Genomic DNA, 57,671 nt, shown 5'->3' with positions numbered 1-57,671 from the left:
AGCCGAAGTCAGCGCCCCTCCAGGTTACAGCGAACACCACACCGGTTACGCGATCGACATCGGCGACGGCAGCGCCCCGGAACACAACCTCAGCCCCAGTTTTGAAAATACCGAAGCATTCAAGTGGTTAGAAGCCAACGCCGTCGCCTTCAGCTTTGAAATGTCCTTCCCCAAAAACAATCGCCAAGGCGTTAGTTACGAGCCTTGGCACTGGCGGTTTGTGGGCGACAAGCAAAGCCTCGAAACTTTCTACAAAGCTCATTCCATGAAAAAGTAGAAGGAAGAAGGAAGAAGGAAGATTGTCCACATCTCCGGCTTTGCCACTCTCCCACTCTCCCACTCTCCCATTCCCCCACTCCTCCACTCCCCCACTCCCCCCCACTCCGTTGAGCCAAACTCGTGATTGCAATCTATCCAGGCAGCTTTGACCCCATTACCTTCGGTCACGCAGACATTATCGAGCGGGGATCTAAACTGTTTGACCGGGTAATTGTTACCGTAGTCAGAAACCCCAGCAAAACCCCTCTCTTCACCGTAGAGGAACGGATCGAGCAGATCCTGCGCTCTACTGAACACTTGCCAAATGTAGAAGTAGACAGTTTTGAGGGTTTGACAGTAAACTATGCTAAGATTCGACAAGCCAAAGTGCTGCTGCGGGGGCTCCGGGTATTAACAGATTTTGAAATGGAACTCCAGATGGCCCACACCAATAAAACCCTTCTGGGTGAAATTGAAACAGTTTTTTTGGCAACTTCTAACGAGTACAGCTTTTTAAGTAGTAGTGTAGTTAAAGAAATAGCCAAGTTTGGTGGCTCCGTAGATCATCTTGTTCCGAAACACGTCGCCCTAGATATTTACAAATGTTACGCCAGCAGGAACCAACTCGCATCGAACCCGACAGTACCGGACGCGGCACTGAGAACGAATCGCCTCAGAACACATCCGCCTTCGGAGACCCCACCCGAACCGCAGGAGTAGACATCCAGCGGGAATTGAACCGGCTTGAGGAAATTGTTCTCGACAGTCCACGAATTCCCATGACCAGACGCACTCTGGTGGATGAAGAACAGTTGCTCGATCAGTTAGACTTGGTGAGGCTAAATTTGCCGATCGCCTTTCAGGAAGCCGAGACGATCATCCGGCACAAAGACGACTTGCTTCAAGAGGCGGAACTTTACGCTCAGGAAGTGATAGAAGCAGCAGAACAGAGAGCAGCAGAAATTTTAAACGATATGGGCCTGCTCCAGCAGGCGAAGATAGAAGCCGATCAGTTGCGCCAGCAAGTTTTGCTCGACTGCGAGGCAATTCAGCAGGCCACGCTGGCGGAAGTCGAACAAATTCGCTACCAGGCTCAAGAGGAATTGGAAGAGATGAGAGTCAGGGCGATGGCTGAATGCGAGGAAATTCAAAACGGAGCCGATGATTATGCCGACCAAGTGCTCGATAATATCGAGCACAAGTTGAGCGATATGCTGCGCGTGATCCGCAACGGGCGCGATCAGTTGGATAGTGTTTCTGCGTCGCACATCCATCACAACAACGGTTAGCCAACAGTGAACTCATTGGTTGAAAATTTCTAAAAGTCTACCTAATTGAGGTAGATTTTTTTTCGCATTTTATCTAGCTAGCATTTGGGAATATTACCTGATAAGTGGAGTTAATTCGGAGGCATGGTTTCTCGGATCGTTTTTTAAACTATCTGCTCAAGGATACGCAATTTTGTTCGTATTATCGATCCTCGCATTTTCTAAGAGTATCGCACTTCCCAGTAGAGCATCGGGGTTAGTCAAAATATTGGCTGCTTATTCATTCCCTATATATCTCCTGGATTCGACAGTAGTGAAATATGTGTTGTTAGTGTTTTATAAGTTTATTGACCCGGTAAATCCCCTGCTGAAGCTCGGCTTTTTATTTACGGGGAATTTGTTAGGTTGTTGGGCGATTATTTACCTGTTGGAAAAAGTTTTGCCCAAAAATTACAGGCAGTACATTTGGGGAATTTAATCAAATTTTGTGTTTCAGCGGATGTCTTCATAAAACTGCTTGAGATACCTTGGGGAAACGCCAAAACCCCATAAAAAACCAATCGAAAGATAGATCGCAATTGCTTTAAATTCGCCCCAATTTGCAACTCGCCGATCGCTACTTTCCACTACCCGATTGACTAACTTAAGTCTCCCCCGTCGCACTAACTTCAAACACAAATCCGCTTCCTCCATAATTGGCAGCGCAGCATCGAAACCCTCGCATTCCCAAAAATCGCTACGGCGACAAAAAATAACTTGATCGCCAAACAGCAGGCGCAATCCTTGGAAAAATAAATGAGGTCGAAATAACAGCGGCGCGTAATAAGTTTTCACGTAATTGTGGAGGGAAAAACCCCACCTTGTTTGCTGCGAACCAGCCATCAGGGAGATAAACCCGCCGCCGGAAATTTCGGCATCGGACAAAGTTTTCTGGATGACTGCTACAATGTCGTCGGGAACTAAAGTATCGGCGTGGAGAAAGCACAGAATTTCACCGGTGGCGACTTGAGCACCTAAATTCATTTGCAGGGATCGTCCGGCTATACTGCTAGAAATAACGCGGGTGGCGGCGGAAAGTGCGATCGCCACTGTTTCGTCTTGACTGCCGCCGTCTACCACCAACACTTCCCAAGCGGGAGGATTAAGGATGCTGAGTTGGCGGAGGGTGCGTTGCAGACAAGTCGCTTCGTTGAGGGCTGGGATGATAATAGAAACGCGATCCATCTGGTTGAAATTTATGCCAGAGCTATTATAATAAAAAACTGTGGCGATTCACAACTAACGATAAAATAGAATTTACGCGCGCGGATTCAGGAACCTGGTGTCTGCCTGCCAATTTGTCACGAAACCTCGGTTTTTTTACAAAAATTAGGTGTATAGGCGTCCTATAAAATCCCGCAAATGTGCAATCGCCATATATATTTTCCACTAATCAGGACTGAGAAAATCGTGCAGAAAACAGAAGTAAAAAATGATTTAGAATTTTATGATGAAAATGCCGATAATTGGTGGGACGAAAATGCTAAAATTTATGCTTTATACCACCTAAACAAACCCAGATTTGAGTTCTTCGACAGACACGCGACTAACTGGCAAGGGCTGAAAACCTTAGATGTCGGGTGCGGCGGCGGCTTTTCTTGCGAGTTTATGGCCGAGAGAGGCGCTATTGTTTCTGGAATAGATCGATCGGACAAATGTATTGTAGCCGCTCAAAATCACGCAGTTACCAGCGGTTTTGAGATTGACTACAGGCAAGGCTTTGCCGAAAATATGCCCTACGACGACAATACCTTTGATGTTGTAATCTGCGTGGATGTTTTGGAACACGTGGCCGATTACAAAAAAGTTGTGTCTGAGGTGCACAGGATTCTGAAGCCTGGGGGACTGTTCTTTTTTGATACAATCAACCGAACTTTTTCCTCGCAAATTGTGATGATAGGACTGATGGAAAATATTTTGCAGGAAATTAGGCGGGGCGTTCACGATTGGGAAAAATTTATTACCCCGGAGGAACTATCTGTGGTAATGCAGGATATTGGTTTTGGCAATATTCAAATTAAAGGTTTTGATATGTTTGGCGAAATTGGCGCTATGTTAGCCACAATGCACGGGTTTTGGGAAGATTTTACACGCGGCAAGCAGGTGTTTCCTTCGGCGGGTATTTTAAAACAAGTATCTCAAACTCTAACATCTAATCTAGCTAACTATATGGATTACAAAAAATCAGGGTTGTTTAAAATCAAAATTAATGAGGATAAGTCGATTATGTATGTTGGCGTTGGGGCGAAGAAGTAGTGTGTTGACTGTTGACTGTTGGCTGTTGACTGTTGGCGGGGGGCTGTTAACTGTTGACTGATGTAGAACTTACGGATAAATACTAAAGAAACCGGGTTTTTCATCAGTGTGAAAGGCCCGGATGCAATATTTTGGTCCATCAAACCCGGTTTCTGCGTAAGTCCTATGATGAATGATGAGTGTTTTAAAATTAAATGATAATAATTAGCAAATATTTGGGTGTGAACCGGATCGCCCATGGCAGTTTTTTTGACCCAAATGACCGCCCTGTCTCAATTTACGGGTGCAACCGCTGCTTTTAAACCCAGATACATAGCCGATTGCAACAAAACTTAATGTTTAGCTATTGATAATTTATATAGATTGCATGGTAGCTTATTGAATATTAATTGCAATAACTGCCGGAAGTTAACAGTACCTGGAGGTCAATCACCGTGACAGCAGCAATAGTTTCCGCGTCAGCCTCGCCAATCAGCGACGGACAACCAGCCGACAGCCAAAAACTGATGAGTTTGGGTAAAAATTCCGAAATACCTGACCTCGATAAGTTTAAAGATGTAACCATCGCCGTCTTAGAAGGAGTGGGAACTCTCACGGTGTGCGATCAAACAGTCACTTTAACACCGGGAGTATTTGTGTTTGTACCCGCCGGCATCCCGCGCAGTCTAAAAGTACAAACGACGCTGAATTTGTTACTAATTGAGTGCGAACCAGACCCCGATCTGAGTGAGTCAGCTTGGTTAATGAATTTTCAACTTTAAGTAGATGAAAAAACAGTGTCCTTGCTGCCTTGACTCCCTAATTTCTCAGGTTCGCCACAACCGTGTCTACTGTCTTTGTCTCAATTGCAGGCAGGAAATGCCAAATCCTGACTCAAAAAAAATAATTCTCAAGCACTATCAAATTTCACCTTCGGAGTAACAATGTCGAAATCAATTGGTCTTTTCTACGGAACTACAACTGGGAAAACTGAGTCTGTAGCTGAAATGATTCGAGATGAATTTGGTGGCGATATCGTGACCTTGCACGATATCGGCAGCGTTGAAAATGATGATTTTGCGGAATACGAATGTCTGATTATCGCTTGTCCGACTTGGAATATCGGCGAACTGCAAAGCGACTGGGAAGGTTTTTTGCCTGAACTTGATGATATTGATTTTAGTGGCAAAAAAGTAGCTTATGTGGGAACTGGCGACCAAGAAGGCTACCCGGATAATTTTATGGATGCAATGGGGATTTTGGCTGGAAAGATTTCTGAACAGGGCGGTGAAACAGTTGGTTATTGGCCGATAGATGGCTATGATTTTAATGAGTCTAAAGCTGTAGTTGATGGCAAGTTTTTGGGTCTTGCTATTGATGAAGACAACCAATCCGATCTGACGGAATCGCGCATCAAATCTTGGGTATCTCAACTCAAGAGAGAATTTAGCTTGTAGACTTCACGGTAGGGCGGGTTTGGCAATTAGATGATGTGCGAAAATCAAAATTACGCACTCAACCCGCCCCGAAAATCTAGCAAATACAGCGGTTCTCAAAAAAGTGAGGTATGCCCTATGTCATATGCCCTATAGTACCTCATCTTTCTGAGAACGGCTATAAATTATAATTGTGAATAACTCGATATCCAACTTAAAATAAATGAAGTTTAGTTCAGAAGACGTGCTTTGGTTAAGTGTAAGTCCGAGTTTGCAATTCTTCGATCGAACGCTGCTTTCCTACTTAAATGATTCTGTACCCGTGCAGATATGGGAATACCAACAAACTGAAGACGAAGCTTGCTCTTTAGATATGGCTGTTGAACTTTTGCACGATTTTTTAACATTGCGCGATCGCCCAATTCATCTCATGGGCCACAGTACCAGCGGATTAGTTGGTTTAATGTATGCGCGCCGCTATCCTCACAAAGTACGTTCTTTGGGACTTTTATCTGTGGGTTTGCCATCTGCTATTAATTGGCAAGCACATTACTATACGTATCTTTCAGCTTTTCCCCGGAGTCGCAAACAAGTTTTGAATCAAATAGTAGGCGATATGCTGGGATGCCAAAATCAAATTATTCATCAAAAATTCATATCATATTTTGAGAATGACTTAGCCTGTTCTCCTTGTCCTCACTCCTTATTTAGGATTAGTAATTCCCACGATGAAGGTGTAGAAGTACCTTTGTTAATATGCAGCAGTAAAACTGATTTTCTGGTATCTCCTGTTGTCATGCGTCGCTGGTCGAAATTTCTTAAAAAAGGCGATATGCTTTGGGAATGTCAAGACGGTAGACATTTCTTTCACCACTTCTATCCAGAACAAGTGGGCGAAAAAATACTCAACTTTTGGCTATATGTACACAGCCACCAACCAATTTTAAATTTTAAGTTTTAGGTGAAGCTTGCTATTAGTTGTTCAATTTCTCGAAACTTAATGTGGCAAATACTAGATTAATTTCGGTAATTCCTGGCAATTTTTTCATATCGGCTTCTACTTTTTTGGCGCAGTTGTCGCAGTCGATGCTGCCAATTTTATTTGCTAGGATCTTGAGGTATGGAGTTTGAGTTATCCTCAGTCTCTTTTTGAAATTTGAGAATAATTGTAAAAACTATTTAAAATATACTCAGATGTTTTAGTAAATGGTAGGCTAATTTTATTAGATTTGTCAATTAGTTTTTGTGAATAAACTGCAGAGACGGTCTTAACGCAGAGGAAGGTAAGGGTAGATTAAACAGCAATTATTAACAACGATTATAAAATATTTTAACATCTTGTTAACAAACTCAGCCTTAGACTGGGCTGAAGGATACTGAGTATCGATCGAATTTTAAGGACTCGCCCGAACTCCTAAAATAGCGATTGAGCAAGCATATATACTTAAATGTTAGGGCGGACAGAGTGGCATCGCCCCTACCAATTCACAATTTATCAAGAATTATGCCAGCAAGTTTTCTGCCAAAATCGATCGCACAACTCACAGAATCTACCTCAATTGCCTTAGCCCAAAGCATTCAGCGAGAGGCCATTACAACTCCCCTATCTTCTGAGCCAATTGCCACAACCTACGTGCGCCAAGGCAGGGGCAACACACCGATTTTGCTAATTCACGGCTTCGACAGTTCCTTGTTTGAATTCCGGCGCCTGTTGCCGCTGCTAGCTGCTGAAAATGAAACTTGGGCGGTTGATTTGTTGGGTTTCGGGTTTACAGAAAGAGCGGCTGGTTTGGCATTCAGCGCGAGGGCAATTGAAAGTCATCTTTACTATTTTTGGAAAACGCTAATTTCGCAGCCTGTAATCTTAGTCGGTGCTTCAATGGGAGGTGCAGCAGCCATTGATTTCACTCTCAATTATCCCGAAGCTGTGAAACAATTAGTGTTAATAGATAGCGCAGGTTTTGCCATCAGTTCTAATAAGGGAAAGTTTTTAATTCCTCCTTTAGGGTATCTGGCAACTTCATTTTTACGCAATCCCAAAATTCGCCAGCGAATTAGCGTCAATGCTTATTTCGATAAAAATTTGGCTTCTCAAGACGCTCAAACTTGTGCTGCTTTGCACTTGGAAATGCCCAACTGGAATCAAGCTTTAATTGCGTTTACCAAAAGCGGCGGTTACGGAGGTTTTGGGGAAAAATTATCGCAAATTCAGCAGCAGACTCTGATTTTGTGGGGAAAACAAGACCGGATTTTGGGGACGGCGGATGCGGAAAAGTTTGCAAGGGCGATCGCCAATTCTCAACTAATCTGGATACCCGACTGCGGGCACGTTCCCCACTTAGAAAAGCCACAGACTACAGCGCAGCATATTTTAGAATTCATCACCCAAAGCGGACTCACGAAAAAAAATTAAACCTAGGGTGCGCTGCAGCGCACCTTACATATATGTTTTCCCTGGAACATTTGGTATAGTTTGAGGTCAAATAGACAGGTTTCAAACTTTGGGCAAATACTTTTGTACGATCGTCCATCCTGTGAGCAACACAGTCACAAATCCCCCACACAAGGCCAAATTAGTGCCGATATGGAGGGGACGCGCCCAAGGATGTTTAGGACCAATTTGCAGCCCGCTTCCCACAGAAACCAACACCAAAGCCACAACAGCTAACCCCGCCGGTAAATGAGCCGAGTGACCCAAATTGCCGTAGTATCCTAGCGTACCGACTACACCAATTCCCAGCAGTAAAATTACCAAAGTCGCCATCCCCGCACCAGTGGCTAAATGAAAGGGACGCAGCCATTTTGGGCGGGGTTGTTTGGTACTCCTAGCGGCAAACATCCACGTTCCAGTAACGGCCAGCAACAGGTAAGCCAACAGGGCAACACCCATTGACCAAGCCGCTATTTTCCACAACCACAAGAAAGAAGGCAGATTCATCGGTTGCATCCCTAATTAGGATTTTCCACAAAAGGTTTCTTTCCGATTTTACCTGGACTTGAAAGCAAAAATGAATTATTTTGAGAGAAACTGCGATCGGACTATCCACAAATGGCATCCGTCTTGCCTGGAAGTCAAACGCACTTTCTCTGATACTCAGCTTAATTTACGCTAGAGATTTGTCGCTGCCATTTTTAGGAGCCACCTTCCCATTTTAGATTGGTGGTTTTGCTGTCCATGAAAGGCATTTTATAAAACCCTAATTTTTGTTCTAAGATTAATCGGAAAAAAGGCAAACCTTCAATCAAATATCTTTTCCACAACCTTCTCGGTTCACTTAACAGTCGGTACGCCCATTCTATGCCGACTTCGCTCATCCATTTGGGAGCTCTGGCTTTGCAACCAGCTTCAAAATCAATGGTTGCACCTACGGCTAAGAAAATTTTGACGTGTGTTAATTTGCTCCTGTATTTAACCAGCCACTTCTCTTGCTTGGGTGCTCCCACTCCTATAGCCAGAACTGTCGCTCCTGATTTATTGATCGCGTCAATTATTGTTTCACATTCTTCCTCATTTTTTTCAAAGCCAAAAGAAGGAGAAAGTGCTTCAACCACTATTTCTCTACCAATTTTTTGGTTAATTTTTTCCTGGGCTTGCCTAGCAATACCTTCAGCAGCTCCTAGCAAAAATATTTTAATCTTCTCGTTATCTTTGTGATACATATAAAATGCAGGGAACAAATCAGAACCAGAAATTTTTTCTTTGAGAGGAGTACCCAAAAACTTGGAGGCATACATCAATATTTGACTGTCGCAGACTCTATAAGTAGATGTATTGTAAGCTTCATAGAAGTCGCGGTCATACTGCAACTTAATCAAGTGATCTACATTGGGTGTAAATACGACACCACCTTCGCAGTCGAGTTTTTCAAACAACTCTGTGATTGACAAGTTATCTATCGAGACATTCAATAAATTAACGGTTTTCATTTATGATTCCCTTCCCACTTTATATTAAACTACAACTCAAACTACTATTATAACCCACCATTCAGTTTCGTGTTTTAACTACCTAGGTGCTTCGGTGAACATACTTTTCTCAGTATATCCTCCTAAACCCTGCGTGTCTAGTGAGGATTTTTAAAGATTATGTAAAGAATCATCTCGTTTTAGAAAAAGTGTATAAAGCCCACTTTTAAGTTTATAACTCGCAACACAGTTTCAAGAAAAAAGCCATCCAGTGCTAATACTTGTTGAAGCATTGCCAATGATATCAAATTCGGTTGGATCGCAATTATTCATCTTTCTGTTCTCTTCCTCTGTATTCTCTGCGTCAAGATCGGTTTAATCATTCCCATGCAACCGGATTTGATATGAATGTAAAAAAGAGTTTATGAGGTTAAAATTTTAACCTAGTGACAAATATCTGGCAGCTTCAGAACTGCATTTCATCCAAAAGTGGTAGATTTTTTAGTTTTTGTCTCCAGGGAAGGCAAGATAGTGTCAAGCTTGAAGTGAAGGAGCGATCGCCTTCATGAAAATCATCCTGATTTTTGGTGAACCAGCGCCTGTCTTCTTGGTGGCGAACCGGTTTTCTTGGCCTTAAGACTTTCTGGAGCTTTTAAGACCAGACCCGCTATTCCTCCAGCAATCATCGCAAAAATCGGGTTAGTCATAGCGTTCAAAACACAGTCAAACATGTACATAGTTAAGGCTACTCCCAGGGCTGCAGCGGGTGCTACCTTGGGATTAGACCAGGTTCTGGCGGGATATTTAAACACGCAAAAGACAATAACAGGAAGTAATAATGAAGAAAATAAACTAACTAAACCGAGTGCACCGTTGACACCAAAGGCAATAATCCATAAGCTGTCGGTGACCGAGATATCATTACCGTACTCGTCGTACACGCGGTTTCCGCCGGAATCTCCCCAGCCAAACATAAATCTTTGCCGCGCCTTTTCCCCCAATATCTCTTCATTGTCAAATCTAAACTTCAAAGAGGCGGCTCGTTCTTCGCCAAATACTGGAGTGATGAAATTAATCACGTCTTTGCTCGAAAATTGACCCGATGCAGCTACGTACAGATAAAACACTATATATCCAATTATCAAGAGCAAGGGCAAAGAGGTGCGAAACCACTTGGCAGAGAATAATACGAGCAACGCCATTGCAAATAAACTGTAGGCGCCAGTAGAACGGCACAGGAAAAAAGCGATAGTTAATATAATTGCTAAAGTCTTGATGTTACGGCCCATAAACTTTTTGAGCGTCCCAGTTTGCCAGAGCCAAAGAGCAATTAAGGCGGCTGTCATCATCCACAGGCCCACCATCAAACCGTGCTGCATAAATACTACCGGTCTCCACCCCCCCATACGCCTTGCTTGACCCCAGTCCTCAAAGGCATTGACCCCGTAAATCATTTGGTGCAGAATTGGGCCCCTAACCCCTTCAATTAAAGTAAAAGGAATGTAGGCCAACCCACCGGCAAAAATCCCGATCGCCAATTGTCGCAGCCCATCTAAATTACCCACATACAAGCGTCCTAAAAAATAAGGCAGACCCCAAGTAACGATTTGCTTGATAGTCGGAGAAAGCGGGCTGCCGCCATTACTAACTTGTGAAATAATTGGACACAAACACAAAATTACCATTGGCACGTCCAGCCAACCGGGCTTAAAAGATGTGAGGCGCGCAGGATCGTAGATAAGAGTCCCCAGCAAAATGCCGTAGCAAGCTGCGGAAATTTTTGTATACGGTGGCAGTAGGGGGATAGGATAAGAAGCTTGCGGCAAAAACAGCCAGGCTGCAACAAAACTTATAATTACCGCCCGCTGAGCCGGAAACCTCACAAACAGGTAAAAAACGACTGGAATAAAGCCGAACATAGCAAGTGGGATTAATGCAGCCATAGGTCTTTTTTGGCAGTAAAATTATAGAAAGACAACTCAATTGCCCAAGAAAAATTCTCGCTTAAACGATCGCCCAACCCCAATCTTTTAAATCAACCTCAATTTTACGTCTTGTTCGTTAATTGTGCCTGACGTTCCAAAGCGGTGTATAGTGCCGCCTCGAAGAGATTAGTTGCATCCTCCCCAGTATCATTTATCACCTTTTCCCAAGCAGTCTCGGACATTGCGCGCCCTTCGGCATCAGGCAAGTGACAAATCTGCTCGATCGCTTTTCCCATATCCTCTGGGTGTTCTGGCTTGACAAGTCTGCCACCCCCGCCAGCAAGCAAGTAGTTCCGCAGCCGCACCAGCATGAGTGGCGATGACTGGAGTGCCACAAGCCATAGCTTCTAAAATTGGCAAGCCGAAGCCTTCGGATCTGCTGGAAAACGGCCAAGCATAGCATTTGCTGTAAAATTCTTTTAGTTGGTCTTGAGTAGGTGCTTTATTATACTCCGTGCCATCAGGCCGCAAATTGGGAGGAGGAGTATGGCCGGAACCAAAGGCAACTAAAGGAAGATTGGGAAATTTTTTAGCAGCTATAGAGAAAGCTTTCAGGGCACTATCGCAGCCTTTCCAGGGAGTTGTAGTATAGTACATCCCGACTGTGGGAACTAATTGCTTGCCTCGCGGCTGCTTCGCTCGGGACTGGGGGTCGTAAAACTGTTTGGTGTCCACCGTAGGAGGGACAAGAGATACAGACAAATTGCCGTATTCATTGCTAGCGATGTCGGCCAGCCACTGGGCCACAGCGATTTTGTGCCTCGGCAGCCGCCAAGTTGCCTCTACTCGACCTTTTGGTACGTAGTCAAAAGCCTCATAATCTTGGAGAAAATATACTTTCGTTCCTTGGCTGGGAGAGAGTTTTGCCACCCACTCGGCATTTTCCCACCAAGTAGCCATGACAATATGGGCATTAGGTACATCAAGGTCAGTAATTGGACGGTTGGTTTCGATAACTCGACTTTTGAGATCCACTTTATCAAAGTGAGACTTTTGTGTCTTGGGAGCGGACTCCCAACCCCAACCCCTCAGCAGCGATCGCAATTGTTGGAGAAAAGTCGGTTGCAGCGGGGGCATAGAGACGATAAATATTTTGTGTCCTCGCTTTTGGAGAAGTTCTGTGTAGATAGATAACACCCTCATACCCCCTGTAAGACTCAGGGTAGGCAGGACAAAAGTAATTTTCATATAGATACGGAAGATTGATACTGGTTAAAACTCCTCCTTTCCATAACTGCAAGTTGGCACTTACCAGCCTCTGTTTGGGTTGGGTGCGCGGTGGGGATCTCTGCTGGAGGCGATCGTAACTCGATAGTCGAGCCGATCTTACTTTGTCGTCAGGGACTTTCCCCAATTACAAATCGGCAGATGTTTGACGACTACACAAGTTTAACCTGTAACGGAGGCAGCCTTAAAACCTCCGTTGCTCTCTGGTTCAGAGTTTGGCAGATCAATTTATAACCAGTATTCCCTCGTCGCTGCGGTTAGAATTCGTCTCTAGACTGCTGGGTAGAAAATAGGACAGGGGCGATTTTATTTGTGGCAGAACCACCCCACCAAACTATATTGAGTTTCTCCCCAGAATCCGGCGCCGAAAACGCCCGTAGCGCCGAATTTCAAATGGCGGCGCGGCACTTAGCATCCAACCGCCAATTTTTCGTAGGGAGAAAAGGAATCTACGTTAACGTCGCGGTCTTTAGATTTGTCTACAGCAACTTTCAATGCCGCTTCAAAATGATCCGTGGCATCTTCCCAAGTATAATTGTTCACCTTGGCATAGGCGGCTTCCGACATGGCTTGCCACTTGGAATTTGGCATCTGACAGATACGCTCTATGGCTTTTGCCATTTCTTCGGGATCTTCTGGTCTTACAAGTATGCCAGTACCGCCGCTCAAAATTTCAGGAGCAGCGCCTGCTGGGGTACTGATGACGGGAGTGCGGCACGCCATCGCTTCGATAATGGGCAAGCCGAAGCCTTCTGAGCGGCTCGCCAGCAGCCAAGCATCGCATTTGCTGTAATAGTCTTTGATTTTGTCTTGGTCGGGTTGAATTACATACTCGGCATTGGCCGGTAAGGGCAATTCCGAGGATGGGGCCCCTGTACCGAAGGCAACCAGACGCAGGTTGGGGATCTTTTCTGCAGCTAGGGAAAAAGCTTTGAGGGCGATGTCGGTTCCTTTCCAGTAGATTGTAGAGTACATTAGGCCAACTGTAGGAACCGATTGTTTGTTGCGAGGACAGGCGTAAAATTGCTTGGTGTCCACGGTAGGAGGAGCTAAGGAAACTTCGCGATCGCCATATTTAGTCCGAGCTAGATCAACTAACCACTTAGAGATCGTAATTTTGTGCATCGGCAGCATCCAAGTTGCTTCTACTCTACCTTGAGGTAGATAGTCAAAAATTTCGTGGTGCTGGATAAAATAAGCTTTTGCTCCTTTTCTAGGAGAGAGTTTGGCTACCCACTCGGCGGTTTCCCACCAGGTGGCAACTACTACGTCAGCGTCAGGTACATCTTTGTCTTCTACCGGGCGGTAGCGATCGGTAATTTTGTGTTCTACACCTAAGTTATCGAAAAATGAGGGTTCGTTTTCAGGTGTGGAAATCCAACCGCGCCCTCGCAGCAGCGACTTGACTTGCTGGCGCATACTCGGTTGCGGGTGGGGTAAAGAGATGACGAACACGGAGTGTCCTCGCTTTCTCAAACGTTCTGCGAAAATAGATACTACTCGTATTCCACCAGCCAGAGACACAGTAGGAAGCACAAAGGTGATTTTCATTTTTAAGTCCCGCTGACGACTTTAACTCGCTTTCGGCGCTGCTACCAGCGCTGATATTAGAGCCCAAAAGGAAAGAGGGGCGGGTGAATATTAATTACCGCTTTCCTGGTGTGTACATAGAATGCAACCGATCAACTGTTTGCAACACCCCAATATGTATCTGCCAAAAGTTCACTGTCATTGCATTGATAATAAGGATTGATGTGCTCGCGAAACAGTTCCCAGAGGGATAATTTTCAGGTCATGGAAAGTTACTCCTAAAGATAGATACCTCATCTAATATGAGCTTTCTTCGCGACAAACACCAAGCTCGACAACACCCTCTGTTCAAGATAACATCATTTGCTATCCAACAGACAGGGATGTACGGGAAACCGAATATTAGCCAACTTTTAAGGTGGGAGATAAAGGTAGCATTAGCAACAATATTCAGTAGATTGAAATCGCCTTTGGCAAAATTTTATACAGATTCCAAAGGGGAATTCTTACCTTGAGAATGTTAATTGCCCCATGGAACTAACAGATATAAATACCAATCAGTAGCTGTGATTTTTGGGTAACTGTGCTGTCGGTATTGCTTGATACAAGCTCCGATTTTGTCAAAATTCAGAGATGGTGGTTTTCTCAGATACGTACAGGGGCGCGATCGCGCGAATGACCGTTGTGGACGTGCGAATGAGGGGAGAAACCCTGTTTTTCAAGAGATATCCCTCGCCCTCAGTTGTCGTATGTTCCTGAAAAAAGATGGTTGAGGCGTCCACTGTTTGAAAAAATAGGTTTCCCAATCGTGCTACAGAACATAGAGTTTCACAGATATAAATTTAATTAGGTGCCTGAGTTTTAAATGTGTTAATAAAAGGCGATCGCATGAAAAAGTTGCCAAAAGAGACTGCCACTGCGGAGCCGGGTATATGTAGCATCCCTGCCCAAGTCGTGTATAAGTAATTACCGTAAAAAAAATCAGTAGCAAATTATCACATGACCCTATCAAGATCAAAAGAACACTCAAGGTTAATCGGCCTATATTGTGTACACCTTAACTCCTAAGCACTAGCAGCGGCTTCGTGGTATGTATCAAACGATTTCGCGTACAAAAAATTTCATGTTATGAAATCATCATTTTTCCTGACTTTGCAATTCTGGATGACCATCGGTTTGCTCTTGGGGGCCCGGCCGCCGATGCTTGCAGCGATATGTTGGTCAGTTTTCATGCCGCTAAAATTATGCGATCGCAAGCAAAACCAAAGCTATAATTAACAGCAGAGGCCTTAACGGAAAGCATCTGCCGGTGGGAAGATATGAACGTTCGATTATTGCACAGCATCAGTCAATAACCCAGTACAATCAGCATCAATGCCAGCAAACACTTGTCGCTGCTAGTTGGCATTAACCGCAGCTACAGCCACATATACCTTGCAAAAGCTTACAATTTATCAGGGTGCATTATCGCCTGCTGCAGTAGCACGCCGCCCGGATGATGGGGGGAGAGATTAATCTGGAGAGTGAGTTGGGCAAAAGGTCAGTTTTTACTGTATAATTGCCAGGAATAGTCGCTGAAAAAGCAGCTAGTTAAAGAGGATTTGCCAACCAATACTTGCCAGGGCAAAATCTGCGATCGCGTGGCTGATATAACTAGGCCAAAGTGAACGATAAGTTAGATAAGACTTAGACCAAATTATCCCGGCAGTGAAGACAGCTAAGGAACCTAAAATCACAGCCTGCCAGTCGCTGTAAGCTGCTATTACAAAAATGTGGTGGATCGTGAAAAATAGCGAACTCAGAAATATTGCTTTTGTTCCCGGTATGAGAATCTGGCACTTGTTGCAGACAAACCACCGCCAAGTAAATTCTTCAATCAGTGAGTTAACTACCACAAAATATGCTTCTACAATCAAGTAAATAGTAGGGCTGCTAATACCTAATTGGTGCGATTTTTCTTTGGCAACTACAGGCTCGATCCAGTGCTGACCAAAAAGGCTATAGATACCCAGAATTACCGCAAACATGAATATTCCCCAAATAGCTCCAGCCAGCAATTCTTGGCGCTTGGGCAGGGATAAAAGCAGCTTTTCGCGATCGACAAAAACAGACCATGCGATCGGAAAAACCAGTAACCAAACTTGACAAAAGACTGACAGTGTTTGTCCCCAGCTTCCAGGGGCAATATACAAGGCTGCTATGATACCAATACTAGCCGCAGGAACAAGCAGTGTTAGAGCCAATAGTGCTGTTTGGCGATCGCCCATATCTAACATTTTTTACGCTTATTTTTAAAATTGGATTGATATCAAAGGTAAAAGCGGGGCCACTGCGGACAGGCGATACCACTTTCAAAAAACAATATAACTGTAGACCAGTAATCCCAACCTTTATGCAGTAATTCATTCCCCATTTTAAAATCTAAAATGGTATGAGTTTTGTGTCGCTTATAAAAGTGGTGCTTATTTGTGGCGTCGAAAAATATGCAGTTGCACAAAATTGAAGACTCCGCCCTAAAGGAGTTTTTGTGGCAACAAAGTCTTTATTCCAGCACAATTTGATAATCTGTTGGCATTGGGGACTCCAAATACCATAATATGATTAAATCCCTAGTAGTTGTGTATTTTGGCTGAATGACGATCGCAATTGATTTTGGAACTAGCAACACCGTCGTCGCTCGCTGGAATCAAGTCCTCCAGCAGCCCGAAACTTTGAAATTACCGGGATTGTCGGCAATCTTGGCTCAAAACCCGCCCTTAATTCCCAGTTTGCTCTACGTTGAGGACGCTGTGGCAAATAAAGTAATACTCGGTCAGCAAGTCCGCGACAGAGGCCTTGATTTGAGTGGAGATTCTCGGTTTTTCCGCAATTTTAAGCGAGGAATTGGCACATCAGTTCAGGGTTTTGTGCCGGAACTTGACGGGCAACTTATTACTTTTGAACAAGTAGGTGAGTGGTATTTGAGCCAAATTGTGAACTCAATTCGCCAACTGCCTTTGCCGATCGATTCTTTGATTTTTACTGTGCCGGTAGATAGTTTTGAAGCTTACCGCCATTGGTTGGGCAAAGTGTCTCAATCTCTGCAAGTAGAACAGGTGCGGATGTTGGACGAACCTACGGCGGCTGCTTTGGGTTACGGTTTAGCCGATCGCGAAAATCTGTTAGTCATTGATTTCGGCGGCGGAACTCTAGACCTTTCTTTGGTGCGTTTGGACGCTTCCTCCGACAAAAAGCCCCTCGGTTTTATTCTCAAGTGGGGCGAAAAGCTATTAGCTGAATCTTCAGCGCAAAAAACAAAAGTTGCCCGGGTTTTGGCTAAAGCCGGACAAAATTTAGGCGGTTCTGATATTGATAATTGGCTGGTTGACTATTTTGTTAAAACAAAAGGGCTGGCAAAATCTCCGATTACAACGAGATTGGCAGAACGGTTAAAGATTCAGTTGTCTTTAGTGAATCAGGCAGTTGAGGTTTATTTTGATGACGAAAACTTTGAGAGTTACGAATTAGAATTAGACCGAACTCGTTTTGAATCTATCCTCGCTGAACATCAGTTTTTTGACAAACTCGACGAGTGCATGAATCAAGTATTGCAGCAAGCGCGGCGTCAAGGCTTAGAAATTGGGGATATCGATGCAGTTTTGCTAGTTGGCGGTACTGTACAAATTCCCGCTGTCGGGCGTTGGGTGGAGCAATATTTCGAGCCCGCAAAAATTCGCTGCGACAAACCCTTTGAGGCGATCGCCCAAGGTGCTCTGCAACTGAGTCAAGGGCTAGAAATAAAAGATTTTCTCTATCACAGTTACGGAATTCGCTACTGGAACCGCCGCGACAATTGCCACAGTTGGCACAGTTTAATCAAATCCGGCCAGTCTTATCCGATGAGCCAACCGGTAGAATTAGTCTTGGGGGCTTCTTTAGAAAATCAGCCAAGTATAGAATTAATTATCGGCGAATTGGGAGCGGAAACTGGTGGGACGGAGATATATTTTGACGGCGACAGACTAATTACTCGCCAACTCGCGGGCCAAACATCGGTACAGCCCTTAAATGATAAAGAAGGAGCCCGCAGCATCGCTCAATTGACGCCGCCTGGGTATCCGGGGAGCGATCGCATAAAAGTTTTGTTCCGCGTTGACGAACAGCGCTTTTTGCGAATTACCGTCGAAGATTTGTTGACCAATGAAACTTTGTTAGAGGATAAACCAGTGGTGCAGCTAAGTTAAGGAGAGACTTTACAGGTAAGGTGCGCTTCGGCGCAACCTACGGATTGCCTTCATAACAAATTGTTAATAGCAGATGAACTACAAACTACAATCTCCACTCTCTCCAGAACTAGAAAAGTATCGCGACAGAATCGAAGCTACCATTAAACCTTACATCGAAATCCAAACCCAGAATAATGATGACGTTAATTGGTGGCAGAGTAAATTTGGGGGATTACCTTATTTACCTAAAGGCTTTGAATATCCCAAAACTTGTGACGGTAAATATTTATTTTTGCTAGCGCAACTCAACTTTGATGAAATACCGCCTTTAGAGGGTTTTCCCGATCGGGGTATCTTACAGTTCTATATAGCCGACGATGACCTATATGGTTTAGATTTCGGCAATCCCGCCAATCTAGATAATCCCGCACTCGAAGACAGATTCAAAATAATCTATTTTCCTCAGCCAGACTTCACAGTTGAAAACATGATTACCAATTATGATTTTTTGCCGGAACTAGAAAATTTTCCTGTTCGTGGCTGTTGCAGCTTGCAATTTACTAAAAAATATGCGCCGCTTAGTACCAATGACTACCAATTTATTGAACTATTAGGAGAAGAAATTAACGAGTTATTTATGAACCCAGAAATTGAGGATGAGTACCGAGAAATATCGAATTCCTTTGGTCATAAAATAGGTGGTTATCCATATTTTACACAAGACGACGTAAGAAAATATAATAGTAACTCCGATCAAAAACAAAAGCCGGATATTCTTCTATTCCAAATGGATACCGATTGCAATGAGACAGTAGATATCATGTGGGGAGACAGTGGTGTAGGTAACTTTTTTATTGATGAATCAGCACTCAGAGAATTATATTTTAGTAAAGTTTTATACAATTGGGATTGTTGTTAAAAGCAGCAGTTAAGTAAGCACACCTAAAAAAACATAATATCCAGAACCCCGACTTCTTTAAGAAGTCGGGGTTCTAACAGATTGAATAGTGTTTGACTATGCCCAAGGCCCAATGCCCAATGCCCTAAACCTGAGATTTGTGTACCACCACGGGTGTTCCCACCGAGGCCCATTCAAATAGCCATTTAGCGTGATTGACAGCTACATTTGTGCAGCCGTGAGTAACGGGATTGCCAAACAAATTGTGCCAGTAAGCGCCGTGAATTGCCATGCCTCCGTCGTAATACATTGTATAGGGAACGTCCGGCACGTCGTAGTCCGGCCCAGTCATTCTAGTAACGCGGTGTTTGGTTTCAACGGCAAAGGTTCCCGTGCGGGTGGGAGTCGATGATTTGCCGCTGGAAATAATCACCGCGTAAACGGGTGTATTTCCTTCCCAAGCTATTAACCTTTGTCTTGACAAATCTATTTCAATCCAGCGTTCGCTGGATTGCTGCAACAGCATAATTTTATTGGCAATTATGTTGTGTTCTTCGCTGGCCAATGCGGTCATTGAACCGCCGCAGAATGTAGCAAAAGTGAGGGCGCAGCCGGCACAGAAAGTTCCAGCGCGGCGGAAGTAAGTTGAGTTGATAATGCTGTTCATTTCTCACACCTCGTACTATTTTAGATTTTAGGTTTTAGATTTTAGATTGGCTTGTCCTATTTTAGATTTTAGATTTGAAATGTTGGATTGGGAAACTGGACTTAACAAGTTGTTAAGTTTTGGGTAAGATCTCGTGCAATTTGGGCGATCGCCCGCCAATCGCGATTTTCCACTAAGTGTTTAGGAAATAAATCTCCGGCCAAACCAACGGCGATCGCCCCGGCGTCAATAAATACTTTCGCATTTTCCAGCGTCACCCCGCCCGTGGGAATTAAAGGAATGTTTCCCAGGGGGCCTTGCAGGCTTTTCAGGTAAGCCGCGCCTCCCAAAGCCGATATCGGAAACACTTTAACGCAGGTAGCGCCTGCTTGCCACGCGGTCACAATTTCCGTAGGAGAAAAAGCACCGGGGACGATCGGCACTCCGGCATTAACTGCTGTTTTAATCATACTTAAATCGGTATGCGGAGTAAACAGAAACTGAGCACCGCAGTCGATTGCTTGTTGCAACTGTTCTAAATTTAATAAAGTGCCGGTGCCAATACTAAAAGTAGGGAATTCAGACCGGAGTTGGGGAATTAATTCAGCGGCTTTGTGGGTATTCCAAGTAATTTCAATAAACTGGATTCCGCCTGCTGCTACCGCTGATGCCATCTGCCAAGCAACTTCCTTATCTGAGGAACGGATGACTGCGATCGCCCGGTGTTTTTTTAGTAGTGTCAACCAAGATTGATGATTCATCCTAACTGATTTTGCCCCCAGATAATTCAATACAGTTCATATCGGAAGACCGAGCGGTTGAAACCGCATCTATACAAGCAAAACCCACCTCCGTGGGTTTCCGAGGGGGCGGTTAAAATTGCGTTATTTTCTTTACACCACAGGCGAGTGGACTGCGTTTGACTCGCTAGCTAGAGTAAGTCAAGCCTCAGCATCGCTCGGTTGTGCCATCCATATTACCGCCATTTGCATAACCTCGCTCTACCCGTTGTAATGAGCAACAACTTTAGTCACTTTTCCGGTTGAACTGACTTCCATAAACTCACCTGCCTTCGTGCCTTTTTGGTTGATGTAGTAAAGGACAACACTGGAAACTCCCCACATCACATCAAGCAACTCAAACTTGAGGTCAGGATAAACTTCCAGCCCCTTTTTGAAGTAGTTTCGTAGGGCTTCTTTGCCTGTCACTGTCCCAGATGGTTCGTTTAGCAGTTGCGCTGCGACAGGCGATATCAGAATTACATCTTCTGCGTAATGGGACATGATTCGATCGAGGTTATGAGTATTCCAAGCTTCAACCCAATCAAGTGCAAGTTCACGCGCTCTATCTTCAGTGACGATCATGGTTTGCTACTCCAATGCTTTTTTTGGCTGCTTCCTGTGTGCCCACAAAAAAATCGGGGCGATTCCAGACAATCCCAGAATCACCCCAATTATCGATTTCAAATTTTAGATTAAATCTAAAATCCCAAATCTAAATTGTAAAATCGATTAGGCGATCGTCGCCATTTTCACATCGCTATTAGCTAACAAATTTTGCAATTCATCCGCATCCACCGTTTCCTTTTCAACTAGCATATCTGCCAAAGCATTAAGGACGTGGCGGTTGCCGACGAGTACATCTTTAGCGCGGCGGTAAGCTTGTTCTACCAACAAACGCACTTCATCATCGATCGTCGCTGCGGTTTCTTCAGAGAAATCGCGTTCAGCCATGATATCGCGACCCATGAACATATTGCCTTGTTGGCGACCGAGAGCCACAGGGCCTAGCCGATCGCTCATTCCGAAGCGAGTCACCATTTGGCGCGCTACTCTTGCCACTTGCTGCAAGTCGTTCGACGCACCGGTTGTTACTTCTTCTTCGCCGAAGACAATCTCTTCAGCAATGCGGCCGCCCAAAGCTACCGCCATTTGATTTTGCAAGTAAGACCGAGAATACAAGCCAGAATCCATCCGATCTTCGCTGGGTGTGAACCAAGTCAAACCGCCAGCGCGGCCGCGGGGGATAATGCTAATTTTCTGCACAGGGTCATAATCGGGCATCAGCGCGCCGACTAAAGCGTGACCGGCTTCGTGGTAAGCTACCAAAGTTTTGCGCTTTTCGCTCATCACGCGGTCTTTCTTTTCCGGGCCTGCGAGCACGCGGTCGATCGCATCGTTGACTTCATCCATCGAGACTTCGGTCAAGTTGCGGCGGGCGGCTAAAATTGCTGCTTCGTTGAGTAGGTTGGACAAATCCGCACCGGTGAAACCGGGTGTCCGGCGGGCGATTTTTTCCAAATCCACGTCTTTCGACAAAGTTTTGCCGCGGGCGTGAACGTTGAGAATTTCTAGGCGGCCTCCGAAGTCGGGGCGATCGACTACAACTTGGCGATCGAAGCGACCCGGACGCAGCAGCGCCGCATCGAGTACATCGGGGCGGTTCGTGGCAGCAATCAAAATGATGCCAGTATTACCCTCAAAGCCGTCCATTTCAGTCAGCAACTGGTTGAGGGTTTGTTCCCGTTCGTCGTTACCACCGCCCAAACCAGCGCCCCGCTGGCGGCCTACGGCGTCAATTTCATCGATAAATACGATACAAGGAGCGTTAGATTTAGCTTGTTCAAACAAGTCGCGGACGCGCGAAGCACCGACGCCGACGAACATTTCCACAAATTCTGAACCGGAAATCGAGAAGAAGGGAACGCCTGCTTCTCCAGCAACTGCTTTTGCCAGCAGGGTTTTGCCTGTTCCGGGAGGGCCGACCAGCAGCACGCCTTTGGGGATTTTTGCTCCGACTGCGGTGAAGCGGTCTGCATTTTTCAGGAAGTCCACGACTTCTGCGAGCTCTAGCTTGGCTTGTTCGATGCCGGCCACGTCGCCGAAAGTCACCTGAGTTTGTGGCTCCATTTGGACTCTAGCTTTGGATTTGCCGAAGTTCATGGCTTGGTTGCCGGGCCCGTTTTGGGCGCGCCGCACCAGGAAAAACAGTCCGACCAAAAGCAAAATCGGGAAGAACAGGCTGCTGAGGGCTTTTACCCAGAAGCCTTCGTCGCTTTGGGGAAGAACTGAAATATCTACGTTATTTTTGGTCAGGATGTTGATCAGTTCGGGGTCGTTCGGCAGGTTAACGAGTACCTTGTTGCCGTCCTGGGCTGTGACCAGGGCTTTGCTGCGATCGGAACTGATATTTATTTTGTCTACTCTCTTGCCTTCGACTTCCTGAATGAATTGACTGTACTTCCAAACTTCGCGGCTTGGGGGCTGTTTGTCAAAAAAAGCCGTTGCTAAGGCAATGACTACAATAGCCAGCAGTGCGTACAGGCCAGCGTTTCTCCACCGTTTATTCACCGAGGTCGATCCTCCTAATTTTTAGTCCCTGTGATTTGGGAATTTTTATTTATGTTCATCAATCTTAACGTAATTGTAACTTGTTTTTGTGTGGTGAGGAATCCCGGCCATGCTGTGGCGGTCTGAGGTCGCGGGAACGGAACTGCCCTGGGCGGCGTCAGGAGATTCGGGTGTTGTCCTAATTTTTGGGTATCTTCTTACACTATAAGGCATAATTTGTCAAGATTATCAAAACTGGTGGCGATCGCGTTAATCCCTTTTTCGGTTAAATAGCCATGCAGAAACCGGGTTTGTTGACGGAAATACTGCACTTGAGTCTTTAAAAAAAGTGAAAAACCCGGTTTATTTGGTAGTTACGCGTAAGTTCTCTTAAACTGTTAGGTAAGGTAAAGTAGGACTGACCCAGAAACCAAGTGTGTTTACCACAAATCGTCATTTACCCCAATAGTCTGATCTCAAAAATCTGCTTTCTTTCGTAACTAAATTTAACTTCAGGTTTTTTTTTAGAAAACGCATTCCCAGATTAATCACACAATGAATTAAGGAGAAAATTTTATCATGACTTCAGAAATTAATAAAATCATTCCCGCAGAAATTAAGTACGATCAATTTTATCAGGCTATTAAACAAATAGCCAAACAAGAAGATATCAAAACCATTTTAGAAATAGGGTCATCTTCCGGTGAGGGAAGTACAGAAGCATTTGTCACAGGAATTAGAGAAAATCCCCATCATCCTCAACTTTTTTGCATGGAAATTTCCCAGGCAAGATTTACCGCACTACAAAACAGATATGCTAAGGAAGGCTTTGTAAAATGTTATAATGTTTCATCAGTAGGAATGAACAAATTTGCTCAAGAAAAAGAAGTTCTTAATTTTTATAATTCTTACCAAACAGCACTTAATCAATACCCCATAGAACGAGTATTAGATTGGCTCAAACAAGACCTAAAATATCTTCAAAATTCTGGAGTATCTCAGGCAGGAATTAAGCAAATAAAATCAGAAAACAAAATCATTTTTTTTGATGTTGTCTTAATAGATGGTTCTGAATTTACCGGGGAAGCTGAATTAGATGAAGTCTATGGCGCTAAATTTATATTGCTAGATGATATTAATACCTTTAAAAATTATAATAATTACCATAAACTTCTCAAAGATCCCAACTATAAAATCGTAGAACAAAGCTTTTCGATTCGGCACGGTTATGCGATTTTCAGAAAATTAGATTCCGCCGTAGCAGGCTCAAGCTCTTTGTCTGAAAATTATATCGCTCTCATTCCAGCAGAAATCAAAAATGACGTCAGCTCAAAGGATTTATCGAATCCCCTCGCTTCTAGAACATCATATCCAAGCGGGTTCAGACCGATGAGTCAGTCATTATCAAACCTTTCGATGAAAAATTCAAATGCCATTGAGTCCCTTTTTGAGAGCGGAAAGCCTATTAAGCTGGAGCTAGGGGCTTCAGAAAAAAGAATGGAAGGGTGGACGACAATTGATCTAGATCCTAGGAGCGATTTATGTCTTGATTTATCACAACCCCTTCCTTTCCCAGACAATTGTGTAGAGCAAATATATTCATCTCATTTATTAGAACACTTCTCTTACCCCTGCCCTATGGTTAACTTGCTCTCTGAATGCTATCGAGTCCTAAAACCAGGAGGAGTATTCAAAGTAGCAGTACCCAACGCGAGGATATATATAGAGGCTTATGGGAAGCCAGAAAGCTTTGACGCGCAAAAACATTGTCTTTATAAGCCAGCATTTCACTATCATTCAAAAATAGACTTCATTAACTATATTGCGTACATGGACGGTCATCACCGCTTTCTGTTCGATGAAGAAAACCTCCCCAAGATTATTGCTAATGCTGGATTTGAAGATGTCAGACTAAGATCCTTTGAACTAGGCTTAGATTTAAAAGCAAGGAAGCATGAGTCCATCTATGTAGAGGGTACAAAACCTCTGGCGGGTACAAAGCTCCTGAGCGTTCACTTTTTCACTATTGTCCTTAACGGTGAACCGTTCATCCGTTATCATATTGATGTCTTGAAAAAATTACCCTTTCGATGGCACTGGCATATTGTCGAGGGGGTGGCAGATTTAAAACATGATACGGCTTGGAGTGTCACTCTGGGCGGTAATATTTCTGATGAGGTTCATCGCGAGGGGCGCAGCCTGGATGGGACTACCGAATATTTAGATGAACTGGCTCGTCTCTATCCCCAAAATATTAGCATTTATCGTAAGCCAGAAGGCGAATTTTGGGAAGGGAAACGAGAAATGATAAATGCTCCTCTTTCCCGGATTTCTGAAGAGTGTTTATTGTGGCAAATTGATGTAGATGAACTCTGGACTTTTGAGCAGATTTGCAAAACTCGACAGATGTTTATTGAACATCCTGAAAAAACAGCGGCTTTTTATTGGTGTTGGTATTTTGTTGGGGAAAATTTAGTTATTAGCACTCGTAATTGTTATGCAAATAATCCTCAATATGAATGGCTACGCACTTGGCGTTTTAAACCAGGTATGGTATGGGCAACCCATGAACCGCCCAGATTAGCGGAACCCTTACCTAACGGTAAATGGCGCGATGTCGCGTTTGTTAATCCTTTTCAACATCAAGAAACCGAAAAAGAGGGGTTAGTTTTCCAACATTTTGCCTACGTTACCCCGAATCAATTGCGCTTTAAAGAGCAATATTATGGTTATAAAAATGCGACTTCCCAATGGTTAAATCTGCAACAACAGACTCAATTTCCTGTCTTATTGCGTCAATACTTTGATTGGGTTAAGGATGAAACTCAAGTCAATAGCGTGATCGCTTGTGGAGTAGAACCCCTTGCACAACGAGATATTAGTACAAAAAATTGGCACTTTAAAACTGTGTCTGCTTTACCTGCACTTGCTGTTAACCCTAGCCAAAAATATCCGACAATTCTCATTGATGGTGTATTTTTTCAACATAATAATACAGGCATTGCTCGCGTTTGGAAATCCCTCTGGCAAGAATGGGCAAATACGAACTTTGCTCAAAATATTATCATTTTAGATCGAAACGGAACTGCCCCAAAAATTACCGGTATCCGTTATCGAAATATTCCCCTTTACGATTATGGTAATACCGATCGCGATCGCGCGATGCTCCAACAAATCTGCGATGAAGAAAAAGCCGATTTATTTATTTCTACTTATTATACAACCCCTTTGTCAACGCGATCGGTATTCATGGCCTACGACATGATTCCAGAGTTGATGGGGCAAAATATTGGTCATTCCGAGTGGAGAGAAAAGCATTGCGGTATCCGCCACGCCTCGGCATACATCACCATTTCGGAAAATACAGCCCGCGATTTAATTAAGGTTTTTCCGCATATTTCTTCAAATTCTATCGCTGTAGCACACTGCGGAATTGATGCCAATTTTTCGCCAGCCGATAGAGAAGAAATTTCAGGCTTTAAGTCAAAATACAGCATTACCAAGCCCTATTTTCTTTTGGTAGGCGAAAGGGTAGGCTGGCATGGTTACAAGAACGGGATATTGTTCTTCAAAGCCTTTTCTCAACTTGCCAACAAGTTTGACTTTGATATAGTCTGTGCAGGTGGCAAACCTATATTAGAACCCGAGCTGGAATTGTACTGTTCTGGGAATACTGTCCACACGCTGCAACTAAGCGACAGCGAACTGAGAGCTGCTTATTCTGGTGCTTCAGTGTTAGTTTATCCGTCGAAATATGAAGGCTTTGGGTTGCCAGTCCTTGAGGCAATGGCTTGCGGTTGTCCAGTCATCACCTGTCCAAACGGCTCGATTCCAGAAGTAGCAGGACAAGCAGCGGTTTATGTAAACGGGGATGATGTTATTGGGCTTGTCAATGCTTTGCAGGAAATACAGAAGCCCGCTGTCCGCAACTCATTAATTGCGGCGGGGTTAGAGCAAGCTAAGAAGTTTTCCTGGTCGAAAATGGCTGCAATTGTTAGCTCAGCTTTGGTTCAAGTAGCTGAGCACGCACATTCGGAGAATGCTTCCGTTCAACAGCCAACTGATGGAGCCTTGCAGGGGGAATTAGGGAATGGTGAGAACTCGCAGCCTCTCCCCTCCGCTTTTAAAGTATCTGCGATCGTTTCTACTTACAATTCCGAAAAATTTATCCGCGGCTGCTTGGATGACTTGGTAGAGCAAACCCTGTACAAACAAGGCCAACTCGAAATCATAGTAATTGACAGCCGTTCCCAAGAAAATGAACAGTCTGTTGTGCGGGAATTTCAAGCGAAATATCCGAATATAGTGTACGATCGCACTTCTGACCGCGAAACACTATATGCAGCCTGGAATCGAGGCATTAAGATGTCGCGCGGAGCTTACATGACTAATGCTAATACCGATGACAGACATCGCCCCGATGCCCTAGAAATCATGGCGAAATACTTGGATGAAAATGCCACAGTAAGTCTGGTTTATGCTGACCAATTAATCACCAGCACAGCTAACGATACTTTTGCAAAAACCCAAGCACAAAAGCGCTGGAAGTGGCCAGCATTTGACTACAGCGAACTCGAACGGCGCTGCATTATTGGCCCTCAGCCGATGTGGAGAAAATCGCTGCACGAAAAACACGGCTATTTCCGAAGCGAATTTACGGCGGCTGGCGATTACGAATTTTGGCTGCGGATTGGCAAAAGCGAAAATATTGTGTACTTGCCAGAAATTCTCGGCTTGTACTACGAAAATCAACAAGGTTTGCAACATTCATCGCCAATATCGTACCAAGAAACTCGGCAAATATGGGATGAATATGGGATCACTCGCCGAGGTGTAAAACCAGCCACTACATTACCTGTTTCACTCTCTCCATCACAGCTAAATGCCATGCCCTACCGCACCTCCGCAGAAACACTCGTCAGCGTAATCATTCCCTGCTACAATCACGCAACTTTACTCAGAGAAGCTGTTGAAAGTGTTGTCCGTCAAACTTATCCAAACTGGGAGTGCATAATTGTCAATGATGGCAGCACCGATGATACCAGCAACTTCGCCAATTATTTAATTAAACTGTATCCTCAAAAATCGCTTCGCCTCATAGATAAACCCAACACGGGACCCGCTGATTCGAGAAATGTTGGCGTTCAGCAGTCGTCAGGAAAGTTTATTTTATTCCTAGATGCTGATGATAAACTTCATCCCAACTTTCTAGAGGAGTGCGTGGAAATTTTATTAGCAAAACCCAAGGTTGGTTTTGTCTACACAGATGTGCAGCACTTCGGAGCAAACTGCGATTTAGTTGTTCACGGTGACTTTGATGCGAATCGGTTTTTGAGAGACAATCAAGCCCCCGCTACTTCCCTATTTAGAAGGGAGATTTACGAGCAAGTAGGCGGCTTGAAAAAAGTGATGAAGCTGGGATGCGAAGATTGGGAATTTTGGGTTTCTGCCTATGAAAAAGGCTGGTTAGGCGATCGATTACCTAAGCCTTACCTCTATTACAGGCAGCACGGCGACGGCTCTAGCAGAACCCAAAAAATGGCTGGCGATCGCCCAAAATTAGACTTAATGAGAGCCACAATTATTCACCTCCACACTCAACTTTACAACCCAGAAGAAGTGCGTTGGTCACAGCAAATTTTGCAGCAACACGGCAATTTAATTGCTAACGAATTAGTTGAATTAAACAAACCCGAACAATTTTTAACTTTGCTGTCCCAATATGTGGGAGAGTATCAAAAAGACCAAGCTAATGAAGTAAACCTCGCTAACATCCGCCAATCTCGGCAGCAACTTGCCAATTATTGGCTGAATCTGCCTGCAGAACAAGTGGCAAATGCCTATGGCGGTGATGCAGGTAAGGCGCAGCAGCTACTGCTAAACAGCAATATCAAAGATGAAGCGCTGACAGATGCCGAAAAGACTGTTATCGATCGACTAGCAGCACATCTATCCCAGGGAGTTAAAAATCCCAAAGATATTAACTACCTACTAACAGCCGCCCTCTATCGTCGTGCAGATCAGTTACTGCTGAACTATGAAAAGGCAGTTATACCTAATTGGTTTGTCAACGACTACCTCAAATTTATGTTTGCTGCGCCTACTCTTTTTCAAGAAATAGGAGAAGCTGACAATTATTGCCGGTATGTGCAGGGATGGGTCAGTTATTTGCATAGCAATATCTTCAAGAACCAAAAGTCACAAGTGTGGCAGGAAATCGCCTCGTTATTCACGAAAAGCGCTAACTTTATTCCTCTGTACTTTAATAGTGAAAATCTCAAGGAGGTATACACAAAGCGGGCCGATATTATTGAATATGCCATGAAAAATCGTGGCGCTGCGATTGATTGCATTTTTCCGACTAGACCTGCTAACAGGCCGAAAATTCGCCTTGGTGTCCTGACTAAACATTTCGGGGCGATGACGGAAACTTTCGCTACCTTGCCAGCTTTTGAATATCTGAATCGAGAGCAATTTGAAATTATTTTATACGCTCTCAATCTCGACGGGAATAAACTAGAGCAGTATTGTCAGAGTCGCGCTGACAGACTGGTTAAACTGTCTAATGACTTGCCAAGTCAAGTTCAGACAATCCGGGCTGATGACTTAGATATTCTGCTGATTGCTACCAATATTACTGCGGTTACTCATCCGATTAGTTTACTGGCGTTGCATCGATTGGCGCGGGTACAAACTACCTGTTTTAATTCTCCCGTTACCACAGGAATGCGACACATTGACTATTACATTGCTGGTAAGTTGATGGAACCTTCACCTGAAGGACAGGAGCATTATCGCGAGCAATTAGCAACTATTGACGGGCCTGGTTGCTGTTTTAGCTATACCCTCGAACCTTACACTCCTAACATTAATTTCACTAGAAATAGTATCGGCATTTCCGAGGAATCGGTGGTCTTTATTTCGAGTGCGAATTTGTATAAGCTAGTGCCGGAGTTAAGGGAAACATGGGCAAAGATTATGGCGGCTGTTCCTAATTCTGTGCTGTTTTTAATGCCCTTCGGCCCTAGCTGGACTAATCATTATCCTGGGGGGGCTTTTGTGAATAATATGAAAGCCGTTTTTGCTAAGTATGGCATTGAGAGTAATCGTTTGCGGGTGTTGAAGAGTTTTCCTAACCGTGCGGATGTTAAAGAAGTTTTGAAGTTGGGGGATGTTTATTTGGATTCCTATCCCTATGCGGGGACTACTTCCCTTGTAGATCCGTTAGAGGTGGGACTTCCAACTGTTGTCAGGGATGGTGATACTTTGCGATCGAGAATGGGGGCTGCGGTGGTACGATCGCTCTCTATGCCCGATTTAATTGCCAATAGCGAAGCATCTTACATTCAACTAGCCGTTAGTCTCGGCACTAATCCTGAACTTCGGCAGCGCTATCGCCAGGAAATTCAGCAAAAAATGCAAGCTAATCCAGCTTGTTTTGACAGTGTGGCATACTCTGGGGCGATCGGCAAATTATTCCAAGAACTCTTTGGCAACTGGCAAAGCAGCCACCTGGAAGCATCGCGCAACTTACAGGATAGCATTCCCAAGCAGCCAGATTTGGACGAGATTCTCTCGAATGCCGTCAACCTTTACCAACGAAACTCCTCAAACATCTCAGCAATATCCGAACTGCGTCAAATCCGCAAACAAATCGCTGATTTTTGGCTCAACCTTCCCGCCGAAAACCTCGAAACCGCCTACCGAAGCGCTTCAGGTAACAGCTATCAAATCCTGCTCAAGAGCGGTTTCCAACGTCAACCGATGATCGAAAGCGAACAAATATTTTTGCAGCAATTAACCCAGATTAGCAAAGGATTAGTGCATCCCAAAGCTGTCAACGCCTTGCTTGCTGCGATGCTGTATTTCCCGCCGGGAACCATGCGAATTCCCGACGCTCGTAACCGTTTGCCGCACTGGTTAATTGGGGATTACGAACAAGTTTTTGAGACTGAATCCGCCGTCAAGTCTGATTCAACTACTGATTTGCTAGCTCAATACATTCAATCCCGGCAATTCGCGAATCAACTGTTAGGATGCGTCAATCTTTACCGCATCGATCCATCTGACGAATCGATAGTTTTGGAACTCCGCCAAATCAGAAAACAAATGGCTGATTTTTGGCTGACTGTTCCTTCAGAAAAACTCGAAAGTTTTTACCGAGGAGACGTTCGCAAGGGATATCAAGCAATACTTAGCTGCGGCTTGCAAGCAGAATCGATGACTGAAGCCGAACAGCAGTTTTTGCAGAAATTGACTGAAATTAGCAAAGGGTTGGTGCAGCCTCAAGCTATCAATGCTCTGCTGGGGGCAATGCTGTATTTTGTTCCGGGAAAAATGCGGGTTCCCGATGCTCGCACCCGCTTGCCCCAGTGGTTGCTTGAAGATTACGAAAAGGTGTTTGAGAGCGCATTTACGACAACAGAACAACCACTTGTTAAACAAGATTATCTGCCGCAGTTTATAAATCAATTAACTGCTGCTGTCAATCTTTATGAAATCGACCCGACGGCTGAATTGGTAATAGCAGATTTGCGGCATATTCGCAAGCAAATTGCCGATTTGTGGCTGAGCGTTTCCGGCGAACAAGTAGAAGTTTTGTACCGGAGCGATTTTGGCAAGGGTTACAAAGCAATGTTGGGCAGTGGGTTTATTAATGAGCCGCTGCATGAGAGCGATCGCGAGTTTTTTAACTCGTTGGTTGCTGAGTTAAGTAAAGGGTTTGGAACGCCGAAAGCTGTGAATAATTTGTTGGCGGCGATGCTGTATTGTCGCCCTGGACAGTTGCAGGTTCAGGATGCGAATACTTGTTTGCCTCCGTGGTTGTTGGCGGATTACGAGCAGTTTGTTGGGGGTGCGGTTAAGGTGGCTGTTGGGTGATGAAAGGCGGAGTTTTTGAGATTTGGGATTAGTTGCTAATTTCAAATCTCAAGATTAAACGAACCGCGAAGACGCCTTCGGCGAAGGCGTTCCCATTCCCTGCAGGGGTTCGGTGAAGGGTAGGGTAGGACACCAAGCAAGAGAGTAGAACGGAAGAGAAAGAGTTGAGAAATTATTGTCTCTACTCCGAGTAATTCAATTTAACACAAGTTCTGGCTGCTGAGTCTCAAATAAGGGGCGAGTTACCTGACGCAGTAGCACAGTTTCTAAACTGCCTTCTACTACATTTTCTGCTTCTATTTCCAACTCACCCCACAATAGCCGATCGCCTTGATTGGGCATTTTACCTAAATTGTGAATCACGAATCCGGCGATTGTTTGGTAAGCTTGGTTAGTCGGCAGGTTTAACCCGAGTTTTTCGTTAACTGCTGTCACTTCCCATAGGCCTGAAATTAGTGCCGAATGAGCATCTTTTTGGATAACAGTTGCCTCGGAAGCTGGCAGCAGCGGTTGAGACTCTTTACTGGTAATCCAACCAGTCAGCAGCCGCACGGTACCGTTGAGAATTGCTAGCAGCGGCCACAGTAATTTTGAGCAGAGTTCGAGGGCTGGCATCAGCAGCAAAGCGGTGCGTTCTGGGGCGTGGGTTGCTAATACTTTGGGGATTAGTTCTCCTAAGACTATTTCTACGTAAGTTACAAAGATAAAAGCTGCGGGAACTGCGATCGAATGAGCAGTCAGCATAGCGGGAAAATGACCGATCGGCAATTTGTCGATCCACGGTTCTATCCAGTGTACAGTCGCTCCCTCACCCAACCAGCCCAACAGCAAACTCCCTGCTGTTGTTCCAGTTTGAGTCACAGACAGGTAATGCGGTATGTTGTTTTGAGCTTGGTGGACGAGTTCGGCAGTTTTGGCGGTTGGGCGATCGTCCAACTGGGCAAGTTGGCGGATTTGATGGCGATCGGCTGATACTAATGCTAGTTCTGACGCCACAAAAAAGGCGATTAAAAGTGTTAAGCCCAGCAACATTGCTAATCTCAGCATTGTTTGAGCGACTTCTATTTCCAGGCAAGTAAGGTTGTTCAAGATAGATATCTAATATGATAGAGGTTTTAGGTTAATTCTTTTATTTTAGCTTGGGATTCAGATAGGTTTATCCCCCGAGATTTCGGATATCCCCACTACTCTTATTCGTAGGTGCGCCGAGGAGGCGCACCTTACCCGCAGAACTTGTAAACTCTTTCTCTTCTCTTATCCTCCTTCGCCATAATAGGGCTAAGGCGAGTTTCATCGGTTCGTTAAAAAAATCTAATTGACAACACCGGAACTCATTGCTGTATCAACTTTCCCTTACTCCCCGGAGCGAGTTAATTTCTGTAAAAGTCTGCACCGGATCGGACTTCAACCCGCCTTGAATGTAATTCAACTTCACTTCTTCCAACAAATCCGACAGCAGCGACTGCAATTCCCCGAGAGTTTTCTCATCTTGCAATTCCCGCCGCAAACTTTGATTAAATTCTTGGCTGAAATTATCGAGAATTTTTCTACCTTTATCGTCTTCATAAGTAGTAGATACCACATCCACAGCAGTTTGAGTCAAATAACTTGCTAGCTGTTCCGTCATCTCGGTCGGCAAAATGTTAATAGGAGAGATAGTTTGTAGGATTTGATAGAAATCCGACTGTTTGATTGTTGTTTCCAAATTGTGGTGCAGCAATTCTTCCAAATCTGGTTGCACCTGCGGCAAAACTTTGTAAATTGTCAGATCCAAAATCCGCTTGGTAATTTGTTCGATCGTATTTTCCTGATTGACATGAAGGTACGGCTGCTGCGCCAGCAACATCTGCGCTGCGTCGCCCTGTTTGATCGAACTTTTAGCTTGATTGATAAACCGCACCATCATGTATTCCGAGATCGTATTGGCTAAATAAGCCACCGGTTCGTAGGTAACTTGAGCAACTACGCCATCGAGATTCACCAAAGCCGACTTGTGAAGCCGCACCAATACCGGCAGAATCCGCCACCCCTGCCAAATCGGTATCACCAGAAACACCTCGTACCAGCGCCTCAGCACAAAATCAAACCAAGTTACCCCCGGTTTGCGGCGCGTATGGAACAGACTTTTAATCAAAAATTCCGCCCCAAAAAAACCGATAAACAACGCATCAATTCGCCAAAACTGGTCAGCGCTTTTCAAATATTCTGGATTTTGTAAACTTGAATCAATGCCTTTAATCGGGTCATAAATTTTAACTAAACTTGGAAAATAGCTCTGATAAACAGGCCGCAACTGAAGGTAACTGAAATGGAAAAGTACCAGCAAAAAATTGACCAGCGCTACTAGGGCGCTGAATTTTGCCCAAGAAATTGCTTTTTTGGACAATGTTATATCGGTGGTGTTAACAGTTGTGTTGGAATCAGACATAAAAGTAATCTTCTGAATTTGCTAATCGATAAATCTATCTTGTGGCTGAGGCTAAAAAACTCTTAACCTATTAAGATCCCTTGGACGATAAGTATAAGGAAACCAAAGACCGTGAACTTAAAAACAGTCATATCGCTGCTCAAACAAACTTTTACTGAATGGCAAGAAGATAAAGCGCCAACCTTAGCCGCCGCCCTAGCCTATTACACAGTCTTCTCCCTCGCCCCGCTGCTAATTATCGTAATTGCGATCGCCGGTTTAGTCTTTGGTGCAGACGCAGCCCAAGGTCAAATCGTCGCCCAACTCCAAAGTTTAATCGGCAAAGAAGGCGCCCAAACCGTCCAAGAACTCATCCTCAAAGCCTCCGAACCAAAGTCGGGAATGATTGCTACTTTAATCGGCATCGCTACACTTTTGTGGGGTGCTTCCAACGTGTTTACTAATCTTAAAGAAGCCCTCAATACTATTTGGAATGTTTCACCGCCTCCCGGACGAGGAATCTGGGGATTTCTGCAAGACCGCGTATTGTCTTTTGCAATGATTTTAGGCATAGGCTTTTTACTGCTAGTATCTTTAGTAATTAGTGCGATTTTAGCCGCCGTGAGCTATTGGTTGAACGGCTTGCTGCAATTACCAATCAACATTTGGCAGATTGTGGACTTTGCTATCTCCTTTGGCGTAGTTACGCTGCTTTTTGCCTTAATTTACAAACTTTTGCCCGATGTCCATCTTGCCTGGAATGATGTTTGGATCGGCGCCGCCATCACCTCAGTGCTGTTTACTATCGGCAAATCCATAATTGGAGTTTACCTCGGAGGTAGCGGTATCGCCTCTACCTACGGTGCTGCGGGTTCGTTCGTGATTATCCTGCTTTGGATTAATTATTCCGCTCAAATTCTCTTCTTAGGTGCCGAGTTTACCCAAGTTTGGACTAACCGATACGGCTCCAGAATGCCCGGTTCGCGAAACAATATCCTCAACAGCGAAAACGGTGAATCCTCCCCACGCAAACATCGGAAGAACTCTTAACATTATACAAACGGGAAATTTGAGGTTAAACTCGCACTCCGGGTTTGACACAATAAGCAAGAAGCAAGAGGGAAAAAGGCAGAAGGTGCAAGGCGGAACGAAAGAAAAATTTTGAAAGCAATAACTTTGCTTTTTTTTTCGCTTCCCCTGTAACATTCGGTCTTTGGGACGACCGACTTCTGCTTTCTCGAAAGCCCGAGTTATTTATTCAGAGGGGTAAAATTCTACCTTCTGCTGACCTCGCATCTCTAGCAGCAACCTGAAAGCAGGCTCGAGTTATAGATAGCTAAAAGGTGCGAGTTTTACAGCGGCCAGAATACGGAAAATTCCATTTACCCTCGTTCATTTATATTTTGATTATCTAGAGTTTGAGCTGCTGCACGTCTCTGTCAGCAGAAGGAAGTCGTCTGTGAATTTTTTCCTGGAACTTATCCCTGAAGGATGATTTATCGATCCCCCCGTTTCACTTTAATACAAATTAGCTAGAAGATTCCAGTCCCGGCGCAGCAGCCAAAATTGCACTTTTAATCTTCTTAGAAAATATATTTAAATTTTGGTAAACAATCATGGTTTCATTAAATAAAAAAATCCTCGCTCTCATCTCAGTACAGGGTGATCCCTCTGTGGAAATTGGCAAAGAAGAAGCGGACGGGGAAAATGTTTACGTGCGTCAAGTAGGCGAAGCTCTGGCTACACAGGGGTGGCAAGTTGATATGTTCACCCGCTCATCCGATCGGCAACAAGCAAGGATTGTAGAGCACAGTCCCAATTGCCGGACAATTCGGCTAGTAGCCGGGCCACAAGAATTTATTCCCCGCGACGAACTATACGGATATTTACCAATCTTTGTTCAAGAATTTCAGAAGTTTCAGTTAGAATCAGGGTTTCAATATCCCTTAGTTCACACGAATTACTGGCTGTCTTCTTGGGTGGGAATGGAGTTGAAAAAATCGCAACCTCTGCAGCAAGTTCACACTTACCATTCTTTGGCAGCAGTTAAATACAAGTCGGTTTCGACAATTCCGATGATTGCCAAAACCAGGCTGCAAGTCGAAAAAACACTTTTGGAAACAGCCGATCGCGTGGTGGCTACCAGTCCCCAAGAAAAAGAACACATGAGGTCTCTGGTTTCCTTAAAAGGCAATATTGACATCATTCCCTGCGGTACCGACACTGAACGGTTCGGCTCGATCGCCCGATCGACCGCCCGCCGCCACTTGGGCATAGCCCCCGAAACCAAAGTCGTGTTGTACGTCGGCCGTTTTGACCCCCCCAAGGGCATCGAAACCTTAGTCCGCGCCGTCAGTCTTTCGGCAGTGCCCAAAGCCGATTTAAAACTCATTATTGGCGGCGGGTGGCGTGCGGGGGAAAGCGACGGCCTAGAGCGCGATCGTATCGGCAGCATCGTTGAAGAACTCGGGCTGAGCGACATTACCAGTTTTCCCGGCGCCTTGAGCAGAGACATTCTCCCTGGCTACTACGCCGCCGCCGATGTGTGCGTCGTTCCCAGCCACTACGAACCCTTCGGTTTAGTCGCCATTGAAGCGATGGCCTGCGGCACGCCCGTAATCGCCTCCGACGTAGGAGGGCTGAAATATACTGTAGTGCCGCAACAAACAGGTTTGCTCGCCCCGCCGAAAAATGAAGCAGCCTTTGCCGAGGCGATCGATCGCTTGTTACTTGACTCACTATGGCGCCAGCAACTCGGACACACAGCCCGCCAGCGCGTCGAAACCTATTTCCGTTGGGACGGTATCGCCTCCCAACTCAGTCAACTTTACACTCAACTGCTCGAACAATCGGCCCTTGAGCTTGACCCCGTGAGCGCTTAGTAGTATCACTTAGTATGGTTGAAGCCAGTTTCCATTGATCCCTGTTTCACTCATCCGTTATAGCTGGGAACCTTCAACTAGAAGTGATATCAGGAGGTACTCTTGTACGCATCAAAAGATCTGGGACGCCACCTGCTCCCTATGTCAGACATGGAGCTAATTCGCCTGTGGGTAAATCGCCAATCCCCCCGCAACCGGCACTTTAGCTGGCAGGCGGCTAACCATTTTCGAGTGTTTGTCGCAAAACCGCTGGCACAAGTTACTTTGACAGATGTGGAGACTTTCGCCACAGCGATGAGAGCTCGGAAACTTCCACCACGTTTTTACAAGCAAACCTTGGTAGCGCTGAAATCGCTGTTCGCCTTCGGCCAGCAAACGAAAATTTTGCCCGCAACACTCCCCCTTCACCGGTGGCCGGTTCTGCGCCGGAACCGCTCCAAACGCCTTCGTTTTCAACTCTCTTGGGGTTTCTTAATCTGTTTGTGCTTTTTCTTAGGTCGAATGACGCCGAGGTTGCTGTGGGCACAATCGGTCTCGCCAGAAAGCTCGCCCACCCCGAAACGCCTGCAGGAAGTTGCAGCCCTCGATTCACCAGACAAAGGAGAGGATAACATCGAGCGCGATCGATCACCCGAAGCTGCAACCCTGAATTCACCAGCTCCCAGACAGGATAGCAGACTCGATAGCATCGGGCCCGAACGTCGAGTCAAAGCCTTTCTCGACACCATAGCCGCCGCCGAAGGAACCGCTAGCCCCGACGGCTACCGCACGCAGTACACCGGCACGAAATTTGTCAGCTTTCAAGATCATCCCAGAGAAATGAGGTGCGGCCGTCGTTACCGCAAAAAACTCTGTTCCGATGCAGCGGGGCGATATCAGTTTCTCAGCACCACTTGGGACAGATTTGCCAAAAAATTTGGCGTCCGCGATTTCAGCCCAGAAAATCAAGATTTGATGGCTATAGAGTTAATCCGAGAAAAAGGTGCCTTAGAAGATATAGAAGCGGGTCGATTAGAGTCAGCAGTCAGAAAACTCGCTTACATCTGGCCATCTTTTCGCCGTTATGGTGGTTCTGTGGAATCGTCTATGCCCACACTCGAAGCCATGTATCAGAAAAATTTGGGGATTGACCGCCCAGGATTGGTTGTTAGCAATTAGTGAACAGTCCCAGGACGAGTTTAGATTGGGGTTGGGCAATTTTGGATTAAATTTTAACATCCAAAATTGAAAATGAGGGAGTTATGGGTGATGTCTATTCTTCAGAAATTTAAAAATTAAGCTAATTTTCCATCTTCCATGTGAACGATGCGATCGGCAATATCCAAAATTCGGTTATCGTGGGTTACTAACAAAATAGTACAACCCTGTTCTTTGGCAAGTTGCTGCATCAAATTCACCACTTCGCGACCGGATTTGCTGTCCAGGGCGGCTGTTGGTTCGTCAGCTAGAACAATTTGCGGTTGACTGACCAAAGCGCGGGCGATCGCAATTCTTTGTTTCTGTCCTCCCGACAAATCATCTGGATAATAGTTAATTCGCTGTTCCAGTCCTACTAACTCTAGCATTTTTGCAGAGCGATCGCGCATTTGGGAACGCGACAAATTCCCGTGAACTTCCAAACCCATCTGCACGTTTTGCAGCGCCGTCAAACTGCGGTGTAAATTGTGCGCCTGAAAAATATAGCCAATTTTGCGCCGCGCCTTTACCAATTGGTCTGAACTCGCTTTGCACATCTCTTGACCGAGAATTTTGAGACTTCCCGATTGACCGGATCTCAGTCCGCCAATCAAAGTTAAAAGCGTAGTTTTTCCCGAACCGGAAGGCCCTGTCATCAGCACGATTTCACCTGCCTCAATGTCGAGATTAATGTCAAAAAGTACCTGTTTTCGCAGTTGACCTTGACCGAAGTAGTGGTCGAGTTGGTGCGCGGAAACTACAGGTGCAGGAATCTGTAATGCGTTGGTTGTTGGGTAGAGAGTAGTAGAATTCATAACTTCTTGGTTTGAGGTTTGAGATTTAATTAAGAGACAAGGTTGCCTAAATCTTTGATTAAGAGGCAAACCGCAGATGAACGCAGATGAAGGCAGATGAATTTCAAGATTGGGAATTTTTTCACTTCAAGTCTAATAAACCGCTTTTGTCGCCAACAAGGCAGAGGAAAAAGAAGATAAGGATTACAAAAATATGTTTTTAGTCAGGGCTTTAGTCTTTCATACTCTCTGATTCATTTTCCCTTAAAACATATCTGCCGGGTCGGCTGCTTGCAGTTTTCGAGTGGCAATTGCTCCTGAAATAGTGCACATAATCACGTTCAAAAGTAAGACTATAAATGCTCTAAGCAGCGTCATGTACAAAGGTAAATTTGTAGCTTTGCGAGTTAAAGAGTAGAGTCCGAGAGAGACTCCTACTCCTGGCAAAAAACCGAGGACGGAAAGAATTAGAGCTTCTTCAAAAACGATGCCGAGTAAATAAACATTGCGGTAGCCCATCGCTTTGAAAGTAGCGTATTCTCCCATGTGGTCGCTGACATCGGTTGAGAGAACTTGATAAACAATAATCACACCAACGACAAAACCCATCGCGACGCCTAAATTAAATACAAAGCCGATCGCAGTATTCTTAGCCCAATAGTTTTTCTCAAAATCGATAAATTCTTGTTTGGTTAGTACCTTGACATCCGGCGGTAAATATGCTTTCAAAACTTGTTGAACTTCCATGGGGTCAGCACCCGGTTGCAGTTGAATTAATCCGGCATTGACACTCGCGGCGTTTTGTCTGGGAAACAGGCGCAGGTAATTTTGATCGCTAGTCATCAAAATACCGTCGGCGGCAAAAGATGCTCCAACTGTGAATAAACCGCTGACGTTAATCGTGCGTCGCTCTACCTCAGCTTTAACGGCTTTGCCTTCAGCAATTTGCGCGATCGTCCCTTGGTACTCTCCCCTAGAAGCTCGATCGAACAACACGGTATCCGGCAATTTAATCGCGCTCAAATTTTGGTTGACTTCTGGAAGCGCAAACGCAGGGCGATCGGGATTGAAACCCACGACCATCAGCGACGTTTCGCGCCGAGTTTCAGGATTTTTCCAGTTAGCAATTTTTACGTAAAGCGGCTCGGCTGATTTCACGCCCGGTACGTTCATTGCTTGATACAATCTGCGCCTGGGAAAGGAAGACAAATTAATCAAATTTCGCGCTTGGGGGTGAATCAAAACTAAGTCTGTTTGCAAGGCTTGATGCAGCCGCGTATTGCTGGTGTAAAGCGCATTTTGAAAGCCTAACTGCATGAACATCAAAACGTCAGCAAAGGCAATTCCTGCTACTGCAACGGCCATGCGGCCTTTGTCGTGACTCAGTTGCAGCCATCCGAGGGAAGTTCTGCGTCTTAATTGTTGTAAGGGTTTTATGAGTCCAAGCATAGGATTTTAGATTTTAGATTTTGGATTTTGGATTGAAGAAAGCGACCCTGCGGTTTAAGACTTATTAATCTTTAATTTCCCCGATCGCCACTTTGACTTGCAAATTGGTTAATCCCGCTACTTTCTGGCTGGAAGCTTCATCTAAGCGCACTTTTACTTCCACAATTCGACTATCAATATTCGCAGAAGGATCGGTGTTAACAATGTTTTGCCGCTGCACTTGCAAACCAATATGTTCGACAGTTCCGCGCAATTCGCCGGTCAAAGCATCGCTAGTAATTTTGGCGGTTTGTCCGAGGCGTACTTTGTCCACATCGCTTTCGTAGATTTCCGCAACAGCCAGCATCTCGCGAGTTTGTCCGAGTTCGACAATGCCGTCGTTTCCCACCCTTTCCCCCGGATGCGTGTGAATTTTCAGGACTTGGGCGTCTCTGGGAGCACGGATGTAAGCTAGATCCAGATTGGCTTTGGCGCCTTTGGCTGCTGAAGCGGCGGAACTGACTTCGGCGGCGGCTGCTGCTATGTCAACGGGACGCACTTCGGCGATGCGATCGAGATTTGCCGCAGCTTCATTAATCTGCTGTTGTCGAGATTCCTGAATTTGGCTGAGTTTGGCTTGCGCTTCGTTAATTTGCTGCTGGCGGGATTGCTGAATTTGGTTGAGTTTGGCTTGGGCTTCGTTAATTTGTTGTTGGCGGGATTGGCGAATTTGATTCAGTTTTGCCTTTCCTTCGTTGAGTTGCTGTTGGGCTGTTTCGGCTGCGAGGCTTTTGCTGTCGCTAGTTGAGGCGGAAATTGCTCCCTGTTCATACAGTTGGGAGTAGCGCCGATCCTCGCTTATGGCGTTGCGGAGTTCGGCTTGTAGACGGGCAATTGTGGCTTGTTGGGTTTGAATTTCACCTTGTTGTTCGGCCTTGATGCGGGCAATTGTGGCTTGTTGCGCTGCAATTTCGGTGCTGCGATCAATTTCTAGACGGGCAACGATCGCCTGTTGCGCTGCGATCTCGTTGCTGCGATCGGCGGATAAACGGCTAATAGTCGCTTTCTGGGCTTGGATTTCGCCGTTTTTGGCTCCTGCTTTCACTTTTGCTAGGTTTGCCTCAGCGACGCGCACCTGTTCTTGAGCTTGGTCGAGGGCGGCTTGCAGGCGATCGCGGCTGTCCAAAATTGCGATCGCTTGGCCTGTTTTCACTGTGTCTCCCTCTTTCACCAAAAGTCGATCGATCCGGTTTCCTTCCGCGGCACCGGAGGCGGAGACTTTAATTACTTCTCCTCTGGGTTCCAGTCGCCCCAAGGCTGTAACTGTGGTTAATTGCGATGCTGTGACGGCTGCTGCTGCGGCTACTGCGTTGGGATCGGGTATGCGCGATCGCCAGATCGTGTAGCCTGTGGTTCCCGCTGCCCCCAGGGTTGCTACTGCTGCTACAACTAGGAGTTGTTTAACTAGGGATGGAGTTGAGGATAAGCCGTCTGCTGTTGGTTGGTGTACCATGACATACCTCTTTTTGAGGAATAAAACTAAACCGTTTAGTTCTGATATGTTTTAATACTAAACCGTTCAGTATAATGATGTCAAGATCCTAAATAAAAATTACAGAAGCAAGGTATGGCAAGGACAAAATCGATCGAACCAGACGCAACAGGAGGTGACAAGAGCGAGCAAATCCTCCAAGGTGCGATGCAAGAATTTTTAGCCCACGGCTACGCGGGCACGAGTATGGACAAGGTAGCGAAGACGGGGGGAGTTTCCAAAGCCACGGTTTACAGCTATTTTGCAGATAAAGAAGGATTATTCGTGGCCTTGGTACAGCGGCTGGCGCGAGAAAAAGTCCATTTTACAGTTTTGGATGAAGAACCCGCCGTAGCGCTGCGATTCGTTGCCACCAATCTATTAGAGCAGGTGACGCAGGAACCTGAATTCCTGAATTTTGTGAGGCTAGTGATTGCGGAGTCGGGGCGTTTTCCCCTGCTAGCGCAGACTTTTGTGAAAAACTTAGCTAAACCCGGTATTGAGCGGCTTACTCAATATTTCGCATCGCATCCAGAGTTAAAATTGCCAGATCCGGAGGCAACGGCGCGGATTTTTATTGGATCGCTGGTATATTTCCAGTTAACGCAGCATATGATGCACGGCAAAGATATTATCCCAATGGAGCGCGATCGACTGATCGACGCTCTGCTGCACTTGATTTTAGGCCCGCAGTCCAATTCCTAAGTGCGATCGACAGAATCTAGGAATTTTATTTGAGAACGATCGCAGCCATAAAGCGATCTCGCTCTTTATGGCTGCGATCGCAGGTTTTAGTCAGGTGTTTTTCCTAACCTGTCCCTCAATTCCTCAGCCGATAACTGCGGCAGTTGTTCTACAAACAATGTCAATTCTGTCACAGGCAAAGCCAATAAATTAGTAACGGCTGTAGGCAGAAGATCGCCCAATTCAGGCGATCGTATTTGCAACGCACTTTCAGCTAACAATTTAACCGCTGCTTCCCGCCCAGCTTCATCAACGGTCAGCATCGATATTGCCAGCAACAGCACTGTAAATTCCGCCGCCTGCAACTTGGATATTGGAGATAGAAAAACAGTCATTTTTGGACTTAATTCTCCAAATCTAACTCGCAGAAAGTTTTCTAAGATTAAGCGCTGTTGTTCTTGTCTGCCTCGTTCTAGTCCCTGTTCTAGCCCTTGTTCTAGTCCCTGTTCTAGTCCTTGTTCTAGTCCTTCTTCTCTAGCTTGTTGCTGTGCTGCTTGTATTTGTTGTTGAAAAAGTGGTGCAATGGCCATAATTAACTCCCGCTCTTCTGGCTCTAATTCTTGTGGCGCATCGGTTACTAAATTTGACTGTAACCGATACAGCAATTCTAGCGCGATAATCCGCAACGGATCGTCTGTAGCTAAAGCGCTTAATTGGGAAATAGCCCTTTGCTGCACTCCCCCTTTGCCCAAAATCCTCAACCACAGGGTTTCTGGAGTTTCTGGTAACTGGTGGATCGCTACAATTGCCGATCGCAAAGATTCACCCAAAAAATAGATTCCCTGCATCCAATTCTCTGTGTCTGGTATCGCATTAAAGCTATCTACCAATGCTTTCGATGCTGTGGGCATCAAAATCCACAGTTTCGGTAACTGGGCGTCATCATAGCGAGTATTTTCTCTCCTAAATTTTCGCTCCAACTCACCTCGCACGTCCAATAACTTGCCCAGACAGCTACAAATTTCGCTGACGTTGGCAGGATTGCGAAACGGTTCAAAAATTGCCGTTGTGTTTGCCATTTTTCCCAACAAGCCCAGGGTTTCTGAGTATTCGGGAATTGCGGTGCTGGGAGTGAAATAAACATCGATTTCTCTGACTTCTGAAGTCACATCGCGGCCGATATTAACCGTTCCGAGCGGCGACAGCAATTCCTCCAGGTATTCTTTGGCAAAGAGATCGTGAATAAATCGCGTCATAGGAATTATTTCAAAGACTAAATAGATTTTTTAGCCGTTTTCTCACCCATTCTACAGGATTTTCCTCCTCTTCTGCTGCCTCTACTAATTCCATTTCTCGCAAGAATTTCTGTCTCTCGCTGAGTTCTTCTTCGTGTTTGACTATTTCTTTAATAATCTGTTCAGATAAATCCGGTCGTTCAGTTAAAACTTTCTGGAAACCTTCTTTATTGATGGCAAACAAAATTGTTTCTTCCAAAGCTCTTACCGAAGCAGTTCGGGGGATGCCCAACATCAAAGAAAGTTCTCCGAGAAACTGACCACTACCTAGGTTATTCAGATGTTTGTCAATAGCTTCTACAAAAACTTCTACTGAACCTGAAAGAATCATGTAAAAAGCATCTCCGGGGTCGTTTTCGTGAAACAAAAATTCTTGCGGTCGCAGCCGTTTGCGATATCCAACTTCAATCAACTGCCGCAATTCAAGATCAGTCAGATTTTCAAAGTATTCTACCTCTCGTAGCAAACAGCTAAGGGACGATGGCTTTTTCAGTTTCTCTGCAAAAATTGGCGGTTTCTGCTCATTTTCCGAGTAACTCTTCGGGAGATCAATTGCACTTTCTTTTTTGTTGAACATTGACAACAGAACTTCGGGGTTTTGCAAATAAATTTCTCTGTCATTGAAGGGAAATTCGATTTTCTGGTGGCGGAAATTGTATTCAATTGCAAAATTCAAAGAACTTTTAATTATTTCTCTTTCTGTCGGCCTGTCCGTCCAAACTAAAAGTTCAAATTTAAAACTATCGTCACCAAACTCGACAAACAATACTTTCGGATTGGGTTCGTACAAAACTCCCGCTTCTGCGTAAGCAATATTTAACAGAGTTTCTGTCACTAACAGCGGGTTACTATTCTCCGCTACTTCTATGGGAACTCGCAGACAGAGTAGCGAGTTTTCGTAACTCCAGTTAACAATTTTGTTGCTAATCATTTTGCTGTTGGGAACTATAACGCTAGAGTCCTCAGTGGTTTGGATGATGGTCGATCGAATCGATATTTTTTTGACGATTCCCATTAATCCTTCTAATTCCACAAAGTCTCCGACTTTCACCGGTCTGTCTAAAAGCAGCGTTAAGCCACTGACAAAATTAGTTGTTAAATCCTGGATTCCGAAGCCAATTCCGACTCCCAATCCCCCCGCAACTACTGCAAAAGAAGCGAGGTTGAAGCCGATGCTTTGGATGGCGACTATCACCCCCAAAGCTACTATTAAGTACCCAATAATTACTGCTATCGCTTCCCGATTTCCCTCGTCAATTCCCAGTCTGACAAGCAAGCGTTCCTTAAGAAAGTTGGTAAAATATCGTGCTATCACAAGGATAGCCATAAACAATACAATCAGTTCCACCAGTGACTGCAAGGATACAGGATTTTCACCTATTTTAAATAGGGTAGCGGTAAATATTTGCGAGATATGTGTGAATACTTCTTCTGGTATTGTATTTAATTTAAATTCAGGCCCTAATGTTGTTTGTGTTGTCATTTTTTAAGGGGAGTAGTAAAAAATAAAGTCCTCAGTACCCAAGGTAAAAATAAAATACTGAACTCGTAATCATAAATTTTAACCTATTTTTAGGGGTAAAAAAAGTGAAGTCGTTACATAGAGATGTGGTTCCTCATACTACGCAGTTCTCCCTATTGCCAATTTTTAGGATACCTGGTCTTCGCAGGCCTGCGGTTAGTGTGCCACTTTTGCGCGATCCAAGAGCAAACTCATCTATTATTAAAGCGATCGCTCTGCTAACTTTAGTCAACATTAACTCGATTCGAGTTTATCATACTCTCCACTAATTTTTTTTGAAGTCCCGTTATCAACTTAAGCAGGGATTATTGAATGACTCTTTAAGTGGACAAGTCAAATATCCAAGTATTACAATGACTTTAACTGGTGGGAGACATATTGCTATTACTCTGCTAGTTGCGTGCGTTTTGTGTATTTATAAGTGAAAATTTAACGGATCTAGCTAAAATTGATAACGTTCCAAGAATACTTGGCATTCTACCGACCTGGAGGACCCACTATAACTTAATCACATTTGTCAATCAGTAAAATTACTGAAAATACTTGCTTGTTCAGGAGTGGAAAATTGGCGGTTTGGGGTTGGGTGGAAATAAATATGGCGCGAGACATGATTGCTCGATCGCCCAAATCTAAGTTCTCCACCCAAAAACAGAGTAAATGCTGAGCATAATTGCTGATTGACAAACGCTTCCCTAGCTTAGGTTGTCACCAAGGTTCTACCAATAGGATTGATTAGGAATAGAATTGATGAGCAATAGAACTGCTTGGCGATACATCCGAAGAATTAACGGAAATATTGTCGCAAGGGATACATTTATCGCCGATGGAAAACCGAATGGTCGCCCTACTGAACGTTTTATTAAGTACCCAAATAGGAAACAAGGAAAACCTTGCGATCGCGCCATTGGAAAGAAGTTTTAGAATAATAGCTGAAATGCACGAGCCAACATGAGCAAATTCCCATCAGAGAAAACCCAACCGCAACCGCAAGAGAACACAACAGCACAGGCATTGCGACAGGCTCACTTCGACGCTTTTTTTGCAGGTGCTAACGCCGGGATGCTGATTTTTGACCGCCAACTTCGGTATGTCCAAATTAACGAAGTTTTGGCCCAGATGAATGGCGTTTGCGTGGCAGACCATATTGGTAGGTCAGTGCGTGAGGTGCTGCCAGAATTGGCTCCGACTGTGGAACCAATGCTGCAAGGCATTCTGGATACGGGCAAGCCAATTCTCGACTATGAATTAGTGGGTGAAACGCCGAAAGAACCGGGCATCGTGCGCTACTGGCAAGCATCTTACTATCCTTTGTTGGATGAAAATGGCCTGGTTTTTGGTCTTGGTGGGATTGTAATTGAAATTAGCGATCGCAAGCGGGCCGAACAAAAGCAGGCAAGACTGACGGCAATTTTGGAAGCAACTTCCGACTTCGTAGGGATTGCGGATGCAACAGGGCATAACGTCTACCTCAACAAAGCCGGACAGAAAATGATGGGGGTACCTCCAGAGGAGGCACGATCTCCGTTTAGTGTAGATTTTGTATTAGCTCCCTCGGCAACGACAAAATTCCAAAATGAAGTCTTTCCAACCGCCTTAAGAGAGGGTAGCTGGGCTGGTGAAACCGTGTTTTTGTCACACGATGGGAAAGAAATTCCAGTTTCCCAAGTTTTAATCGTCCACAAAACGGAAACAGGCGAAGTCGAGTTTATTTCCACTATTGCACGGGACATTAGCGATCGCAAAAAAGCAGACGAAGAACGGCAATTGCTCGTTACAACGATCGAGAACAGCCGTGACTTTATTGGCGTTGCCTCAATGGATGGTCGCCCGATGCTACTGAATCAGGCTGGTCTGGATTTGGTTGGACTCAGTAGTTTGGACGAAGCCAGAACCAAACACATTACCGACTTCTTCATGCCAGAAGATTTGGACTTTGTACAGCAGCGTGTTCTGCCTACTCTAATGCAAGAGGGGGGGTGGCGGAGTGATTACCGGTTCAGACATTTCGTGACAGGAGAACCTATCGCGGTAGACTACACCCTATTTCTGGTAAAACATCCAGAGACTAATGAACCGGTAGGGATTGCCACTATTACGCGGGATATTCGCGATCGCAAAACCGCAGAAGATGTCCTCAAACAAAGTGAAGAACGATTTCGTTCTTTGATCGAAGCCAGCGCTCAAATTATTTGGATCTGCAATGCCGACGGCGAAATGGCGATCGAGCAACCTACTTGGAGTGCATTTACAGGACAGACATTTGATGATTACAAGGGAACGGGTGGAAGCAACGCTATCCATCCAGACGATCGCTCGTCTATGGTCACTGCCTGGTTAACTGCTGTTGCCAATCGATCGTTCTATGAAGTTGAATTCCGTATGCGTCGCTATGACGGGGAATATCGCTACATGAGTTGTCGTGGTGTACCAATTCTGAACGCGGATGGTTCAATTCGGGAATGGGTTGGGGCTAATACAGATATTACCGATCGCAAACAAGCTGAAGAAGCTCTGCGCGAACAGCAAGCTGTGTTGCGCGATCGCAACCTCTTGCTGAGCTCTATTTTGGAAAGTACGCCAGACATAATAGTTGTTAAAGACCGGGAAGGTCGATATGTTGCCCTTAATTCCTTTGTGGCAAACTGCTTCTTTGACGGTAAACCCATAGAGGAGATTGTGGGTAAAGATGATTCGGAACTGATGCCCCCGGAGGCCGCCGTTCCAATAATGGCAAAAGACCGGGAGATTATGGAAGCAGGCACTACTGAAACCTACGAAGAAGAAATTTCAAATGGTGAGGGCAGCAATTATTTTTTAACCACAAAAGCCGCTTGGCGGGACGGTCAAGGCAATATTCTCGGTATTATCGCCATAGCGCGAAACATTAACGATCGCAAACAAGCTGAAGCCCAGATGCGCGATCGTAATGCACTGCTAAACTCTATTTTGGAAAGTACACCAGACTTCATTGTCGTTAAAGATCGGGAAGGGCTTTATGTTGCCGTTAACTCCAATGTGGCAAACTTCCTGGGCAAGCCAATTGAGGAAATCATCGGCAAAGATGATTTGGAATTACTACCGCATGAGAGTGTCCGTGCAATTATGGCAAAAGATCGCCAAGTTATGGCAGCAGGAATCGCTGAGACTTACGAGGAAGATGTCTCTGACGGTGAAAAAACCGCGACTTTTTTCACTACCAAGACTCCTTGGCTGGATGCTAATGGCAATATCCTCGGCATTATCGCCATATCACGAGATATTACCGATCGCAAACAAGCCGAGCAAACACTCCGTCAAACCCTAGAAATACTCGACTTAGCCAGCAATAGTATCATTATTCGGGATATGGATGACCGCATCATCTACTGGAACCAAGGTGCAGAAAAGCTCTATGGTTGGACAAAAGCGGAAGTAGTCGGGCAGTACATTCATACATTCTTGGAAACCGTCTTCCCTCAACCATTAGAAACCGTATTGGGAGAGTTTTGCCAGCAGGGAAGTTGGGAAGGAGAATTGCAGCACACCACCCGCGATGGTCGGCATATTATTGTGGCAAGTCGCTGGACATTGCAGCGCGATCGCGAAGGAAAGCCTTGTGCCCAACTCGAAATTAATAATGACATTAGCGATCGCAAACAAGCCGAAGATGCTATCAAACAAAGCGAAGAACGCTATCGTTCGCTAATCGCTGCCACATCCCAAATCGTCTGGGCAACGGATGCTGAAGGAAGAGGTACGGATCTACAGAGTTGGAGAGCTTACACCGGTCAAACTGAAGCAGAAGTGCTTGGTTTAGGCTGGTTAGATCCAATTTATCCGGACGATCGGGAACGAACGAGTCAGGTTTGGATGGAAGCAGTGCAAACGAAAAGCCTGTTTGACATAGAATATCGAATCCGGGGAACGGATGGAAACTATCGTTATTTTCAAGGTAGGGGAGTGCCCATTGTTGATGAAAATGGCAACATCCGCGAGTGGGTTGGTACTTGCAATGATATCCACGATCGCAAACAAGCCGAAGATGCTATCAAACAAAGCGAAGGACGCTATCGTTCGCTAATCGCTGCTACGTCCCAACTTGTCTGGACAGCGGATGCTGAAGGAAGATGCGTGGATCAGCCGGGTTGGAGAGCTTACACCGGACAAACCGAAGCTGAGATGGCTGATGGTTTTGGCTGGTTAGATGCAATTCACCCGGACGATCGCGAACGAACGGCTCAGGTGTGGATGGAAGCAGTGCAAACGAAAACCCTGTATGACGTACAATATCGAATCCGGGGAGCGGATGGAAACTATCGTTATTTTCAACTAAGAGGGGTACCAATTCTGGATGAAGATGGCAGCCTCCAGGAGTGGATTGGCACTTGTAGCGATATCCACGATCGCAAACAAGCGGAAGATGCTCTAAAACAAAGCGAAGAACGCTATCGATCGCTCATCGCTGCCACCTCCCAAATTGTCTGGATATCGGATGCTGAAGGAAGATGCCCGGATCTACCAAGTTGGAGAGCTTACACCGGACAAACCGTAGACGAAGTGGTTGGTTTTGGCTGGTTAGATGCAATTCACCCGGACGATCGCGAACGAACGGCTCAGGTGTGGATGGAAGCAGCGCAAACGAAATGCCTGTATGACATAGAATATCGAATGCGTGCAGCAGATGGAAACTATCGCTATTTTCAAGTTAGAGCGGTACCAATTCAGAATGAAGATGGCAGCATTCGGGAGTGGGTTGGCACTTGCACCGATATCCACGATCGCAAACAAGCCGAAGATGCGATCAAACAAAGCGAAGAACGCTATCGATCGCTCATCGCTGCTACGTCCCAAATTGTCTGGACAGCGGATGCTGAAGGAAGATGCCCAGATACACCGAGTCTGAGAGCTTACACCGGACAAACTGAAGCTGAGGTGGTTGGTTTTGGCTGGTTAGATGCAATTCACCCGGACGATCGCGAACGAACGGCTCAGGTGTGGATGGAAGCAGCGCAAACCAACAGCCTGTATGAGATGGAATTTCGACTCTGCAGAGCGGATGGAAACTATCGTTATTTTCAAGCTAGAGGGGTGCCAATTCTAAATGAAGATGGCAGCCTCCGGGAGTGGATTGGCACTTGCACCGATATCCACGATCGCAAACAAGCAGAAATCGTACAGGCAAAAGCCAGGGAAGCCGCAGAAGCAGCTAGTCGGGCCAAAAGTGAATTCCTTGCTAACATGAGCCACGAGTTGCGGACTCCGCTTAATGGCATCATGGGGTACGCGCAGATTCTTCAGCGTTCCAAAGTCTTGAATGAAGAAGAGCGATCGCGCATTGATGTCATTTATCAGTGCGGTTCCCATTTACTGACCTTAATCAATGATATTCTCGATTTGTCGAAGATTGAAGCACAGAAAGTGGAACTCATGCCCACGGATTTTCATTTCCCGGCGTTCCTGCAAGGTGTCGCAGAAATGTGTCGCATCCGAGCTGAAATTAAGGGAATTCACTTTCATTTTCCTTCAAGCCCCGAACTGCCGATCGGTATTCGTGCGGATGAAAAACGCTTGCGACAAGTGTTAATTAATCTTTTAAGCAACGCTATTAAATTTACGGATGAGGGCAGTGTCACTTTTATCGTCAGTTTTGCAACAGAAGGAAAAATTCGCTTTGAAATACGCGATACAGGTACCGGCATTGCACAGGATCAACTCCAAGCTATCTTTCAGCCCTTCGAGCAGGTAGGCGATCGCAGGCGGCAGACGGAAGGTACGGGATTGGGACTGGCAATTAGCAAAAGGATTGTAGAACTAATGGGCAGTACCATTCAGGTTCAAAGTGAGATGAATGTTGGCAGTATTTTCTGGTTTGATGTCCATCTATCTCAAGCCGATGAATGGGTGAAAACATCTCAAATCGACCATCGCGGGCAGATTATCGGCATCAAAGACCGCCAACCTAAGATTGTGGTTATTGATGACAAATGGGCTAACCGTTCGGTAATTAGCAATTTACTCAGTCCGATCGGCTTTGAGGTGTTTGAAGCGAACGATGGGCAGGAAGGCTGGGAAAAAATTATAGAGGTGCAGCCCGATTTAATTGTTACCGACTTATTAATGCCCGAACTAGATGGCTTCGAGGTAATTAAGCGGGTTCGAGAATCGGAAAATTTCAAAGACATCATCATTATTGTGTCTTCTGCCAGCGTATTTGAAACAGATCAATACAGAAGTTTAGAAGCAGGAGGCAACACCTTTATTCCCAAACCTATTCAGGCAACAGAACTCCTGCAAAAATTGCAACAGTATCTTGATTTGGAATGGGTTTATGAAGCTAATGAAGAGCCACAGGCGAGATCCTCAGACACCGATGAGCTAATTGCCCCGCCTGCTACACAAATGGAAATGCTATACGAACTGGCTATGAAAGGAAATTTCCTAGAAATAGTTAAGCAGGCGCTATTACTTGAAGAAATAGATCCCCAATATATTCCATTTGCTAAAAGATTGCATCAGATGGCAAAGGACTTTCAAGACGAAGAGATTTTAACGTTTATTCAGTCCTACAAGTAAGGTTTATGAATTCAGAAATTCAAGCAAATGGTACAATTCTTATAGTTGATGACAATTCAGCCAACTTGGGTGTCTTATCTGATGCCTTAAGTCAGGAAGGATTTGAAGTTCGGGTCGCGAAATCTGGCAAAATGGCACTAGAGCGAGTCAAATATGCTCTCCCCGATCTAATCTTGCTAGATGTCATGATGCCAGAAATTGATGGATTTGAAACCTGTCGTCGATTACAGGCTAATCCAGAAACTAAACAGATTCCCGTTATATTTATGACGGCTCTCTCGGATACGGCTAATAAAGTTGAGGGGTTTAAGCTTGGGGCTGTAGATTATATTACCAAACCTTTCCAACAGGAGGAAGTATTAGCTCGCGTCAAGCTGCATTTAAAACTTCATGTTTTAACTGAGAAGTTAGAAGAAAAAAATACATTATTGGAGCAAAAAGTTTTAGAGGTTAGCCAAGCCTATGAAGATTTACAACAAATGCAACTTAAGTTAATCCAAAGCGAGAAAATGTCCGGCTTAGGGCAAATGGCGGCTGGGATTGCTCATGAAATAAACAACCCTATTAATTTCATTTCTGGCAATCTGGGTTATGCCCAAGAGTACGCTCATAACTTACTAAAAATAATACATCTCTATCAAGAAGATTATGTAAATCCCACCCCTCGGATTCAAGCAGCAATGGATGAAATCGAACTGGAATTTGTGGAAGAAGATTTTATCAAAGTTCTTAACTCAATCAACTTAGGAACGCAGCGCATCCAGGAAATTGTCAAGTCTATGCGAATCTTTTCTCGCCTAGATGAGGCAGACGTGAAAGCTGTAAATATTCATGAAGGAATTGATAGTACACTCACCATCCTGCATCATCGTTTAAAAGCAAAACCCGAGCATCCTGAGATTGAACTAATAAAAAATTACGGTCAGCTTCCACAAGTAGAATGCCATGCGGGACAATTAAATCAAGTGTTTATGAATATTATTTCCAATGCCATTGATGCTTTAGATGAATCAAATCAGCAGCGTTCTTTTGCTGAAATCAAACAACACCCGAACCGCATTCAAATTTCTACAAAAGTAATTGACGATAATTGGGTTGCTATTCATATTAGTGACAACGGTCGGGGAGTTGCCGAAACTTTACAACCGAAACTATTTGACCCTTTTTTTACCACCAAACCGATCGGTAAAGGAACTGGGTTGGGGTTATCTATCAGTTACCAAATTATCGTTGAAAAGCATGGGGGCAGATTATACTGCCAGCCTGGATTAGGAAAGGGAATAGAATTCGTCATTGAAATTCCTATTCGGCAGCAAGCTTGTAAAGCTGCTTAGTTTTCCGGTGCAATATTTCTTACGAACTTTGGTTAATTTCTCGCTGACAGCGGGGACGACAAGGTGTTCCTGTGCAAATAAAGCCTGCAGGCATATTTTTAAAGACGCTGCTGCGAGCTCCGATTAAAGCGTTAGCGCCGATTTCTACACCAGGGCCAATGAAGCAGTCGGCGGCAATCCAAACGCCGTTATTAATGATCACAGGTGCTGTTATTAAGCGAAAGGCTGGGTCTTGAGGGTCATGAGTGCCGGTGCAGAGGTAGCTTTTTTGAGAAATGACGCAGTGTTTGCCGATCGCAATTTGATCGAGACTGTACAATACAACATCATCTCCGATCCAACTGTAATCGCCGATGGCAATTTTCCAAGGATAGGTAAAACGAGCCGTGGGGCGAATGATCGCACCCCGACCTATTTTCGCTCCAAATAACCGCAGCAAGCCGCTTCTGATGCCGTTAAAAGGGTGTGGAGTGAGAGGAAATGCGATCGCCTGGACGAACCACCACAGCAAAATTACCCAAGTAGGCTTTCCTCGATCGAACTTTGATTGATCGTAGCGGCGCAAATCAACTAAAGATTCGCCTGTCAAAGTATTTGCGTGATTGTCGCTAATTGGACGATCGTTTCTTCCCGAATTTGGGGAATTTGCGCTCAAATTTTCCGGATCTTGGTTCGGATTTGGTATATAATCGGTCATTGATAGTTAATTTAATGTTTAATTTAAAATCGAGTTTAACCTTAAGGGCTGCTGCATGACATTTCTAGTTAAGGAAAATTTTGACTCGGAAAACGCCAAGGAACTCGCACAATGCGAGAATCCAAATCCCAGAATTGGCAAAGTGCGGCTTTTACAAACAGCATTGGTACTGCTTAGCAGCTTTTTTGTAGCAGAGTTAATCGCCGCACTTAATTCTCATAGTTTGTCCCTATTAGCAGATGCAGGTCACGTTTTTTCAGATGTAGCAGCTTTAGCAATAACTTTGACAGCGACTTGGTACTCCTCAGTCAAACGGAAAAGTAAATCCGTAGATTGTACGATCGCACAATCGTCAATCCCTGAACGAGGAGAAATCATTGCTGCTTTAATTAATAGTATCAGTTTAGTGGCGATCGCCCTTTGGATTGCTGCTGAGTCGATCGCCCGTTTGCAGTCCCCAACTCCCGAAGTAGAAGGGCTCCCGATGTTAATTACCGCCATAGTCGGTTTAAGCATCAACTCGATTAATGCTTGTTGCTTGCATTCCTGCTGTCACGGCGACTTGAATCTCAAAAGCGCGTTTCTGCACGCAGTCGCCGACATTTTTTCGTCGGTTGGAGTAATTTTAGCGGCGATCGCCGTAGCGTGGCTACACTGGAATTGGGCTGACGGCTTAATTAGCTTGCTAGTATCAGCATCAATTATTTTATTAACTCTACCATTGCTAATAGAAAGCATCCAATTGCTGCTGGGAAAAGTATCAGCAATATCCGCCAGTCAACAGCCTTGTGATTGCGAAAAAGTGAGCGCAGAAAAATTACTTTTTCCATCCCTCGAAGAACTAATCAAATAACATCTCTTCATCTGCGTATATCCGCGTATATCTCCTGAGATATCCGGTTTAAATACCTAAGTAATTAACCCAGCGATATCTAGATTGTAAAGATATCGTAAACCTTATTATCTACTCATCACAAAGACAAAGATCCGACTTTTCCGACTTTACGATCCGACTTTTCCGACTTTACAGAGGCAGGGGCCCGAAGCAATGATTAGAGATAGGGAAAGCCAACCCACGATGTCTAGATTGTAAAGAGATCGTAAACCTGGATGTGGTGTTGCGAAATGTTAAATCAAGATATGCTATAAAAGATATGTCTTTAGGGGGATACATTAAAGTTGCATCTAAGATATAGGCATTCATTCCCACGCCAGGCCACTGAAAGCCTACTTCATATCAGGACTACCCCGCTCAGGCTCTACTTTACTGGCTGCACTACTACGACAAAATCCCCGGTTTTACAGCGCTATGACTTCCCCTATTGGGGGCGCAAGTCGATCGAATGCTGGAAACCCTGAGCGAAGACAATGAGTTTTCCGTGTTCATTTCCCCTGAAAAAGGGGAACGGGCTAACAATTTTACCGCCCGATTGATTTGAGCAATACGACTAATAAATTATTCAGTCCTCATAGCGAGGACTTAAGGAAGGCGGGGGTTTCAACCCCGGCCACACTTGAATGTAAACAATAGATATAAAGAATTTCAGCAATTATGAACGTACCAAACATAAACAAGCAAATCACTTTCGTAGACTCCTCTGTACAGGATTATCAAAGCCTGATCCAAGGCATCGATCCCGCTCAAATTGTGATTTTAAATGAAAATTCCAGCGCGATCGACCAAATTACTAACGCCTTGGCAGATAAAAAAGATATTGAAGCAGTTCATATAGTTTCTCACGGCAGCGAAGGCAGTTTAAAACTCGGTGCTGACGTACTCAATGAGAATAACCTAGAAACTTTCAGCAATCAGCTCAAACAGTGGGGAAATGCCCTGACAGCAAATGGCGATATCCTACTTTATGGCTGCGACGTAGCAGCCGGAGAAGTTGGAGAAAACTTCGTAAAGCGCCTCAGTGAAATAACAGGGGCAGATGTGGCAGCATCTACCGACAAGACGGGGAATGCAGCACTAGGGGGCGACTGGGAACTGGAAAAAACCACCGGTTCAATTGAAGGCGGACTTGCCTTGTCCAGCGAAGTGATCGCAACCTATGCCGGTGTTTTAGCCACAGCCGTTCAATTTGACCTCACATCAGTATTCGATGGCGATGTCATTATCAACTACACGGGAGGAGTCACAGACACGACACAGAGCGGACTGGATTCCTCGGGGGGAACCCTAATAACTCAGTCCTTTGCCACATTTAAAGCCGGTGCTAATGGGAACGGTTTACCCGACAACGGCTTTTTCGCCACGAATGCTTACCATCCCGACGTTCAGCTAGGCTACAACAACACCAATAACGGCAACAACGCCAAAGTCCTCACAGCTAACGGCACATCCTTTAACTTTGCAGTTACGCCCAATAAGTATTCAGAAATCCACCTGTTGGCCACCAGTTCCAATGGCGACGCTGGGATGCAGGTGACATTTAACTATAGCGATGGCACTACTGGGACAGCCACAGCCACAGTTCCCGACTGGTTTAACGAAATTACCACTGAATCATTTTCCAGTTACTATCTGATTGACGGAAGGGATAGGAGCTTTGATACAACTGGAACAAGTTATCATGATGCCAACGATGTTGCCCTATTTGGGTTTGGGTTCAATCCTAACCCAGCCAAAACGCTTCAAAGCATTACCGTCACTAAAACGACGGGTTCGTTAGCTACTAATTATCTGGGAGTTTTGGGAGCCACAGGTGTTTTAGAGACCACACCGCCGACAGCCGCCAGTTTCACCCCCGCAGATAACGCCACTAATATTGCAGTTGCTGCTAATTTAGTTGTCACCTTGAGTGAAGCCGTACAAAAAGGCACTGGCAATATTGTCATCAAGAAAGTCTCTGACAACTCAGTGGTGGAAACTATAAATGTTACCTCCACAAATGTCACTGTTACTGGTAGTACCGTCACCATTAACCCAGTGGCAGATTTAGCGCAAGGTACTGGTTACTACGTTGAAATTGCTGCCGGTGCGATTAAAGACTTAGCTGGTAATAATTATGCCGGCACTACAGGCGCAACAGCCTGGAACTTCACCACCGCTGACACCACACCGCCCACCGTCAGCCTGACTTCGGGCGCCGCCGCCACCGTCACCGCAGCGTTTCCCGTCACCGCCACCTTCAGTGAAAGCACAACCAACTTTATCGCAAGTGATATCACCGTCACCAACGGCACCGTCAGCGGCTTTAGTGGCACCGGCACCACCTACAACTTCACCGTCACCCCCACCGGTCAAGGAACTGTCACGGTTAACGTCCCTACTGGGGTCGCCACCGATGCGGCTGGAAATAACAACACCGCCGCCACCGCCTTAACCCGTACCTTTGACAGTATTGCTCCCACCGTCAGCCTGACTTCGGCAGCCGCTGCCACCGTCACCGCAGCGTTTCCCGTCACCGCCACCTTCAGTGAAAGCACAACCAACTTTATCGCCAGTAGACCTCTTGCAAAATAATTTTATGCTATAATGAAGGGTTTGGCTGAAGTGGAGCAGATTGCAGGTTATAGCTAAT

At 45.1% G+C, this 57,671-nt stretch carries 43 protein-coding genes (1 of these 43 running past the window's edge); 22 read left to right on the top strand and 21 right to left on the bottom strand.

What is annotated here, in order from left to right:
* From QUA25_RS19290 to QUA25_RS19275, 4 genes are all read left to right on the top strand, one after another.
* Window positions 1-277, top strand: partial view of a M15 family metallopeptidase gene (locus QUA25_RS19290; protein ID WP_333040580.1) — the end only. The gene continues 551 nt to the left of window position 1, outside the view; 277 of the gene's 828 nt are visible here — the last part of the coding sequence; its start codon lies beyond the left edge, outside the window; its stop codon occupies window positions 275-277.
* Between the two features lie 122 nt (window positions 278-399).
* Entirely contained in the window at window positions 400-978 is a 579-nt protein-coding gene (gene coaD, locus QUA25_RS19285) for a pantetheine-phosphate adenylyltransferase (protein ID WP_333040577.1), read from the top strand.
* The gene (locus QUA25_RS19280) at window positions 861-1,547 is read left to right on the top strand and encodes a DivIVA domain-containing protein (RefSeq protein ID WP_333040575.1); all 687 of its coding nucleotides are present in this window, start codon (window positions 861-863) and stop codon (window positions 1,545-1,547) included. Before coaD ends, QUA25_RS19280 begins: the two co-directional genes overlap by 118 nt.
* Before the next feature lie 172 nt (window positions 1,548-1,719).
* Entirely contained in the window at window positions 1,720-2,004 is a 285-nt protein-coding gene (locus QUA25_RS19275) for a hypothetical protein (RefSeq protein WP_333040574.1), read from the top strand.
* A 14-nt stretch (window positions 2,005-2,018) separates the two neighbouring features.
* On the opposite strand, the gene QUA25_RS19270 is transcribed toward QUA25_RS19275, so the two are convergent.
* Window positions 2,019-2,750: a TIGR04283 family arsenosugar biosynthesis glycosyltransferase gene (locus QUA25_RS19270; protein WP_333040571.1), complete on the bottom strand. Its 732-nt coding sequence runs from the start codon at window positions 2,748-2,750 to the stop codon at window positions 2,019-2,021.
* A 225-nt stretch (window positions 2,751-2,975) separates the two neighbouring features.
* Between QUA25_RS19270 and ubiG the strand changes: the two genes are divergently transcribed.
* The 4 genes from ubiG to QUA25_RS19250 all read left to right on the top strand — a co-directional run bounded on the left by ubiG (window position 2,976) and on the right by QUA25_RS19250 (window position 6,197).
* Window positions 2,976-3,821, top strand: a complete 846-nt coding sequence (gene ubiG, locus QUA25_RS19265; RefSeq protein ID WP_333040569.1) for a bifunctional 2-polyprenyl-6-hydroxyphenol methylase/3-demethylubiquinol 3-O-methyltransferase UbiG — start codon at window positions 2,976-2,978, stop codon at window positions 3,819-3,821.
* A 434-nt stretch (window positions 3,822-4,255) separates the two neighbouring features.
* Window positions 4,256-4,582 carry a cupin domain-containing protein gene (locus tag QUA25_RS19260; protein WP_333040568.1) on the top strand — a complete coding sequence of 109 codons (327 nt, stop codon included), beginning with the start codon at window positions 4,256-4,258 and terminating at the stop codon, window positions 4,580-4,582.
* Window positions 4,583-4,744: 162 nt separating this feature from the next.
* Window positions 4,745-5,257 (top strand): flavodoxin FldA, encoded by a 513-nt coding sequence (gene fldA / locus QUA25_RS19255; protein ID WP_333040567.1) that lies wholly within the window; start codon window positions 4,745-4,747, stop codon window positions 5,255-5,257.
* A 202-nt stretch (window positions 5,258-5,459) separates the two neighbouring features.
* Window positions 5,460-6,197: an alpha/beta hydrolase gene (locus tag QUA25_RS19250; RefSeq protein WP_333040565.1), complete on the top strand. Its 738-nt coding sequence runs from the start codon at window positions 5,460-5,462 to the stop codon at window positions 6,195-6,197.
* 13 nt (window positions 6,198-6,210) lie between these two features.
* On the opposite strand, the gene QUA25_RS29540 is transcribed toward QUA25_RS19250, so the two are convergent.
* Window positions 6,211-6,324: a cation transporter gene (locus QUA25_RS29540; protein WP_445305267.1), complete on the bottom strand. Its 114-nt coding sequence runs from the start codon at window positions 6,322-6,324 to the stop codon at window positions 6,211-6,213.
* Window positions 6,325-6,740: 416 nt separating this feature from the next.
* Here QUA25_RS29540 and QUA25_RS19245 point away from each other — a divergent pair, with 416 nt between their 5' ends.
* Window positions 6,741-7,649, top strand: coding sequence for an alpha/beta hydrolase (locus QUA25_RS19245; protein ID WP_333040563.1), 909 nt, complete (start codon window positions 6,741-6,743; stop codon window positions 7,647-7,649).
* Window positions 7,650-7,730: 81 nt separating this feature from the next.
* Here QUA25_RS19245 and QUA25_RS19240 read toward each other — a convergent pair whose 3' ends face one another.
* The 6 genes from QUA25_RS19240 to QUA25_RS19215 all read right to left on the bottom strand — a co-directional run bounded on the left by QUA25_RS19240 (window position 7,731) and on the right by QUA25_RS19215 (window position 16,160).
* Entirely contained in the window at window positions 7,731-8,174 is a 444-nt protein-coding gene (locus QUA25_RS19240) for a DUF4079 domain-containing protein (RefSeq protein ID WP_333040562.1), read from the bottom strand.
* Window positions 8,175-8,368: 194 nt separating this feature from the next.
* Window positions 8,369-9,163 (bottom strand): WecB/TagA/CpsF family glycosyltransferase, encoded by a 795-nt coding sequence (locus QUA25_RS19235; protein ID WP_333040560.1) that lies wholly within the window; start codon window positions 9,161-9,163, stop codon window positions 8,369-8,371.
* Window positions 9,164-9,714: 551 nt separating this feature from the next.
* Window positions 9,715-11,085: an O-antigen ligase domain-containing protein gene (locus QUA25_RS19230; protein ID WP_333040558.1), complete on the bottom strand. Its 1,371-nt coding sequence runs from the start codon at window positions 11,083-11,085 to the stop codon at window positions 9,715-9,717.
* A gap of 240 nt (window positions 11,086-11,325) precedes the next feature.
* Window positions 11,326-12,315: a glycosyltransferase family 4 protein gene (locus QUA25_RS19225; protein WP_333040557.1), complete on the bottom strand. Its 990-nt coding sequence runs from the start codon at window positions 12,313-12,315 to the stop codon at window positions 11,326-11,328.
* Between the two features lie 447 nt (window positions 12,316-12,762).
* The gene (locus tag QUA25_RS19220; protein WP_333040555.1) at window positions 12,763-13,905 is read right to left on the bottom strand and encodes a glycosyltransferase family 4 protein; all 1,143 of its coding nucleotides are present in this window, start codon (window positions 13,903-13,905) and stop codon (window positions 12,763-12,765) included.
* Between the two features lie 1,565 nt (window positions 13,906-15,470).
* Window positions 15,471-16,160: a CPBP family intramembrane glutamic endopeptidase gene (locus QUA25_RS19215; RefSeq protein ID WP_333040554.1), complete on the bottom strand. Its 690-nt coding sequence runs from the start codon at window positions 16,158-16,160 to the stop codon at window positions 15,471-15,473.
* Between the two features lie 357 nt (window positions 16,161-16,517).
* On the opposite strand from QUA25_RS19215, the gene QUA25_RS19210 reads away from it, so the two are divergent.
* Window positions 16,518-18,107, top strand: a complete 1,590-nt coding sequence (locus QUA25_RS19210; protein WP_333040552.1) for an Hsp70 family protein — start codon at window positions 16,518-16,520, stop codon at window positions 18,105-18,107.
* Between the two features lie 73 nt (window positions 18,108-18,180).
* Entirely contained in the window at window positions 18,181-19,008 is an 828-nt protein-coding gene (locus tag QUA25_RS19205; RefSeq protein WP_333040550.1) for a DUF1963 domain-containing protein, read from the top strand.
* 124 nt (window positions 19,009-19,132) lie between these two features.
* Here the strand turns inward: QUA25_RS19205 and QUA25_RS19200 are convergent, their stop codons facing one another.
* From QUA25_RS19200 to QUA25_RS19180, 5 genes are all read right to left on the bottom strand, one after another.
* Window positions 19,133-19,654, bottom strand: a complete 522-nt coding sequence (locus tag QUA25_RS19200; RefSeq protein ID WP_333040548.1) for a L,D-transpeptidase — start codon at window positions 19,652-19,654, stop codon at window positions 19,133-19,135.
* A gap of 101 nt (window positions 19,655-19,755) precedes the next feature.
* A complete protein-coding gene (locus QUA25_RS19195) occupies window positions 19,756-20,394 on the bottom strand; it encodes a bifunctional 4-hydroxy-2-oxoglutarate aldolase/2-dehydro-3-deoxy-phosphogluconate aldolase (protein ID WP_333040546.1) in 639 nt (212 codons plus the stop codon).
* Window positions 20,395-20,634: 240 nt separating this feature from the next.
* The gene (locus tag QUA25_RS19190) at window positions 20,635-20,997 is read right to left on the bottom strand and encodes a nuclear transport factor 2 family protein (protein ID WP_190733226.1); all 363 of its coding nucleotides are present in this window, start codon (window positions 20,995-20,997) and stop codon (window positions 20,635-20,637) included.
* 147 nt (window positions 20,998-21,144) lie between these two features.
* Complete coding sequence (ftsH3, locus tag QUA25_RS19185) at window positions 21,145-22,983, bottom strand: ATP-dependent zinc metalloprotease FtsH3 (protein ID WP_006633639.1); 1,839 nt, start codon at window positions 22,981-22,983, stop codon at window positions 21,145-21,147.
* Window positions 22,984-23,028: 45 nt separating this feature from the next.
* Complete coding sequence (locus tag QUA25_RS19180; RefSeq protein WP_333040542.1) at window positions 23,029-23,196, bottom strand: hypothetical protein; 168 nt, start codon at window positions 23,194-23,196, stop codon at window positions 23,029-23,031.
* A gap of 345 nt (window positions 23,197-23,541) precedes the next feature.
* Between QUA25_RS19180 and QUA25_RS19175 the strand changes: the two genes are divergently transcribed.
* Complete coding sequence (locus tag QUA25_RS19175) at window positions 23,542-31,842, top strand: glycosyltransferase (protein ID WP_333040540.1); 8,301 nt, start codon at window positions 23,542-23,544, stop codon at window positions 31,840-31,842.
* A gap of 195 nt (window positions 31,843-32,037) precedes the next feature.
* Here QUA25_RS19175 and QUA25_RS19170 read toward each other — a convergent pair whose 3' ends face one another.
* Together QUA25_RS19170 and QUA25_RS19165 are read right to left on the bottom strand one after the other, a co-directional pair.
* Window positions 32,038-32,931 carry a CNNM domain-containing protein gene (locus tag QUA25_RS19170; protein WP_333040538.1) on the bottom strand — a complete coding sequence of 298 codons (894 nt, stop codon included), beginning with the start codon at window positions 32,929-32,931 and terminating at the stop codon, window positions 32,038-32,040.
* 253 nt (window positions 32,932-33,184) lie between these two features.
* Window positions 33,185-34,270, bottom strand: coding sequence for a hypothetical protein (locus QUA25_RS19165; protein WP_333040536.1), 1,086 nt, complete (start codon window positions 34,268-34,270; stop codon window positions 33,185-33,187).
* Window positions 34,271-34,381: 111 nt separating this feature from the next.
* Between QUA25_RS19165 and QUA25_RS19160 the strand changes: the two genes are divergently transcribed.
* The 3 genes from QUA25_RS19160 to QUA25_RS19150 all read left to right on the top strand — a co-directional run bounded on the left by QUA25_RS19160 (window position 34,382) and on the right by QUA25_RS19150 (window position 38,289).
* A complete protein-coding gene (locus tag QUA25_RS19160) occupies window positions 34,382-35,299 on the top strand; it encodes a YihY/virulence factor BrkB family protein (RefSeq protein WP_333040534.1) in 918 nt (305 codons plus the stop codon).
* A 566-nt stretch (window positions 35,300-35,865) separates the two neighbouring features.
* Entirely contained in the window at window positions 35,866-37,131 is a 1,266-nt protein-coding gene (locus tag QUA25_RS19155) for a glycosyltransferase (protein WP_333040532.1), read from the top strand.
* A 102-nt stretch (window positions 37,132-37,233) separates the two neighbouring features.
* Complete coding sequence (locus QUA25_RS19150) at window positions 37,234-38,289, top strand: glycoside hydrolase family 104 protein (protein ID WP_333040530.1); 1,056 nt, start codon at window positions 37,234-37,236, stop codon at window positions 38,287-38,289.
* A gap of 116 nt (window positions 38,290-38,405) precedes the next feature.
* On the opposite strand, the gene QUA25_RS19145 is transcribed toward QUA25_RS19150, so the two are convergent.
* From QUA25_RS19145 to QUA25_RS19135, 3 genes are all read right to left on the bottom strand, one after another.
* Window positions 38,406-39,122: a DevA family ABC transporter ATP-binding protein gene (locus QUA25_RS19145; protein WP_333040529.1), complete on the bottom strand. Its 717-nt coding sequence runs from the start codon at window positions 39,120-39,122 to the stop codon at window positions 38,406-38,408.
* 243 nt (window positions 39,123-39,365) lie between these two features.
* Window positions 39,366-40,550 (bottom strand): ABC transporter permease DevC, encoded by a 1,185-nt coding sequence (gene devC, locus QUA25_RS19140; RefSeq protein WP_333040527.1) that lies wholly within the window; start codon window positions 40,548-40,550, stop codon window positions 39,366-39,368.
* A gap of 64 nt (window positions 40,551-40,614) precedes the next feature.
* Complete coding sequence (locus QUA25_RS19135; RefSeq protein ID WP_333040525.1) at window positions 40,615-42,042, bottom strand: HlyD family efflux transporter periplasmic adaptor subunit; 1,428 nt, start codon at window positions 42,040-42,042, stop codon at window positions 40,615-40,617.
* A gap of 114 nt (window positions 42,043-42,156) precedes the next feature.
* Here QUA25_RS19135 and QUA25_RS19130 point away from each other — a divergent pair, with 114 nt between their 5' ends.
* Window positions 42,157-42,765 (top strand): TetR/AcrR family transcriptional regulator, encoded by a 609-nt coding sequence (locus tag QUA25_RS19130; protein WP_333040523.1) that lies wholly within the window; start codon window positions 42,157-42,159, stop codon window positions 42,763-42,765.
* An 86-nt stretch (window positions 42,766-42,851) separates the two neighbouring features.
* On the opposite strand, the gene QUA25_RS19125 is transcribed toward QUA25_RS19130, so the two are convergent.
* Window positions 42,852-44,000, bottom strand: coding sequence for a flagellar assembly protein H (locus QUA25_RS19125; protein WP_333040522.1), 1,149 nt, complete (start codon window positions 43,998-44,000; stop codon window positions 42,852-42,854).
* Window positions 44,001-44,010: 10 nt separating this feature from the next.
* Window positions 44,011-45,522 (bottom strand): mechanosensitive ion channel domain-containing protein, encoded by a 1,512-nt coding sequence (locus QUA25_RS19120; protein ID WP_333040521.1) that lies wholly within the window; start codon window positions 45,520-45,522, stop codon window positions 44,011-44,013.
* A gap of 786 nt (window positions 45,523-46,308) precedes the next feature.
* On the opposite strand from QUA25_RS19120, the gene QUA25_RS19115 reads away from it, so the two are divergent.
* Genes QUA25_RS19115 through QUA25_RS19105 form a run of 3 tightly spaced genes read left to right on the top strand, consistent with a single transcriptional unit; the run spans window position 46,309 to window position 53,447 of the window.
* Window positions 46,309-46,482: a hypothetical protein gene (locus QUA25_RS19115; RefSeq protein WP_333040520.1), complete on the top strand. Its 174-nt coding sequence runs from the start codon at window positions 46,309-46,311 to the stop codon at window positions 46,480-46,482.
* Window positions 46,483-46,509: 27 nt separating this feature from the next.
* A complete protein-coding gene (locus QUA25_RS19110) occupies window positions 46,510-52,113 on the top strand; it encodes a PAS domain S-box protein (RefSeq protein WP_333040518.1) in 5,604 nt (1,867 codons plus the stop codon).
* Between the two features lie 5 nt (window positions 52,114-52,118).
* On the top strand, window positions 52,119-53,447 hold the full coding sequence (locus tag QUA25_RS19105; RefSeq protein ID WP_333040517.1) for a response regulator: 1,329 nt from the start codon (window positions 52,119-52,121) through the stop codon (window positions 53,445-53,447).
* 19 nt (window positions 53,448-53,466) lie between these two features.
* On the opposite strand, the gene hpsU is transcribed toward QUA25_RS19105, so the two are convergent.
* Window positions 53,467-54,144 carry a hormogonium polysaccharide biosynthesis acetyltransferase HpsU gene (hpsU, locus tag QUA25_RS19100; RefSeq protein ID WP_333040516.1) on the bottom strand — a complete coding sequence of 226 codons (678 nt, stop codon included), beginning with the start codon at window positions 54,142-54,144 and terminating at the stop codon, window positions 53,467-53,469.
* 55 nt (window positions 54,145-54,199) lie between these two features.
* Here hpsU and QUA25_RS19095 point away from each other — a divergent pair, with 55 nt between their 5' ends.
* From QUA25_RS19095 to QUA25_RS19090, 3 genes are all read left to right on the top strand, one after another.
* Window positions 54,200-54,997 carry a cation diffusion facilitator family transporter gene (locus QUA25_RS19095; RefSeq protein WP_333040514.1) on the top strand — a complete coding sequence of 266 codons (798 nt, stop codon included), beginning with the start codon at window positions 54,200-54,202 and terminating at the stop codon, window positions 54,995-54,997.
* 339 nt (window positions 54,998-55,336) lie between these two features.
* Window positions 55,337-55,516 carry a sulfotransferase gene (locus tag QUA25_RS29535; protein ID WP_445305266.1) on the top strand — a complete coding sequence of 60 codons (180 nt, stop codon included), beginning with the start codon at window positions 55,337-55,339 and terminating at the stop codon, window positions 55,514-55,516.
* 180 nt (window positions 55,517-55,696) lie between these two features.
* A complete protein-coding gene (locus QUA25_RS19090; RefSeq protein WP_333040513.1) occupies window positions 55,697-57,613 on the top strand; it encodes a DUF4347 domain-containing protein in 1,917 nt (638 codons plus the stop codon).
* The last annotated feature ends 58 nt before the right edge of the window (window positions 57,614-57,671 follow it).

Origin of the sequence: Microcoleus sp. Pol17C6 (assembly GCF_036701145.1) — a bacterium.
Lineage (GTDB): Bacteria > Cyanobacteriota > Cyanobacteriia > Cyanobacteriales > Microcoleaceae > Microcoleus.
Note: the sequence above shows the minus strand (reverse complement) of the source record. Positions and strands in the feature narration are given on the sequence as shown.

Bases quoted from the DNA above. Each gene is read 5' to 3' on its own strand.
- QUA25_RS19215 (WP_333040554.1), bottom strand. From the start codon at position 16,160: ATGTTAGATATGGGCGATCGCCAAACAGCACTATTGGCTCTAACACTG.
- QUA25_RS19235 (WP_333040560.1), bottom strand. From the start codon at position 9,163: ATGAAAACCGTTAATTTATTGAATGTCTCGATAGATAACTTGTCAATC.
- QUA25_RS19240 (WP_333040562.1), bottom strand. From the start codon at position 8,174: ATGAATCTGCCTTCTTTCTTGTGGTTGTGGAAAATAGCGGCTTGGTCA.
- QUA25_RS19130 (WP_333040523.1), top strand. From the start codon at position 42,157: ATGGCAAGGACAAAATCGATCGAACCAGACGCAACAGGAGGTGACAAG.
- QUA25_RS19090 (WP_333040513.1), top strand. From the start codon at position 55,697: ATGAACGTACCAAACATAAACAAGCAAATCACTTTCGTAGACTCCTCT.
- QUA25_RS19120 (WP_333040521.1), bottom strand. From the start codon at position 45,522: ATGACAACACAAACAACATTAGGGCCTGAATTTAAATTAAATACAATA.
- QUA25_RS19210 (WP_333040552.1), top strand. From the start codon at position 16,518: ATGACGATCGCAATTGATTTTGGAACTAGCAACACCGTCGTCGCTCGC.
- QUA25_RS19245 (WP_333040563.1), top strand. From the start codon at position 6,741: ATGCCAGCAAGTTTTCTGCCAAAATCGATCGCACAACTCACAGAATCT.
- QUA25_RS19125 (WP_333040522.1), bottom strand. From the start codon at position 44,000: ATGACGCGATTTATTCACGATCTCTTTGCCAAAGAATACCTGGAGGAA.
- QUA25_RS19105 (WP_333040517.1), top strand. From the start codon at position 52,119: ATGAATTCAGAAATTCAAGCAAATGGTACAATTCTTATAGTTGATGAC.
- QUA25_RS19220 (WP_333040555.1), bottom strand. From the start codon at position 13,905: ATGAAAATCACCTTTGTGCTTCCTACTGTGTCTCTGGCTGGTGGAATA.
- QUA25_RS19280 (WP_333040575.1), top strand. From the start codon at position 861: ATGTTACGCCAGCAGGAACCAACTCGCATCGAACCCGACAGTACCGGA.
- QUA25_RS19135 (WP_333040525.1), bottom strand. From the start codon at position 42,042: ATGGTACACCAACCAACAGCAGACGGCTTATCCTCAACTCCATCCCTA.
- fldA (WP_333040567.1), top strand. From the start codon at position 4,745: ATGTCGAAATCAATTGGTCTTTTCTACGGAACTACAACTGGGAAAACT.
- QUA25_RS19250 (WP_333040565.1), top strand. From the start codon at position 5,460: ATGAAGTTTAGTTCAGAAGACGTGCTTTGGTTAAGTGTAAGTCCGAGT.
- hpsU (WP_333040516.1), bottom strand. From the start codon at position 54,144: ATGACCGATTATATACCAAATCCGAACCAAGATCCGGAAAATTTGAGC.
- QUA25_RS19095 (WP_333040514.1), top strand. From the start codon at position 54,200: ATGACATTTCTAGTTAAGGAAAATTTTGACTCGGAAAACGCCAAGGAA.
- QUA25_RS19165 (WP_333040536.1), bottom strand. From the start codon at position 34,270: ATGTCTGATTCCAACACAACTGTTAACACCACCGATATAACATTGTCC.
- QUA25_RS19230 (WP_333040558.1), bottom strand. From the start codon at position 11,085: ATGGCTGCATTAATCCCACTTGCTATGTTCGGCTTTATTCCAGTCGTT.
- QUA25_RS19205 (WP_333040550.1), top strand. From the start codon at position 18,181: ATGAACTACAAACTACAATCTCCACTCTCTCCAGAACTAGAAAAGTAT.
- QUA25_RS19110 (WP_333040518.1), top strand. From the start codon at position 46,510: ATGAGCAAATTCCCATCAGAGAAAACCCAACCGCAACCGCAAGAGAAC.
- QUA25_RS19190 (WP_190733226.1), bottom strand. From the start codon at position 20,997: ATGATCGTCACTGAAGATAGAGCGCGTGAACTTGCACTTGATTGGGTT.
- QUA25_RS19200 (WP_333040548.1), bottom strand. From the start codon at position 19,654: ATGAACAGCATTATCAACTCAACTTACTTCCGCCGCGCTGGAACTTTC.
- devC (WP_333040527.1), bottom strand. From the start codon at position 40,550: ATGCTTGGACTCATAAAACCCTTACAACAATTAAGACGCAGAACTTCC.
- QUA25_RS19115 (WP_333040520.1), top strand. From the start codon at position 46,309: ATGAGCAATAGAACTGCTTGGCGATACATCCGAAGAATTAACGGAAAT.
- QUA25_RS19145 (WP_333040529.1), bottom strand. From the start codon at position 39,122: ATGAATTCTACTACTCTCTACCCAACAACCAACGCATTACAGATTCCT.
- QUA25_RS19270 (WP_333040571.1), bottom strand. From the start codon at position 2,750: ATGGATCGCGTTTCTATTATCATCCCAGCCCTCAACGAAGCGACTTGT.
- QUA25_RS19180 (WP_333040542.1), bottom strand. From the start codon at position 23,196: ATGCCTTATAGTGTAAGAAGATACCCAAAAATTAGGACAACACCCGAA.
- QUA25_RS19175 (WP_333040540.1), top strand. From the start codon at position 23,542: ATGACTTCAGAAATTAATAAAATCATTCCCGCAGAAATTAAGTACGAT.
- QUA25_RS19195 (WP_333040546.1), bottom strand. From the start codon at position 20,394: ATGAATCATCAATCTTGGTTGACACTACTAAAAAAACACCGGGCGATC.
- QUA25_RS19155 (WP_333040532.1), top strand. From the start codon at position 35,866: ATGGTTTCATTAAATAAAAAAATCCTCGCTCTCATCTCAGTACAGGGT.
- QUA25_RS19225 (WP_333040557.1), bottom strand. From the start codon at position 12,315: ATGAAAATTACTTTTGTCCTGCCTACCCTGAGTCTTACAGGGGGTATG.